Below are 43266 nucleotides of genomic sequence, written 5' to 3' on the forward strand. Positions count from 1 at the left end.
CGCCCAGCCATGGCTTTGCATCTCGACGCTATTGCCGGGCGCGAACGCGTGCGGCGCGAGCCACTTCTGCATCTGTTCTGGGGTGACGGACCACGGAGCGGGAAGACGGTGAAGCTGAAGGTTTTTGAACCACATGGGCAGAGTCGTGTACGGGCAAAGCGCACCATTCTATCTGACGATAGACGTCGCGCGGTCGGCTGGAAGGACTCTGTTACTTCGTCGCCAAAGCGTTCATGCCGTGCCGGTCATTTTCAAATAAAAACAGAAAATCCTTTAAACGACAGACCGATTATCAAACAAGGGCTTACGCCGGAGAATGCGCTTCATCCACTTCAACTCTCTTTGGAGCGCGCCATGTCCACCTCTTCTCTCGCCCGAATCGCCCGTCATATGCTGGTCGCCGCGAGCCTCACCGGCGCCTTGAGCGCCCACGCCGCAAGCGACGCAGACCTGCCCGTGCCGCACCACGTCGCCGTCGCGTCGAACTCGGCGCAAAGCGCCGAAGTCGTACGGACCGCGCGCCGCTACGCCGCCTTCTGGAACACCGGCGACGAGGCCTACGCGAAGCTCGCGCTGTCGCCCGCCTTTGTCGACCGCACCTTGCCGGAGGGACGCCCGCAAGGTCCTGACGGTCCGCTGCAGGCGTCGAAGGGTTTTCGCGCGGCGGTGCCCGACCTGCACGCGGAAATCGACGACCTCGTGGTGGCCGGCGATCGCGCCTCGGTGCATCTGCATTTCCATGGTCACTTCACCGGGCAGTTCCAGAACCTCAAAGGCGACGGCCAAACCGTCGACTTCCAGGCCTTCGACCTGTATCGCGTGAAGGACGGCCGCATCGTCGAAAACTGGCACCTCGAGGACAATCTGACGCTGCTCAAGCAACTCGGCGCCATCAAGCCGTAATGGTTTAGCCGTAGCCGTTTTAAGCGCGCTTCACGTTGAAATCACCTAGACTTTTTGACAAGCGCGTGACTAGACGGAGGCGGCCATGGCCGATCAAACCGCAGCCTGGCAGATGGTGGCATACGAGGGATTTGAGATTCACGTAGCACCGTTTCTGAAAAACCCGCCCAAGGAAGGGCACACGCCGACCGCGGCGAATCAGCGCTACACGTATATGGGCTACGTTTGCCATCCGGGCGCGGATCCTGCCATTCCCGGCCATGCGGTGCCGTTTCACCCCGACGGCGAAGAGAGCTTCGCCGGCGAGGACGAAGCGCTCTATGAAGGCATACACGTGGGACGCAGCATCGTGGAAGGCACGCATCCAGATCTGACGGTGCTGCCGCTGGTGACCGGCGGCGTGTGAATCTCTGGCTTGCGCTTCAGTGAGCTGTTTGCACGCCCGACGGCGAGTCGTGCTTCGCCAGCAGGCGCAACGCCAGTTCCAGCATCCGCTGATTGGCGCGTGGGGGCGTGAACGTCTCGACCTTTTGCAGCGCGGCTTGCGCGAGACTCCGGCGTAGCTCGGTGTCCGTCAGCAGACGCTCGATGGCGAGCGCCATGGCGTCCACGTCGCCGACCGGCACCAGCAGGCCGGCCTTGCCACCTTCCAGCATATCTCGCGGACCGGTCGGGCAATCCGCCGACAGCACCGGCGTGCCAAGCGCCATCGCCTCGCCGAGCACCACGGCGCAACCCTCGTAGCGGCTGCTCAAGACGAGCATTTCTGCCTGCCGGATATAGGGCAGCGGATTGGCACAGAAGCCAAGAAACTGCACCGATGCACCGATCCCCAATTCGTCGGCGAGTTGCTCGAGCTCGCGCCGGTCCCGCCCCTCGCCAATCAGGACGAGCGCCGCCTCGCAGCGGCCGCGCTCGCGTAACTGGGCGTAGGCTCGCAACAAGGTCTTGTGGTCCTTCTGACCTTCGTCCAGACGCGCCACGGAAACGATGAATGACTCAGCCGGACGTTTGATCTCCGCGCGCGCCGCGGAGCGCAGCGCGTCGACGTCGATCACATTCGGCAATTCGACAATGTCCATGTCCTGGCCCGTTGCCGAAAAGAGTTCGCGCGCCTCGTCCAGCATGGCGGGGATCAGCACGGTGATCGCCGAGTACCGCGCATAGTGCCTCACGCGCCGGGCGATGTACCGATCGCTCTTGCCGCCGAGCCGCGCCGCGAGGCTGAAATGGTTCACGCCGAACCAGGGCACATTGCAACTGCCCGCCATATGGCGCAGCGAAAAATCGAAATCGCAGACCAGATCGTGTTGCTTGACGAGATGCCGCATACGCAGCGCCAGCAGCGGCCGGATCGCGCCGTAGGTCAACAGCTTGTGCAATAACTTCTCGCCGGTGCCCAGCTTGCGCCGGCGCGCCGCCTGATGCAGCGTGTACATCCATTTCGACGAGGCAAGTACGTGGACGGGAACGTCTTCCGGAATCGACTGCGCGCGCCAGAACGCCAGGTCGTCGGTCGGATACGCCACCGACAGGCTCGGCGCGAACAGCCGCCGGTCGAGCGTCTTCAGCCAGGATAGCAACGCGGTCTCGGTGCCGCCTTTGCCGAAATCGTTGATATGAAACAGGATGCGCAGCGGAGTGCGGTCAGCTTCAATAGAGTCAGGGTTCACATTCGTCATCTTGGTTATTCGCCCAACTCTGCCGTTGGCGCTTCGCGCCGCTGTTCACTGCGTGCCACCGTGGTTTGCCCACGTGCAGTCTCGGTCGACGTTCCGCCTGGCGCGCGAGCCTGTTCCGCGCAGCCCAGCAGCAGGCCCGCGAAGGCCCAGAACGCGAGCATGGTGGTCTGCCACATGAAGTCATCGGTGGTGTTTTTTGCGATCATGCCGGCGACCAGCGCAACGCCCGCGGCGCACAACCAGGGCTTGACCCGTCGCAGCCGCCAGAAACGCGCGACAAGACACAGCAACAGCACGGTCTGCAACACGACCCCGATGAATCCCGTCTGCAACCACGTGTTGATGAACAGGTTGTGCGCATGCGTCAGCGCTTGTGGTTCGACCGCCAGCAAACTAGCCGGCATTTCACTGCGATAGACGATACCCGGCAGCGGCTTGCCGAAGCCCACGCCGACCCACGCGTGGCGCTCGGCTTCACTGACATAAAACGCCCACAGCTTCGGACGCGTGTCGGCCGATACCGTGTCGCCGATCGCGGACAGCGAGCCCGGCACATAGACCTGATGCCCCTCGATCGCCAGATCGTGTAACTGCGTGGCAGGGGGCATGGCGGCCGTGCGCAGGCGGGAACTGAGCTCGAGTGTGCCGACGCCGGCCGCGCCCACCACGGCGATGACCAGCAACGCCAGCAGCAGGCGGCGCCGGTACAGCGGGAACAGCGCCACCAGCAGCGTCGCGGCGGCCGCCGGCCAGAAGAAGCGATTGAGCGTTGCCAGTCCAATGAACAGGCACAGCACGATGCCGCTCGCGCCGATCACACGCCAACGCGGCCGCAGCATGAAGCCCGCGAAGAGCGCCATCGCAAATACCGCGAGCGTGCTGGTGTGGCCGACGCGGTTATAGAAATGCATTGGGAAGGTATTGGCGGTGGGCGGTTGCAAATGCCCCCAGTTGAGCGCGCTGATCGCGGCGACCGCCACACAGGCGATCCAGTTGACGGCCACCACAGGCTCGGGCCGCCGCAGTTGGGTGCCGAATAGCCAGAAGCCCCAGAACGACACCAGCGGATAGAGCACTTCGTCGCACCACGCGTGCAGACTGATCATCGGATACATGGACCACGCGACCGAGGCGAGGCTCCATGCGGCCCAGCCCGCGATGGGCAGCGCCAGCGGCCAGTGCCACAGCGCGGGCCGGTCCGGCGACCACGCCGCCGCCGCCACACCGAGCGCCATCAGGGCGAGCGCATTGAAGACGATCGCCGTCATGTGGCCGAACATCACCACAAACAGAATGACCGGACAGGCAACCCAGAACACGCGCTCCACTCGCGCAGCCGTGTGAGTCATTACACTTTCACCAGAACATTTTGCAATGCGTTGTATACCGACTCGACCGACAGCCGGCCCATACAGTCGGCATGGTCGCCGCGCCACGCGACGCAGGTCGTCTCGTTGCGATCACAGCGTCGCACCCATGCTACCTCGCGGCGGAAAATAAAAGGCTGATCGCGGCACGGCATATCGGCGATCGTAATCGGCACGAAGGGCACCTCGCGCCAATAGCGGCCCGCGCCGTGAATCAGCGCGTTGCCCGGCCCGAACAGCGCGAGGGTCGGCACCCCAATCAGACGCCCCAGATGCGCGACGCCGGTATCGGGACAAACCACGGCTTGCGCGCCCGCAAACAGATGCCATAACTCGCCGAGACCGAGCCGCGCCGCCAGGTTCGGATGATGCGGGTCCGGGTCGATTGCGCGAATCAGTTCCGCTTCGCCCGGACCGCCAGTCCATACCGGCAGATAGCCGAGTGCTTCCACGCGTTGCGCAAGCTCGCGCCAGCGCGCGTTGGGCCAGCGTTTGACGCTGGTGCTCGCGCCCGGATGCAGCACGACATAAGGCTTCGCCAGCAGCGACGGTTCGGGCAGCGCCGCGTGTTGTGGCGCGCTCCAGTCGCTGGGTTGATAGGCGCGCGGCGGCGGCCCGTCGATCAGTTCCGTGGCGAGGTCGGCCCAGGCCGCCGCCGCGTCGGGATACGGCACGCTGCGGTTGAGCGGCCAGTTCTTCCAGGCCGGCCGATCGCCCGCATGTCCGACGATCCAGCGGCAGCCCGCGCCCAACGCGAGCCAGCTATGACGATTGTCGCCGAGCACCATGCCGAGGTCGTAAGGTCCGGAAAGCAAAACATCCCGCACCGACTTCGAATCACGCGGATCGAACGGCAAGGCGGTGACATCGAAAGGCCGCCCGGCATACAGCGGCACGATTGCCTTCGGACAGGCGAGAACGATCTGCGCTTGCGGATGTTGCGCGCGCAACTTGGCGACGAGCGGCGTGAGCAGCAGCGTGTCGCCGAGCAATAGATGATGCGCAATCAGGATACGGCGCGGGTGCCGTGGCTCGCGGCGCAATGGTTTGATCAGCAGTCGCGGGATGGCCCGCGCAAAAATACGAAGACGCCCGGCAAGCCGACTCATAGGCTCATCGGCGCGTTGGTTCCCGCCGCGATCTTGCTGTACGCCGATACCCGGCGCGAGGTCGCGTTCGCCATGCACAATCTCCAGCGGTATTCTTCCCGAAGGCCTCCAGTGCAGCGGCTGCGGCCCCGTCACGGCGGGCCGGCGCGGCTCGGGACGCGGCGCCTCTCGCCCGCCGCCTGTCCAGGCCGGCATGGAAAGCTCGATGAAATAAGTGGGTGTTCGGCTCGAATTGAGTTCGAGCGTTGATAGATGAAAATTATAACATGTGGCCCTGCCGCCGAACGACGCAAAACCGCGCCAGCAGGCCCGCCCGCGCCTTACGCGGCAACGGTGCGGCGGGTCCTAGCGCGCGGCGTCGATCTGCTGCGCCAGCGTCAACAGCGCGCTCACGTGAGCGACCACGCTTGCGTCATACAGCACCGCGTCGCGGGCGAGTTCCGACGGCGCGCGACGCGTGCCGTCGCGATGCTCGCGCACCGCCCGTTCGAGGGTTGCGCGCAGATCGGCCACGTCATTCGGCGTGAACACGAATTTCGCGTGCGATGCGATCGCATCGCAACAGCCGATGCTCGACGGGAAAATGACCGGCGTGCCGCACATCACCGATTCGATCCCCACCAGCCCGAACGGCTCGTACGTCGATGCGAGGATCGTAAAGTCCGCGGCCTGATAACACTCCGCGAGTTCTTTCACATAGCCGATATAGCGCAGCCGCTCAGAGGTGCGCGCGGGCGGCCGCCCGGCCACGGCCACCACCACGGGCAGCGACGTGTCACGCAGCGCGGCTTCGATGAGCGGCAAACCTTTGCGCTCATGGCTGCTCGACGGGAACAGCAGGACGATCTCGTTGTCGGCGAAACCATATTTGCGACGCAAGGTGGAACGCGTCGCGGCATCGGTCGGCGCGAAGCGCGTGCCGTCCACGGGCGGAAACAACACGCGGATCTTCGACTCGTCGACGCCGTACAGTTCGCGCAGTTCGTCGTGCATCAACTGCGAATGCGCCACTACGACTTTCGAGCGCTCGTACTGGCGGCGCTCGAGCGCAATCTGCCAGCGGTCCGAACGCTTCTGCGCACGCCCCGTCGCCCGCAAGAAACCGAGATGCGTGCCGCCGCAGATCGCCACCTCGGACGAGTCGACGCGGTTGCAGCCGATCAGCACATCGACGTGCGCCGCGCGCCGCGCCGCGCGCAAGCGCCACGAAAACCAGCGATCGCGCAGCTTGCCCGGCAGGAACGAGACGTTGATGCGGTGTGGCTCGACCAACTTGCATTCCGGCAGCGACGCGTCGAACCGACGCGCGAAGAAAGCCGGCTCGACGCCGAGCGCGGCGAGGCCGCGCACCAGATCCATGGCGTAGCGCTCGAGGCCGCCGCTGTGCTGCAAGGCGTTGCTGGAGAGTCCAAGTTTCTTCATTCAGACAGCGCGCGCCTGCGCCTCGTCAAATGTTAAGGGGGTCAGTCATGCGCGGTCCGGACTGGCGGACCGCGTGAATGGAGAGGCGAATGGCGGATTGACGTGTCGTGCGTTTCAGGCCGCCGTCTGCTGGAACTGGATGCGGTGCAGATGCGCGTACAGCCCGTCTTGCGCCAGCAGTTCACGATGGCTGCCGCTCTCGACGATCCGCCCCGCTTCCATCACCAGGATCCGGTTGGCGCGCTCGATGGTCGACAGACGGTGCGCGATGACGAGTGTCGTGCGGCCCTTCATCAAGGTTTCCAGCGCCGCCTGCACGTGGCGCTCGGACTCGGAATCCAGCGCCGAGGTCGCCTCGTCGAGGATCAGGATCGGCGCGTCCTTGTAGATCGCGCGCGCGATCGCCAGACGCTGCCGCTGGCCGCCCGAGAGCATCAGGCCGTTGTCGCCGACCAGCGTGTCGATGCCTTTCGGCATTGCCTCGACGGTGTCCCACAGGTTGGCCGCGCGAAGCGCCGCCTTGACCTTGTCGGGATCGGCGGCCTGGCCGTACGCGACGTTATTGGCGACCGTGTCGTTGAACAGCACCACGTCCTGGCTCACCATCGCGATCTGGCCGCGCAGCGCGTGCAGATCGTATTCGGGGATCGCCACGCCGTCGACCAGAATCTGGCCGGCGGTCGGATCGAAAAAGCGCGGCAGCAGATTCACCAGCGTGGTCTTGCCGCTGCCCGACGGGCCCGCCAGCGCGACCATTTCGCCCGGCGCCACCCTGAACGAGACCTGGTCGAGCGTGTGGCGATTATGCGTGGCGTTGGCGCTGTAGTTGAACGAGACGCCGCGGAATTCCACTTCGCCGCGCGCGCGCTCGAGCGGCTTGCCGCCGCCTTCCGGTTCGGACGGCTCGTCGATCAAACCGAAGATCAGTTCGCACGCCGTCATGCCGCGTTGCAGCGGCTGGTTCACGTCCATCAGGTGCTTGAGCGGCGAGATGATCAGCAGCATCGACGTGACGAAGGCGACGAAGCCCCCGACCGTGGTTTGATCCGACGACGACTGCACCACCGCGATCGTGATCACGACAGCGAGCGCGATCGACGCGAGGAACTGCGTCAACGGCTGCGCGAGGCCGCCGGACACGGTCATGCGCATGGCATAGCCACGCAGACGCTTGCTCATCGACTCGAAGCGCTCCATCTCGTACTGCTCGCCGTTGTGCACCTTGACGACCTTGTAGCCGCCCACCGACTCTTCGACGATGTACGACAGCTCATTGGTCAGCAATTGATGCTCGCGGTTCAAACGACGCAAGCGGCGGTTGATCTTGCCGACCAGCCAGCCGATCGCCGGCAGCAGCACCGCGACGATCAGCGTCAGACGCCAGTTCAGATAGAACAGATAGCCAAGCAGGAAGACGACAGTGAGCGAATCGCGCACCAGCGTGACCAGCACACTCAGCAGCACGTTGAGAATCTGGTTCACCTCGAAGACGATCGCGTTGATCACCGTGCTCGCGGTTTCGCGCTGGAAGAACGCGACGCTCGTGTGGATCATGCGGTCGAACATCTTCAGGCGCAGATCGAGCAGGATCTTGTTCGTCACGTAGGCAAGCAGGTACCCGGACGCGTATTGCGACAGGCTGCGAACCAGTGCGAGGCCGATCACCGCGGCCGGAACGAACCACTTGGTCTTGTCGTTGGCATGCGCGCCGAAGCCCTTGTCCAGCAGGGGCTTGAGCAAGGCGGGGATCGCCGCGTCGGTCGCGGCGCTGACGGCCATCGCGACGATCGCGCCGAGGAGAACCCAGATCAGCGGCTGAATATACGGCCATAGCCGTTTAAAGACGACGGCGGCCGACGACGCCTCGCCTGAACCGATGGGTTTGCTTAACGTTGGCTTCGCGCTCAAGGAATCCTCTGAGAAGGCGGGACTGCAGCCGCGCGGCGGACAGAATGCCTGCCGGGCGGAATATCAAAAAAGAGCATTGTAAACGGTTGGGGGTGAGCGTCGGCGGTTGGGAACCGGCTGTGTATACTCCTCGTGCAACTCGTCTGGCGCATCCCGCTTGCGCGACTCGTTCCGTCATTCCGCCACCACGCTACTTCAGGTATGCAAGAAACCACCCTCGGCGTCGCCATCATCACCAAAAACGCGGCGGCGCGGCTGGCTGAATGCCTGCAAGCCGTGGCCTTCGCCGATCAGATCGTCGTGATCGACGGCGGCAGCACCGACGGCACCGCCGAGATCGCCCGAGCGCACGGCGCCCGCGTGATCGAGCAGACCGATTGGCCGGGCTTCGGTCCGCAAAAGAATCGCGCGGTCGACGCGCTCAGCACGAGCTGGATACTTTCGATCGACGCCGACGAAATCGTCTCGCCGGAACTGGCGTCGGCGATCCGCGCGGCGCTTACGGCCCCCACCGCCGATGTCTACGCGGTAGACCGGTTGTCGAGTTTTTGCGGCCACTGGATTCATCACAGCGGCTGGTATCCGGACTGGATTCCGCGTCTCTTCAAACGCGGCGCCGCGCGTTTCTCCGACGACCTGGTGCATGAGCGGCTGGTGTTCGACACGCCGGCGCAGCGACTCAACGGCAAGCTGATGCATTACTCCTACGAGGACTTCGAAGGCGTGTTGCGCAAGCTCGACGCGTATTCGACAGCGGGCGCCCAGCAACGTCATGCGGCGGGTCAGCGCGGCAGCTTCGGCAAGGCGCTCGGGCGCGGCGCGTGGGCGTTCGTGCGGACCTACTTGCTGCGCCGCGGTTTCCTGGACGGGCGCGCCGGGTTCATGATCGCGGTGTTCAATGCGGAGACGGTGTATTACCGGTTTTTGAAGCTGGCGCGGCTTGGAGCGAAGGCGCGGCGGTAGGCTTCAGGGCATGCGGCGCTAAACAGCGGATTGGCGCGGCGGCATTCGCTCATGCCTCGCGTCGCGAAGATTCGCCGCCGCGGTTCACAAATAGTTCTGCCCGCGCCAGGCGCACAGGCAGAACCACGCATCAATAGACGATCTCGATCGAGCTTCCCGCGAACTCGCCGCGCAACGCCGCGAGCAGTTCGTCGGTCGGCTTCACGCGCCATGCGTCGCCCAGACGCATTTCACCTTCGGCATTCTGGCTGCGATAGACCACCTGCACGGCTAGCCCGTTCGGGATCTGTACCGCCTGCCGCTGGCCACCGCCACCATAGCCACCACCATTACGGCCACCGCCGTTGCCACCACGCGACGAAGCCGCCGGCGCCGCCGCTTGCGGCTCATCCTTGCCTGCGCTATGCGCTTCGAGCACACGACGCAACGCCAGCGCGTCCGCATTGCCGTTCATCTGCACCTTCACCGCTTCCGCGTAACGGCAGCGCGCGCGGCCGAGATCCATGACCGTGTCGACGGTGAAGCGGATGCCGCCCGTGAAGGCGTCGTTACGCGCCTGGCCCTGCACGACCAGCAGTTCGTCTTCCTTGAACAGTTGCTTGTGCGCTTCGAACGTCTCGTTGAACACCGTGACTTCGCATTGGCCGGTGCCGTCGTCGAGGAGCGCGATCAGCATCTTGCCGCGCTGGGTCATCTGCGTGCGCAGCGACGCGATCACACCCGCGACCAGCTTGTCGCGCCCTTCTTTCAGTTCGCCGATCTTCTGGCGCACGAAGCGGCGCACTTCGCCCTTGTAGGCATCGAACAGGTGGCCCGACAGGTAGAAGCCAAGCGCGGCCTTCTCTTCCTGCAGCTTTTTCTTTTCCGGCCACTCCGGCTCGTCGACCAGCTCGTGACCTTGCGAGGGCGCGTCGCCCATGTCGAACAGACCCGCCTGCAGCGCGTTGGCGCTCGCCTGCTCGGCGGCTTCCATGGCGAGCGAGACGGACGCGATCAGTTGCGCGCGATTCGCATGCAAGGTGTCGAAGGCACCGGCGCGGATCAAAGCTTCGACCGTACGGCGATTGACGATGCGGCGATCGACCCGGTTGCAGAAATCGAAGATGTCGATGAACGGACCTTCTTCACGCGCGCGCAGGATTTCCTCGATCGCGTTCTGGCCGCTGCCCTTGATGGCGCCGAGGCCGTAGCGGATCGTTTTCGAACGCTTGCCGTCAGGCTCGGCAACCGGCTCGAAACGATACGCGGACAGATTGACGTCCGGCGGCAGCACCGCCATCTTGTTCGTGAGACAGTCTTCGAACAGGATCTTGACCTTGTCCGTGTCGTCCATGGCGAGCGACATATTCGCCGCCATGAATTCCGCCGGATGGTGCGCCTTCAGCCACGCGGTGTAGTACGCGAGCAGCGCATACGCGGCCGCGTGCGACTTGTTGAAGCCGTAGCCCGCGAACTTCTCCATCAAGTCGAAGATTTCGTCGGCCTTCTCGCCGGCCAGCCCGTTCTTCGCGGCGCCCTGACGGAACAGCTCGCGATGCTCGGCCATTTCCTCGGCTTTCTTCTTACCCATCGCGCGACGCAGCAAGTCGGCGCCGCCCAGCGAGTAGCCGCCGATGATCTGCGCCATCTGCATGACCTGCTCCTGGTAGACCATGATGCCGTAGGTCTCTTTCAGAACAGATTCGACACGCGGATCCGGATACTCCACCACTTCGCGGCCGTGCTTACGCGCGCAGAAGCTCGGGATCAGGTCCATTGGGCCCGGACGATACAACGCGACCAGCGCGATGATGTCCTCGAAGCGGTCAGGCTGCGCGTCTTTCAGCATGCCCTGCATGCCGCGGCTTTCCAGCTGGAACACGGCGACCGTATTCGCTTTCTTCAGGATCGAGAACGACGCCGGGTCGTCGAGCGGCACCTGCGCGAGCGACCAGTCCTGCTTGGACGGATCGAGGCGGCGAATATAGCGCTCGGCCCAGTCGAGAATCGTCAGCGTGGTCAGACCCAAGAAGTCGAACTTGACGAGGCCGACGGCTTCGACGTCGTCCTTGTCGTACTGGCTCACGACGCCGCTTTCATCGCCCTGCGTATACAGCGGGCAGAAATCGGTCAGCTTGCCGGGCGCGATCAGCACGCCGCCCGCGTGCATGCCGACGTTACGCGTGAGGCCTTCCACACGCTGCGCGAGTTCGAGCAGCTGATGCACTTCGTCTTCGTTGTCGAAACGCTCCTGCAGGAGCGGCTCTTCCTTCATCGCGTCGGCGATGGTGACGTGCTTGCCCGGCTTGAACGGAATCAGCTTGGCGATGCCGTCCGTGAACATGTAGCCGAGATCGAGCACCCGGCCGATGTCGCGCACCGCCGCCTTCGCCGCCATCGTGCCGAACGTGGCGATCTGCGACACGGCGTCCGCACCGTACTTTTCCTTCACGTACTGGATCACGCGATCGCGGCCGTGCTGGCAGAAGTCGATGTCGAAGTCGGGCATGGACACCCGTTCCGGATTCAGGAAACGTTCGAACAGCAGGTTATAGCGCAGCGGATCGAGGTCGGTCACGCCGAGCGCGTACGCGACCAGCGAGCCCGCGCCCGAGCCCCGGCCCGGTCCGACCGGCACGCCGTTGTTCTTCGCCCAGTTGATGAAGTCCGCCACGATCAGGAAGTAGCCGGGAAAGCCCATCTTGATGATCGTGCCGCACTCGAATTCGAGGCGCTCGTAATACGTCGCGCGTTGCGCGGCGCGCTCGGCTTCATCCGGATACAACTGCTCGAGACGCTTCTCAAGGCCCTCTTTCGACAGATGCACGAGGTAGTCGTCGAGCGACATCCCGTCGGGCGTCGGGAACAGCGGCAGCTTGGGCTTGCCGAGTTCGAGCGTGAGGTTGCAACGCTTGGCGATCTGCACCGAGTTGGCCAGCGCCGACGGAATGTCCGCGAACAGCGCCGCCATCTCTTCCTGCGTGCGGAAGTACTGCTCGGAGGTAAACCGCTTCGAGCGGCGCGGATTCGCCAGAATGTCGCCTTCGGAAATACATACGCGCGCTTCGTGCGCGGTGAAGTCGTCCGGCGTCATGAACTGCATGGGATGCGTGGCGACCACCGGCAATTTCAGCGACGCCGCGAGCGTGACCGCCTGCTGCACGTACTGCTCGCCGCCCGGCAAGCCGCAGCGCTGCAACTCGATATAGAAGCCGCCCGGGAACACCTTCGCCCAATGCAACGCGTTGCGTTTGGCCGCTTCTTCATTACCCGCCGCGAGCGCGAGGCCGATGTCGCCCTGCTGCGCACCGGACAATGCAAGCAGCCCAGCGCCCAGGCCGGACTCGAGCCAGCCGGCCTCGATTTCCGCGCGACCCCGATACTGATTCGTGAGCGACGCCTTGCTGAGCAGTTCGCACAGGTTCAGATAGCCGAGCCGGTCTTTCACCAGCAGCAACAAACGGGAAGGCTTGTCGCGGTCGTCCGGATTGGTGATCCAGACGTCGCAGCCGGCAATGGGTTTGACCCCTTTGCCGCGGGCTTCCTTATAGAAACGGACGAGGCCGAATGCGTTGCCGAGATCGGTGAGGGCGAGCGCGCCCTGGCCGTCTTTGGCCGCGGCCTTGACGATGTCGTCAAGACGCACGATGCCATCGGCAATCGAGAATTCGGAGTGAACGCGGAGATGAACGAAGCGGGGATCTGACATGGGCGACATTGTAACTCCACCCTTCCGGAGTTTTCAGGCCAAAACCGCGCGTTAGCCGATCGGCTTAGGACGCAAACGCTGGAGGCGCGTGCACAGGCGCTTCCGGTGTTGCGGACCATGCGGAAGGCGGCTCAAGCGGAGTGAATCGGCAGCAAGTTTACGAACGATTTGCGCTACCGCAACTCGTTGGCCATTCGGCCGAGTCGGGTAAAGCGCCGGGTTGAGGGATAATACGGGTTTCGCCCTATTCGACGTGGCCGCGCCGCATGGCGTTTGAAGGCGGGCAGCCCAATGCGCCCCGTTTTCCGCAAGGCCGGTCACTTCTTACCGCTGGACACTCATGAGTATCGTCAACCTCTCTTCGTATCATTTCGCGACTATCGAAGACACCGCCGCATGGCGTCCGTTCGTCACGGAACGCTGCAATGCGCTGGGCCTGAAGGGCACCATTCTGCTCGCGCCGGAAGGCATCAACCTGTTCGTCGCCGGCACGCGTGAGAACACCGACGCGTTCATCGACTACATCCGTCACGACGCGCTGTTCGAAGGCAAGTTCGTCAATCTGCAGTTCAAGGAAAGCCTGTCGGACAAGCAGCCGTTCACCCGCATGCTGGTCAAGCTCAAGCGCGAGATCATCACGATGAAAAAACCGGCCATCCGGCCGGAACTCGGCCGCGCGCCGTTCGTCGACGCGCCCAAGCTGAAACACTGGCTGGACCGCGGTCACGACGATCAGGGCCGTCCGGTCGTGATGCTCGACACGCGCAACGCGTTCGAAGTCGACGTCGGCACGTTCGACAACGCGCTCGACTACCGCATTACGAAATTCAGCGAATTTCCCGAAGTGATCGAGCAAAATCGCGCCGACCTGGAAGGCAAGACGGTGGTGTCGTTCTGCACGGGCGGGATTCGCTGCGAGAAGGCCGCGATCCACATGAAGGAAGTCGGCATCGAGAACGTGTACCAGCTCGAGGGCGGCATTCTGAAGTATTTCGAGGAAGTGGGCGGCGCGCATTATCACGGCGACTGCTTCGTGTTCGACTACCGCACCGCGCTCAATCCGCAACTCGAACCTAGCAAGACCACGCAATGCTTCGGCTGCCGCGCGGTGGTCCCGCCGGAAGCGCAAGAATCGCCGATGTACGTGGCGGGCAAGACATGTCCGGAATGCCATCCGGACAGCAAGGCGGCGCGCGCCGCGTGATGGTGGCGGCGCAGAACGCCACCACTCGACCATGACCTACCGCGGACGTTTCGCGCCCTCGCCTACCGGGCCGTTGCACTTCGGCTCGCTGGTGAGCGCGCTCGCGAGCTGGCTGGACGCACGCGCGCATCGGGGCGCATGGCTCGTTCGCATTGAAGACATCGACGGCCCGCGCACCGTGCCGGGCGCCGCCGAAGACATCCTCGCCACCCTCGAGCGCTTCGGCATGCATGCCGACGAACCGCCCGTCTGGGAAAGCGCACAAATGGCGCGCTACCAGCAAGCGCTGGCGCAATTGAAGGCCGCCGGCATGATTTATCCGTGTGGCTGCACGCGCAAGGAAATCGCCGACTCGCTGCTCAACGTGCACGCGCGCAACACGACCCTCGCCTATCCCGGCACCTGTCGCGACGGCCTGCACGGTAAACCGGCGCGCGCATGGCGCCTGCGCGTGCCCGACGGCGACAGCGCGGTCATCACGTTCGAGGACCGCTGGCAGGGCAAGCAGACACAGAATCTCGCCACCGAAGTCGGCGACTTCGTACTGAAGCGCGCGGACGACCAATGGGCGTATCAACTGGCGGTGGTCGTCGACGACGCGGACGCGGACATCACGCACGTCGTGCGCGGCGCGGATTTGATGGATTCAACGGCACGGCAGATCTATCTGCAGCGTTGCCTGCGTGTGCCAACGCCGGAGTATTTGCATGTGCCCGTCGTCACGAATGAAGAGGGCGAAAAACTCAGCAAGCAGAACGGAGCCACGGCGCTGGATAGCGACAAGCCGCTTGAAGCGCTAAGCGCAGCGGCGCAGCATCTTGGACTCGACCTGGAAAGCGCTGCGGCCCATACGACGCTTGACGGCTTTTATGCTGCCGCCACGGTGGCATGGGCGAAACGAATGGGCCTGAAAGTTTGAACGCGATGCGCGTCTGAAAAAATGACAGTCGCCATGCGCGGCAAACCAAGCCGCGCCAGCGCACCATAAATCAGGAAGAAGACGACGACTTCCTCGGCATCCCAAACCCGCCCAGCAACGCAGCCAACGGTTGCTTGGAAGCCGCCTTCTGCGGCGCAGCGGAAGCTGCAGCAGCCTCCTCGATTTTGCGAACCGAAGACGGCGACGGCTCATAAGGCTTCAGGAAGAAATCATCCACGGGCTGCGCGCGATGATGATGCGGCCGGTCGAACGAACCCGACGACGCACCCGTGCGCCGGCGGCTGCCACGGTCCTCACGACCCTCGCTGCTGCGCTCGCGACGCGGCGCGCGTTCTTCATGGTGATGCCGCACCGGTGCTTCCACCGTCAGGCGTTGCACGTCCAGAGGACGCTTGATCAGCTTCTCGATATCGGCAAGCTGCTTGCGCTCGTTCGGGCTGCACAGCGACAACGCATCGCCCGAAGCACCCGCACGGCCGGTACGGCCGATCCGGTGCACGTAGTCTTCCGCATTGAACGGCAGATCGAAGTTGATCACGGCCGGCAGTTCGGCGATATCCAGGCCGCGCGCGGCGACGTCCGTCGCCACCAGCGCTTCGATCTCGCCGCGCTTGAACGCGTCGAGCGCCTGCATCCGTTCATTCTGCGTGCGGTCGCCGTGAATCGCGGTCGCGACCACACCGTCGCGCTCGAGGCTGCGCGCCAGACGGCTCGCGCCGATCTTGCTATTGCAGAACACGATCACCTGCTTGAGGCCGCGTTCGCGAATCAGTTGCACGACCGCGCCGGTCTTGTCGCCCTCGGCGACTTCGTACACGACCTGCGTCACGTTGGTCGCGGTCGAGTTGCTGCGCGCGACTTCGATGGTCTGCGGGTTGCGCAGATACGTGGCGGCAAGCTTCTTGATTTCGCCCGAGAACGTGGCCGAAAACAGCAGCGTCTGACGCTCTTTCGGCAGCAGGTTCAGGATGCGCTGCAGATCCGGCAGGAAGCCCATGTCGAGCATCCGGTCGGCTTCGTCGAGCACGAGGATCTGCACCTGGCCGAGATTGGCCGTTTTCTGTTGCACGTGATCGAGCAGACGGCCCGGCGTGGCGATCAGAATCTCGACGCCGCGGCGCAGTTGCTCGGATTGCGGATTCATATCCACGCCGCCGAACACCACGGCGCTGCGCAGCGCCGTGTGCTTCGCGTACGCCTGCACGTTCGCGGCGACCTGGTCGGCCAGTTCACGGGTCGGCGTGAGGATCAGCGCGCGCACCGGATGGCGGGCCGGCGAAGCGCTCGTGCTCGCCTGCGGCAACAGACGCTGGATGATCGGCAGCGAGAAGCTCGCGGTCTTGCCGGTGCCGGTTTGCGCGGCCCCCATCATGTCACGGCCGGCCAGCACGACAGGGATCGCCTGCTCCTGGATCGGCGTAGGGATGGTGTAGCCCGACTCTTTGACGGCTTTCAGGATGTCGGGCGCGAGGCCGAATTGATCAAAAGTCGCAGTGCTGGGCGTGACGGCTGTGTCGGACATGGTGGCTTTCGCTAAAAATGCGCTTGGCGCGTGCGCGCGGCAGCGGTCGGAACCGCAGAGGGCATTGTGATGAAGGCGGAGCCACGGCGTTCCGCACGGGACCCGTTGGTATTGCAGGAAAAAATGCGGCCGGCTCCGGCCGGCGGAAACACCCGCCGGAAAGGCCGGTATTGTAGCACTTCAGCAAAAACACTCATGGCGCATGTGCCGGCTTTCTGCTTACGGTGCCGAAAGCCGGGTGCCGGCAGGTGGCGCACCCGCCGGCGAATCGCGGCAAAGCACCGGCGCGCCTCGCTCGCAGCGTAGTTCGTGGAGACGACAGTTGCGTGACAGCAGGTCTCACCACGTCTCGCGCATCACCATCAACCGCAACTCAGTCATGTCCTCGATCGCGTAGCGCACGCCTTCGCGCCCCAGCCCGGAATCCTTCACGCCGCCATACGGCATGTTGTCGACCCGGAACGACGGCACGTCGTTGATCACCACGCCGCCCACGTCGAGTTCGTCCCACGCGCGATGCGCGTGCGCGAGCGAATCGGTGAACACGCCCGCTTGCAGGCCGAAGTCGCTGTCGTTGACGGTCGCGAGCGCGGCGTCGAAATCGTCGAAGCGCTCCAGAATCGCCACCGGCCCGAAGGCTTCCTTGCGATACAGATCCGTGTCGCGTTTCACGCCTTCGAGCAGCGTGGCCTCGAACATCGCGCCATCCACCTTGCCGCCCGCGACGATTTTCGCGCCCGCCTGCACCGCGCTTTCCATCCAGCCGGCGAGGCGTTTGGACTCCGATTCCGAGATCATCGGCCCGACGAAAGTCTTTGCGTCTTTCGGATCGCCCATCACCAGCGACTTCGTCTTGGCGATCAGCTTCTCGCGCAGCGCATCATAGACCTTCGCGTGGACCAGAATCCGTTGCACGCCGATACAGCTCTGCCCCGATTGATAGAACGCGCCGAACGCGAGCCGGTCGACCACATAGTCGAGCTTCTCGCCCTGATCGCCGTCGACGATCGCGGCCGCGTTGCCGCCCAGCTCCAGAATCACCTTCTTTTTGCCGGCCTTCTTCTTCAGTTCCCAACCCACCGCGGGCGAGCCGGTGAAGGACAGCAACTTGAAGCGCTCGTCGGTGGTGAAGAGATCGGCGCCGTCGCGATGCGCGGGAAGAATCGAGAATGCGCCTTTCGGCAAATCGGTTTCCGCCAGAATCTCGCCCATGATGAGTGCGCCGACCGGCGTGCGGCTCGCCGGTTTCAGCACGAACGGCACGCCCGCCGCGATGGCCGGCGCGACCTTGTGCGCGGTCAGGTTGAGCGGAAAATTGAACGGCGAAATGAATGAACACGGGCCGATCGGCACACGCTTCACATAGCCGTGATAGCCCTTGGCGCGCGGCGAAATCTCCAGATTGACGATCTCGCCGTCGATGCGCACCGACTCCTCCGCGGCCACCTTGAACGTATCGATCAGGCGCGTGACCTCGCCTTTCGAGTCGTTGATCGGCTTGCCGGCTTCGATACACAGCGCGAGCGCCAGTTCGTCGTAGCGCTCGCGAAAGCGTTTCACGCAATGTTCGAGCACCGCCTGGCGCTTGAACGGGGGAAAGGCGCGCATGGCGGGCATGGCGTCGACGGCATGGCCGATCGCTTTGTCGATCGCGGTGGCGTCGGCCATCGCGACGCGGGTGGCGACTTCGCCGCTGAATTTATCGGTGACTTCGAGATCGGTGTTGGCGGCCACCGCAACGTTCGCGAGGTAGTACGGGTAAGTCTTTTGCAACATGACGCGTCTCCTTGATCCGATGCCTGACAATCTGACAATGAAAAAGCTGCCAGCAAGGGCCATGCCCCGCGGCGGCTCCCCTGCCATTCACCTGCGGTTCACAGTTGCGCCGAAAGCCGCTTGATTTCGCGATTCAGCACGCGCTCGTTGTCCGAATAGTCGATCGGCAGATCGATCACATGCACGCCGGGCGTCGCGAAACATTCGCGCAGCAACGGCGCGAATTCCGCCGCCGATTCGATGCGGTGTCCCTTCGCCCCATAGCTCTCTGCATACGCCACGAAATCCGGATTGCTCAGCGTCATGCCGTAGTCCGGGAAGTTCATGTTCTCCTGCTTCCAGCGGATCATCCCGAAGGCATCGTCGCGCACGATCAGGATCACCAGATCCAGTTTCAGACGCACCGCCGTTTCCAGTTCCTGCGAATTCATCATGAAGCCGCCGTCGCCGCACACGGCCATGACCTTGCGGTCCGGGTGCACGATCTTGGTGGCGATCGCGGACGGCAACCCCGCGCCCATCGACGCCAACGCGTTGTCGAGCAGCAGCGAATTCGGTTCGTGCGCGCGGTAGTAGCGGGCGAACCAGATCTTGTACATGCCGTTGTCCAGACACACGATGCCGTCCACAGGCGTGGTCTCGTACACGTCGTTGACGACGCGCACCGGATACATGGGAAAGCGGTCGTCGTGCTGGCCTTTGGCCAGATGTGCCTCGAAGTGCTGCTTGATCTCCTTGAAGCGCGTGAAGTCCCAATGCTTCTGGCGCTCCTTGAGACTTTCCTTGAGCTGCCACACGGCATTGGCGATATCGCCGACCACTTCGATCTGCGGGAAGTACACCGTATCCACTTCCGCGCCGAGGAAGTTGACGTGAATCACCGTTTTCTCGCCGGCGTCGCCGCTGCGCATGAAAAACGGTGGCTTCTCGATCACGTCGTGACCGACGTTGATGATGCAGTCCGCGTGATCGATCGCGCGGTGCACGAAGTCGCCGTCGGACAGCGTCGCATTGCCGAGCCACATGGGGTGCGATTCGTCGATCACGCCTTTGCCCATCTGCGTCGTGAAGAACGGGATGCCGATCTGGTCGACGAACTCGCGCAGCATCTTGGTGGTGGTCTTGCGATTGCCGCCCGCGCCTATCATCAATAGCGGATGCTTCGCGCCGGTGATCGCCTCGACTGCGCGCGCCACGGCTTTTTCCTCGGCGACGGGACGGCGGCTAAAGCTCTTCGGAATCGGCTTGCCATCGCCCTCTTCATGCGCGACGTCTTCGGGCAATTCGAGGTGCGTGGCGCCGGGCCGTTCTTCTTCCGCCTGACGCACCGCCTCGCGCACCGCCGCCGGAATATTGGCGACCGAGACAATCTGCCGCGTGTATTTGGTGAGCGGCTCCATCATGCGCACCACGTCGACGATCTGGAAATGCCCTTGCTTGCTCGACTTGATCGGCTTTTGCCCGGTGACCATCAACATTGGCATGCCGCCGAGCTGTGCGTACGCCGCGGCGGTCACGAAGTTGGTCGCGCCCGGCCCGAGGGTGGCCAGACACACGCCGATGCGGCCGGTGAGACGGCCGTACGTGGCGGCCATGAAACCGGCCGCCTGTTCATGGCGCGTGAGAATCAGGCGGATTTTCGAGCGGCGCAGCGATTCGAGCAGATCGAGATTTTCTTCACCGGGAATGCCGAACACGTACTCGATACCTTCGGCTTCCAGCGATTTGACGAACAGGTCCGATGCTTTCATTGAGGGTCTCGCTTGATGATACGGACGCGGGCCGTGAGCCCAACGCTCGGGCTCCGGAAACGGACGATCGAAAACGACGACGGCCACGCCGGGAGCGCCCAGCATGGCTTGATGGCATGACACGACAGCACGGCGGCGAATGCCATGCCGGACAGCTTACTACTCGACTGGAAACAGTGTGCGCTGGCGGGCAGCGCCGCAAGGCAGGGGTCGGAAGAAGAAGCGGCGGCATGGGTAGAGAATGCCGCCACATCGCGCTCAGCGATTGATGGTGATGCAGTCGGAGAGTATGGGTGGCGCGTTTTCGCCAGCCATTGCGTCATACAGATCGGCGCGCGGCCCCTTGGTCCACCATGTGTAGCTGCCGGCCTGATATTTAGCGCCGGACGCCGACAGCGTGTTGACGAACAGCAGTTGCTTGCCTTTCACCGGCACGAGCGCGAAGCTTTGGCCGTTCGCCGTGTTCCAGTAAGTGACGTGCAGAATCTTGCCGGTCGCGCAGGTGTATTTATGCGTCTGACGGTTTTTGGCCTGAATCTCGGAGAACTGCAAAGGCGCGGCCCACGCCTGGCCGTATAGCGATGCAAGACCCGCCGCCGTGGTTACCGCAACAAGCCATTTCTTCATGAGATGCCTCGATCGTTGCTACCAATCAAACACGGGTGACGCGCCGCACATTGCGCCTGGAGTTGCGGCTAAACGACCGATGACGGATCGGTTATGGATCGATCACATCGGCGCACGCGTCGGTCGGCGCGGCGGCCACGTGCCCGACCAGCGGCACGATCTTCAGACCGGCCGAGGCGACCCGGCACGGCGCTGCCGCGAGGCCGCATCCCGTCAAGCCGGCGCACAGCGCGAGCAGCACGCCGAGTGCGCCGAGACGGCCGGCCCAACCGCGCCGCGTGTTGTTGCGGATTTCCAGCGCCATACGTACCTCTACTCCAATGAACTCGACGAGCCCAATCATTCAGATTGCGCGCGCGGCGATGGCGCCGGGCGCGCGGGCCGGGCGACGCACGGCGATTCGCTCCGGCTACAGCGATTCGCCGTGCGCCGCGCCGTCACTTACTTCGCCGACACCGGCCGCACCGCCGCCGCGGCCTGCTTCGCACGCGAGCGCGCTTCGTCCGTATTCTCGCCGGTGGCCAGTGCCACACCCATGCGGCGTTTGACGAAACTCTCCGGCTTGCCGAACAGTCGCAGGTCCGCGTTCGGCACCGCCAACGCCGCGGCGACGCCTTCAAAGGCAATGCCGGCCTCGTCGAGCCCGCCATAAATCACCGCCGACGCCCCCGGCGCCCGCAGCGACGTATCCACCGGCAAACCGAGGATTGCGCGCGCGTGCAATTCGAATTCTGAAAAGCGCTGCGAGCACAGCGTGACGAGACCCGTGTCGTGCGGACGCGGACTCACTTCCGAAAACCATACGTCATCGCCGCGCACGAAAAGTTCCACGCCGAACAGGCCTCGGCCGCCGAGCGCGGCCGTCACCTTGTGCGCGACTTCGCGCGAACGTTCGAGCGCGAGCGGGCTCATGGGCTGCGGCTGCCACGATTCGACGTAGTCGCCCGCCACCTGCACGTGGCCGATCGGGTCGCAGAAATAGGTGCTGACTTCGCCGCTCGCCGGATCGATGGCGCGCACGGTCAATTGAGTGATTTCGTATTCGAAGTCGATAAAACCTTCGACGATCACGCGGCCATGATTCACCCGGCCGCCGGCCATCGCGTATTGCCATGCGGGTTCGACGTCGGCGTCGCTGCGGAGCACCGATTGCCCCTTGCCCGACGACGACATGACCGGCTTCACCACGCACGGATAGCCGACTTGGGCGATGCCCGCGCGCAGTTCGTCGAGCGAATCGGCGAACGCGTACGGCGAGGTCGGCAAGCCGAGTTCCTCAGCGGCAAGACGGCGGATGCCTTCGCGGTTCATGGTGAGCTGGGTGGCGCGCGCGGTCGGGATCACTTCGGCGAGACCGTCGCTTTCGATGGCGGCGAGCGCGTCGGTCGCGATCGCTTCGATCTCGGGAACGATCAGATGCGGCCGCTCCTGTTCGACCAGCGCGCGCAACGCGGCGCGGTCGGTCATGTCGATCACGTGCGCGCGGTGCGCCACCTGGTGGCCCGGCGCATTCGGGTAACGGTCGACGGCGATCACTTCGACGCCCAGGCGCTGCAGCGCGATGATCACTTCCTTGCCGAGCTCGCCGGCGCCGAGCAGCATGACACGCGTGGCGGATTCAGAAAGGGGCGTGCCGATCCGTTGGCCGATCTGCATGAGGTCTCCAGATAAAAGTCGGGTGAGGGTGGGATTGGGTAGAGCACGATGTTAACATGCGGGCCCCTCGCCGCGCCTTGCTCGCGGCGGCCGCACCATGATCCGCGCGAAGGGCAACGGCCTGGCACAACGGCGGCGCGCAAGGGCGCCGCGGCGCTCCGAATCAGCGCTTTCGCGTGCCAATGCTCTCGCGTGCGGCAAGCTTAGTGCGTTACCCTTACGCCTTCGCCAGTTTGAAGAGGAACGACGTCATGCTCCAAAGCTCCTCCGCGCGACGTGTTGCGCGCTTCACCCCGTACCTGCGCACCGCCCTCGCCGCGTTGAGCCTCGCCGCGCTGTTGAGCGCCTGTGCGATCCCGAAACATCCCGACGCGCAAGCCGCCGCGCCCGATCCATTCAATCCCGCCGCCGCGCAACTGCTCGACGACACCAGTTGGGTGCTGAGCGCCTGGAAACAGGCCGACGGCACGGCGCGCGCGATTCCGTCCACGGACCAGGGCGCGCCGATCACGCTCACGCTGTCCACCTCGACCGGCCAGCGCCACGCCAGCGGCTTTTCCGGCTGCAACCGCTACATGGGCTCGTACGCGCTGAAAGACGGCAAGCTGAGCTTCGGCACGCTGGGCGGTACGCGCATGGCGTGCATGACGCCGGGCGGACAGATCGAAGGCGCGTATCTCAATGCGCTGACGCACATCGACCGCACCGGCGTGCAGATGCGCACGCCACAACAAATGCAACTGGTGCTCGACAACGGCGACACGCTGACCTTCGACCGCAGCACGAAATGAGTGCGGCACGGATCGCCCGGTGCACAGCCAGGCTCGCTGATCGGCGAGCCGGTCAGCGGAGGGTGCCGCGCTCCGGACGGTCCGCATGACGGATGAAGGCTGTCCCGACAGCCGTTGTTTTTCACCGACGGCAGGCCGCGCGCCGGTCTGCTTTCCAATTGACGCAAGCATACTTGCGTCTGCCTTCGAAGCATCGGGCTTCGCCGGTTTAAACTCGACGGATTGCGTTTTTGCGCGTTCGTCATTCGTTGATGTCTAGTATGCACACGGTAGTTTTCGGCTGGTTCGGCGGGTCAGCCGTCTGGTTCATTCCTCTTTTCTGGCGTCTCGTGAAGTCGGCACTGCCGGGCGGCGCGGGTCTGCGCGGCCCCGGCACGATCCGGCTGTGGCTCGGCTTCGTCTGCGTGCTGGTGGCGAGTTGCACGCTGGAGGCGTCGCTGATCGGCGTGGCCGGCGTGAATGGCTTCGGCCATGCGCTGGCCGCGGGATTCGGCCATCTGCTTGGGCATATCGGCACGCCCCTGGCGGCGCTCGCGCTGCTTTTTATCAGCCTGCCGTGGCTGATCGACTTCCGCTGGCGCGACTTCGCCGCCTGGGCCGACGGCGCGTTCGGCCTCGGCCTGTCGCGCGGCCTCGCCAAACGCGACGAGGAAGCGCGCCGTCATCGCAGCGTCGATGATGGTTTGCCGTCGCATGTTTCGCCGGCCACCAATACGATGGCGCCAAAGACCAATGGTCGTTACGCGCGCCCGACGGTCTGGCGTCCGCCGGCGCGTGGACGCGACGCGGCTGCGGCCGGCGCTGCGGCGAGCGCGGCGGGTAAGGATGCGACGGCGCGTGGCGCTGCGGCGAGCTGGCGCGCGGGCACGGCCACGCCGCGCAGCCAGGCGGCGCAGGCTGAGCCGGTGCTGCGCACAGGCGCCGCGACGACACCGCCGCGACATGTGCCGATGCAGACGCAACCACTTAAAGCGGACAAGGCGGCATGGATGCCGGCCGAGCCTGTCGCGCCGGCTGGCTGGTTGCGCGAGTCCGGGCCGCGCGCGGCTGCGCCGGTCGCGGGTTCGGGTGCGTCCGGTGCGGCGGCTCGCGATGGCGCTTTGCAGGTTGGACGTCGCTCGGCTGGTGAACAGCGGCCGGTGGGATCGTTGGGTGGCGGCGCGGGTTTGGCGGCGGGTGCTGCCTTTGCTCCGGCTGCAGCGGCGGGTGCGGCGGGCGTAGCGGGTGCGGCAGCGAAAGTGGCTCAAGCGGCGGCGCACACGACAGCGACGGCGCGCACCGTGTCCGGCGGCGCAGGCTCTCACGCGGCCGTGGGTTCCGCAGGAAATGCAGCGACCAGCGCAAGTCGTCCTTCGACGATGGCTCAAGGCACGGCGGCCCCGGCGGCTTCCGGCAGTCGCGCGCCGGCGCCCCGGCAAGCTTTCTCGCCTGCTCCGGGTTCGAACGATGTCACGCCGACGCCTGCCACGCGCCGTCCGCCGCCCAGCTACACGCGGCCGATGCCGACGACGCAGAAAGTCACGCCACCCGCCAGCGTCCAGGAGACGCTTCGCAGCATCGCGGAAAACGCCGCACGCTGGACCGATATTGCGGGTGTCAGCCTCGCGCGCAGCACCGGCACGGAAAACGCGAAGGTGACGAGTGCGCCGAACGCCGCGCCGTCGGTCGAGGCTGAGCGGTCGAGTGTGGATGCGCCGCAAACGGATGCGGTTCAAACGGCTTCGACGCCGGATGTGAATGTGCCTTCGCCGGGAGTTGCCGGCAATGCCGCGGCTGATCACGCGATAGAAGCGACGACCGATGTGCCGCGCATGGAAGCCGCGTTCGAAGTGCCGCCCGAAGTCAGCCACGAGCCCGTCGTGCAGTGGCCGATCGAGCCGCCAAATATTCAAGCTCCGTTGACGGCGGCGCCGGTGGTTGAGAGCACGTCGGTGGTTGTGCCCGCACCTGCACCTGCACCTGCGTCGCCGTATGTGCCGCCAGTCGCTACACCGACGCCGTTCCAGATTTTTGCCGCACAGTTGCAAGCAAGCGAAGCGAACGAGGATGAATCGCCGTTCGAAGACGATTCGACGAGGTCAACAATTCTCGCCGACAGCCACGCAAGCCCGAGCGTTGAAATCGCGCAGACGCTTAGCAAGCCTGTGGACCATTCAGGAGTCATCGCACCGAAAGTCGCCGAGCAGACGCCTGCGCCGGCAATTGCCGAACACGTGGAAGAAGCCGCACCGTTTGTCGAGCCGCAACCCGCCGCGCCTGCGCCGGTTGCTGAAGTCGTGATCGATAAAACGCTCGCGCCTTGGGAGGCCGAACTCGATGCGGTACTAGCGCAGCACGCGGCTTCGTCAACGAGTGCGCCCGCTGTCAGCAGCGTCGCTCCGTCGAGCGGGGCCGTGCCGATGCATGACGTCACGTCATCGCTGAGTGTTGCGCGCCAAGGTGAATCCGCAGTGCCAGTCGAAACGGAAACGTCGGACTCCCCTGCCCTCTCGCACACACTTGAAGCCTCCGGCTCGTCAATCGCCGCGCACGCTGCAAACGTGGCCGCCGCAGCACCGCCGCAAAACCTCGCGCCGCACGCCTCGGACTCGTTGACCACCGCGCACGCTGCAAGCATAACCACGGCAGCGGCACCGCAAAGCATCACACCGCACGCCTCGGACTCGTCGGCTGCCATGCACGCTTCGAACACATCCACTGCAGCGCCGCCGCAAATCCTCACGCCGCACGCCTCGGACTCGTCGGCTGCCGCGCACGCTTCGAACACATCCACTGCAGCGCCGCCGCAAATTCTCACGCCGCACGCCTCGGACTCGTCGACCATCGCACACGCTGCAAACATAACCGCCGCAGCACCACCGCAGACCATCACGCCGCAAGCATCGAACGTGGTTCGCTTTCCGGGCTTCGCGGTTCAAACCGCGCCCGTGGCATCCGACGTCATCGCCGACGAACCCGTCGCCGTCGAAGACCGTACGAACGAAGCCGCCATCCCGCCGCTAGCGCCACCAGCACTGGCAACATCGGCACCGCTCGCGGCACCGTACCCAACCACAGCCCCAGCCACCGAGCCCACGGAATCCACCGAACCCGCCGCCCAACCACGCCCACCCCTGCGCGGCCACAGCCCCGCCAACGGCTTCGAATTCCGAGCGCCCGCGGCATCGATGGTCGAGTTGCCCACGCTCGACCTGCTCGCGCCCGCGGACATCGACGTCGAACCGGTCTCCGAAGAAAAGCTCATCGAAACCGGCCTGCTGATCGAACAGCGTCTACAGGAATTCAAGGTGCCGGTCACCGTCGTCGGCGCGTCGGCCGGCCCGGTCATCACGCGCTTCGAAGTCGAGCCGGCGCTCGGTGTACGCGGCAGTCAGATCGTCGGTCTGATGAAGGACCTGTCGCGCGGCCTCGGCCTCACGTCGATCCGCGTGGTCGAGACGATTCCCGGCAAGACCTGCATGGGCCTCGAATTGCCGAACGCCAAGCGCCAGACGATTCGCCTGTCCGAAATCCTCGAAGCCAGCGTCTATCAGAACTCGCATTCGCAGTTGACGCTCGCCATGGGCAAGGACATCACCGGCCATCCGGTCGTCGCCGATCTGGCCAAGGCGCCGCACATGCTGGTCGCCGGCACGACCGGTTCGGGCAAATCGGTGGCGATCAACGCGATGATCTGCTCGCTGCTCTACAAGGCGACGCCCGAAGAAGTGCGCCTCATCATGATCGACCCGAAGATGCTGGAGCTGTCGGTCTACGAAGGCATTCCGCATCTGCTCGCGCCGGTCGTCACCGACATGAAGCTGGCCGCCAACGCGCTGAACTGGTGTGTCGGCGAAATGGAAAAGCGCTACCGCCTGATGTCGGCGGTCGGCGTGCGCAACCTGGCTGGCTTCAACCAGAAAATCCGCGATACCGAAGCCAAGGGCAAGAAGCTCGGCAACCCGTTCTCGCTGACGCCGGAAGCGCCCGAACCGCTCGCGCCACTGCCGCTGATCGTGGTCGTGATCGACGAGCTCGCCGACCTGATGATGGTGGCCGGCAAGAAGATCGAAGAACTGATCGCGCGCTTGGCGCAGAAGGCGCGCGCCGCCGGCATCCATCTGATTCTGGCGACTCAGCGTCCTTCGGTGGATGTGATCACCGGCCTCATCAAAGCGAACATTCCGACGCGCGTGGCCTTCCAGGTGTCGTCGAAGATCGACTCGCGCACGATTCTCGATCAGATGGGCGCCGAGTCGCTGCTCGGCCAGGGCGACATGCTGTTCCTGCCGCCCGGCACGGGTTATCCGCAACGCGTGCACGGCGCGTTCGTCGCCGACGAGGAAGTGCATCGGATCGTCGAGTATCTGAAGCAGTTCGGCGAGCCGCAGTACGAGGAAGGCATTCTCGACGGCCCGGCCACCGATGGCGGCGCCGCGCAGGATCTATTCGGCGAATCGCCGGATGCGGAAGCCGATCCGCTCTACGACGAAGCCGTCGCCTTCGTGGTGCGCACGCGGCGCGCGTCGATCTCGTCGGTGCAGCGGCAGTTGCGCATCGGTTATAACCGCGCGGCGCGTCTTGTCGAGCAGATGGAAACCGCGGGCCTCGTGTCGGCCATGGGGATCAACGGCAGCCGCGAAGTGCTGGCGCCTGGGCCAGCAGAATAAGCGACTATTGCTGGTCAGCGCCAAGGCAAAACCACCCGCCGCAAGAAAATGGGCCGCTTGAAAAAGCGGCCCATTTTTTCATCCGACGCGCGCCGTCACATCAAGCGCTTCGCCCTCGCTCACGATGGCGAGACCAGCTTGAAATCCACCGGCGAGCCGAGTTCGAAACGCTTCGGATTCGCTTCGAGCAGGCCGCTCTGCTGATCGCGCTTGAACACATACACGGTATCGCTGTTCTGATTGCCGACGATCAGCCAGTTGCCGGTCGGGTCGATCGCGAATTCACGCGGCGACTTGCCCATGCTCGATTGATGGCCGATCTTCTTCAGGTGCCCGTTGGTGGGGTCGACCGAAAAGATCACGATCTCGTTCGCGTCGCCGCGATTGGTGGCATACAGAAAGCGCCCGTCCGGCGATAGATGGATCGCCGCCGCGCCCACCGCGCCCTTGAAGCCCGGCTCGGTCAGCGGGAGCGTTTGCACCTGCGTGAGCTTGCCGTCGTTGTAATTGAACGTGCTGACCGTGGCGGCCATTTCGCTCGTCAGATACGCGTGCTTGCCGTCGGCGCCGAACACCAGATGGCGCGGACCCGTGCCGGCTTTCTCCTGGGTGTAGCGCCAGTCGGTCGGGCCGAACAGCCCGCGGCTGCCGTCAGGCGTGTAGCGGTACGAGTACAGCTTGTCCGCGCCGAGATCCTGCGCGAACAGATAGTGGCCGTCCGGCGAGAACACGGTGGAGTGAACGTGCGAGTTGTCCTGACGGCCCTTCACCGGACCGCCGCCTTCGTGATGCACCGTGAGCACCGACGGGCCGACCTGGCCGTCGGCCTGCAACGGGAACACCGCGAAGCTGCCGCCCGGATCGGCCGCCACCGAGTAGTTCGCGGTCAGCAAATACTTGCCGTCCGGCGACAGGCTCAGATAGCACGGATCATTGCCGTCCGAGGAGACCTTGTTGAGGAACGTCAGCTGGCCGCTCGCGGCGTCGAAACGAAACGCGCTGATGCCGCCGCGCTGCGTGGCCGGGCCGTTGTCGCCGGGCATTTCGTTGACCGCGTAGACGAAGCGGCGGTCGCGGCTCACCACGAGGTACGACGGGTTGACCGTCTGCGCGACCGAGACGCGCGTCGCTTCACCCGTCTTCGTGTCGAAGCGATAAACGTACAGGCCTTCGCTCTTTGGGCCGGTATAGGTGCCGACCAGCATGTCATACACGCCGTCGGCGGGCGCCGGGCCGGAATCTTGCGCAAACGCATGCGAAGCAACAATCGAGACCATGAGCACGAAACCTTTTATTATCGAGCGGGCAGAGCGCAATGGAGCATGCGCGACTCGCCATGAGGTGGAATCAGCAGCAGAAGGCAAGTGGGAATCTGCAACGGCAGGCATCGCGGCCCGGTGACGACGAAGCATATGACCTCCTGGACATCGGTTATTTGGTTGAGTCGGTTGTCATGGTGTCGCTGGTCTGCCGCGCAATCGTTCGAGCGTTGTTCTTATCGAAAGAAGTATAAAAGCGTTGTGCCGGATCATGCAGCGAATCCGTTGACCGGCATCCGGTCAGGCGGCAATCGGCAGCATGAGTAGCAATTGTCCCGCCTGACGGGACGTTTTTTCAATCGCGTCTCACACTACGGAGTCTTCATGAACGTCACACTCAGCCTGGGCCCGCTGGTTTCGTTGATCGCCGGTATTCTGATTCTCGTCATGCCGCGCCTGTTGAACTACATCGTCGCGCTCTATCTGATCATCATCGGCATCATTGGGATCTTCGGCGTGGGGTCGTCGCACTTCTGAGCGACGGCGGCAAGCGGTTACGCAAGCATGGGACGCCGGACCGGGCGCAGCGCCGGCCCGGCGGCGCCCCGCATCGAGGCAGGACATTGGACGTGCCGAAGCTTCACGCGCCGATGGCCGTGAAGCTCGAGGCAAGCGATAAAACCGGACGGCGCGGCGAAGCCGTGTTCGCTCGCCCGAAGCACGGTGAGTTTGCAGTCAGTGCGGTGCTGCAACCATCCGGCGTGCGCGAAGCGCCGTCAGTCAGCCGTTCGAAAGCTGGTCGAGACGCAGCCGTCCCTGCAGCGACAGCGCGCCGACGGCATAATGGCCGTCGCCTTCCTGATAACGCCGGAAGCAGGCCCGTTCGACCAGAAAGGCGGCGGCGGCCAGCATGCCGTTGCGGCTCAAACCTAGCCGGCCATAATCGAGCGGTAACATCGAATCGTCGGCAAGTTCGCTGGCGGCCGAGAGAATCGTGATGCAATCGGATTTCGACGGGTTCAGCATAGCTCTGGTCCTCGGAAACGGCGTCTGTATGCGCCATGGGCGGGGCCGGTTCATAATCCGGAAAGCTCCGGGCGTCGGCTTGAAATCTGATTGTAGGCATTGATTTGACAATTACCAACCTGCGTTTTGCTGCGTTGCGTGATGAACCAAAGCGCATCGCACGAGTCGGGTAAAGGCAACGGCACTTCAACGACACCACGCGCGGCGGCGCTCGCCGCGCGCCACACTGACTCGCTCCCCATGCCCGCACTCATCGAAGACTATGCGCTCATCGGCGACGGCCACACGGCCGCGCTCGTTTCCCGCGAAGGTTCCGTCGACTGGCTCTGCTGGCCGCGCTTCGATTCCGGCGCCTGCTTTGCCGCCCTGCTCGGCACGCCCGAGAACGGCCGCTGGCTGATCTCGCCGGTCTCGGACACACCGCCCACCATCACCCGCCGTTATCGCGGCGAAACGCTGATCCTCGAAACCGACTTCGAGACGCCCGAGGGTGCCGTCACGCTGATCGATTTCATGCCGCCGGGTAACGGCTGGTCCGAAATGGTGCGGCTCGTCGTCGGCAAACGCGGCACGGTGCCCATGAGGATGGAACTGGTGTTGCGTTTCGACTACGGCTTCTCGGTTCCGTGGGTCGACCGCCTGAAGCACGACAGCGGCATCAAGGCGATCGTCGGACCGGACACCGCCGTGTTGCGCACGCCAGTCGAATTGCGTGGCGAAGACATGAAGACGGTCGCCGAATTCACCGTCAGCGAAGGCGAACGGGTGCCGTTCTCGCTCGCCTACTCGCCATCGCATCTGCGCATTCCACCGGCGCGCGATCCGCACACGTCGCTCGCGCGCACCGAGAATCACTGGCTCGAATGGTCGGCGCGCAGCACGGTCGAAGGACGCTGGGCCGAGCCGATCCGCCGTTCGCTGATCACGCTGAAGGCGCTCGCCTACGAACCGACCGGCGGCATCGTCGCCGCGCCCACGACGTCACTGCCGGAGCAGCTCGGCGGCACGCGCAACTGGGACTATCGCTACTGCTGGCTGCGCGACGCCACGATCACGCTGCTCGCGATGATGCGCGGCGGCTACTACGACGAAGCACGCGCGTGGCGCACCTGGCTCGGTCGCGTGATGGCCGGTGCGCCGGATCAGTTGCAGATCATGTACGGCATTGCGGGCGAGCGGCGCTTGCCTGAATTCGAAATCGACTGGCTGCCGGGCTATCAGGACGCGAAACCGGTGCGGATCGGTAATAACGCGGTCGGCCAGCGCCAGCTCGACGTTTATGGCGAAGTGATGAACGCACTGCACCTCGCGCGGGTCGGCGGCCTGCAGGCGGACGACACCGCGTGGAACGTGCAACGCGCGCTGCTCTCCCACCTCGACACGATCTGGCAGGAACCCGACGAAGGCATCTGGGAAACGCGCGGCGGCCGCCAGCATTTCACCTTCTCGAAGGTGATGGCGTGGGTCGCCTACGACCGCGCCATCAAGTCGGCGGAAATGTTCAAGCTCGACGGCCCGCTCGACGAGTGGCGCGCCACCCGCGCGCAAATCCACGCGGAAGTCTGCGAGAAGGCATGGAATCCGGCGCTCAACGCGTTCTCGCAGTGCTACGGCACCGACCAGCTCGACGCGAGCGTGCTGCTGATGCCGCTGGTCGCCTTCCTGCCGCCGAACGATCCGCGCGTCAAAGACACCGTGGCGGCGATCGAGCGGGACCTGATGCGCGACGGTTTCGTGATGCGCTATCGCACCACCGAATACGACGACGGCCTGCCACCAGGAGAAGGCACGTTTCTAGCGTGCTCGTTCTGGATGGTGGACAACCTGGCGCTGCAAGGCCGCCTCGACGAAGCAATCGCGATGTACGAACGGCTGCTCGCGCTGTGCAACGATGTCGGTTTGCTCGCGGAGGAGTACGATCCGGCTGCGAAGCGCTTAGTCGGCAATTTCCCGCAGGCGTTTTCGCATGTGGCGCTCGTGCATACCGGCCTGAACCTGATGAAACATGAACAGGCGATGGCGCAGGCGACCGGGCAACCGCCCCATGACGGCACCGGAGAACCAGAACTTGATGCTGCTGCAACCCCCGATAGCGGCGCGGCAACATCGCCAGTAGCATGATTTAATGACAGTTTGCGTGCTAGCCGCGCGCAAAATGCTGCATTGCACAAGTACGCTTTGTTCGATATGATCGACTAGACTGTCGGCCGAAAAACAATGTGCCCACAACCAGAATGGCCTGCCGCAACGCCACACGCGTGTTTGCGAAGCCCCATGCGAACCGCTTAAAACGGAGCACCCATGCTCTACCAACTGCACGAATTCCAGCGGGCGATGTTGAGCCCCCTTACCGCCTGGGCCCAGGCCGCGTCGAAATCCTTCGCGAATCCCGCCAGCCCTCTGGCCTACGTGCCGGGCGCCACGCGCCTCTCAGCCGGTTACGAACTGCTCTACCGGCTTGGCAAAGATTACGAAAAGCCCGAGTTCAATCTTCATCAGATTGTCAAAGACGGTCATAACATTCCGATCATTGAACAGACGATCATCGAGAAGCCGTTTTGCCGCCTGATGCGCTTCAAGCGTTTCGCCGACGACAGCGACGCTGTCATCCAATTGAAAGATGAGCCGGTCGTGCTGGTATGCGCACCGTTGTCGGGACACCACGCCACGCTGCTGCGCGACACCGTGCGCACGTTGCTGCAAGACCACAAGGTTTACCTGACCGACTGGATCGACGCGCGCATGGTGCCGCTCGAAGCCGGTGAGTTTCGTCTGGACGACTACGTCGCCTACATTCAGGAATTCATCCGTCACATCGGCGCGAAGAATCTGCACGTGATCTCGGTGTGTCAGCCGACCGTGCCCGTGCTCGCCGCCATTTCGCTGCTGGCGAGCCGCGGCGAAGACACGCCGCGCACCATGACGATGATGGGTGGCCCGATCGACGCCCGCAAGAGCCCGACTTCGGTCAACTCACTCGCCACGCAGCACTCGTACGAGTGGTTCGAGAACAACGTGATCTTCACGGTGCCGCCGAATTATCCGGGCGTGGGCCGTAAGGTTTACCCGGGCTTTTTGCAGCACACCGGTTTCGTGGCCATGAATCCGGAACGTCACGCGGCGTCGCACTGGGATTTCTACCAGAGCCTGCTGCGCGGCGACGAAGACGACGCGGAAGCGCACCGCCGCTTCTACGACGAGTACAACGCCGTGCTCGACATGGACGCGGACTATTACCTCGACACGATCCGCGTGGTGTTCCAGGAATTCCGCCTCGCCGAAGGCACGTGGGATGTCGCCGGTGCACGGGTGAAGCCGCAGGACATCACCAAAACCGCGCTCTTCACGATCGAAGGCGAACTCGACGATATCTCCGGCGACGGCCAGACTTATGCCGCACATGAGCTGTGCACGGGCATTCCGGAAGAGCACAAGCGTCACTTCACCGCGGAAAAGTGCGGACACTACGGCATTTTCTCAGGGCGCCGCTGGCGTACCATCATCTATCCGCAGTTGCGCGACTTCATCCTCGAGCACAACAAGGCGCCGAAGGTAGCGAAGGAAAAAGTCGAAGCCTGAGCATCACGCGCGCAATTGACAACAACGGCCTCTTCGGAGGCCGTTGTCGTTTATGAGGATCCCGAAGCCTCAGTGCGCCGCTTTTGACGCAGCCTACTTCCGCAACAGATACGCGAGCAACAACTCGGTGTTCATCTGAATGACTTCACTGCGCTCGCTCGCGCTGCTGAAATCGCGGCCGAGTGTGGCCTCGAGCGTGAAGCGGTTCGACACGATGTAGTACCCCATGCCGGAGAGCGTGACATAGAAGCGCAGCGGATCGACGTTGGTGCGAAACAGCCCCGCGCGTTGACCGCGCTCCAGAATGCCGCCGAGTGTGGCGACGATCGGCGAGATCATTTCGCGGATGCGCGTCGACTTCTGCATATAGCGTGCTTCATGCAGATTCTCGTTATTGATGAGACGCAGCAACTCGGGATGATCGCGGTAGTAATCCCAAACAAAATGCGCGAGACGCGTAATCGCCTCGACCGGGGCGATGCCATTGAGTTCGAGCGTGCGCTCCGCTTCATTGAGCGCGCTGAACGCGTGCTCGAGTACGGCGGTAAAAAGCTGCTCCTTGCTACCGAAATAGTAGTAGAGCATGCGCTCATTCGTTTCCGCGCGGCGGGCGATCTGATCGACGCGCGCGCCGAATAGCCCACCATTTGCAAACTCTTCGGCCGCCGCAAGCAGAATGCGGCGCCGTGTGCCTTCAGGATCTCTTTTGATTTTCGGCTGATTCATGGTGGCATCGTCTTCGTGAGCCGCGTTATCCGGATCGCACCGCCGGCCTCTCCTCGGGCCTTGCACCGACAGCACTGAACGGGCTGGTTGGGGGAATACCCTTCTGCGGTCTTTCGAAAAAAGCGCTTCGATTATGGCACATGGATTGCGGATGGCAATTGGGGAAATCGGCGATAATGTGCTATTTAGTTCAAGCTGTGCGGCCGCAAGCCAAAGCCCCACGTCGTGACCGTGACAGATACCAAAACACTCGCAGACCGCATCGAAGATCTGCTCCCCCAGACGCAATGCACCAAGTGCGGTTACCCCGCATGCCGTCCCTATGCCGAAGCCGTTGCAAGCGGCGAGGCCAATTACAATCAATGCCCGCCGGGCGGCGCCGAAGGCATCGCCCGGCTCGCCGCTCTGCTCGGCAAGCCGGTGATTCCGCTCAATTCCGCCAACGGCGTCGAACGGCCGCGTCCGTTGGCGGTTATCGACGAACAAGTTTGCATCGGCTGCACGTTGTGCATGCAGGCCTGTCCGGTCGATGCAATAGTTGGCGCACCGAAACAGATGCATACGGTGATCGCCGAACTCTGCACCGGTTGCGACTTGTGTGTGCCGCCCTGCCCGGTCGACTGCATTGCCTTGCCGCCGATCACCGGCGAAGCGACCGGTTGGGACGCTTGGACCCAGGTGCAGGCCGACGCGGCACGAGAGCGTCATGACCGGCGCGAAGCGCGTCTCGCACGCGAGCGCGAAGTTGCCGAAGCACGTGCTGCAGCGCGGCGGGCCGGCAGCGCTCCCGCTGCTCAGGTTACCGAAACAACGCAAGCCAACGCCGCGGCGCCATCGGCCGCGCCCGCCATGGACGACGCCGAAGCCAAGAAACGCGCGATCATCCAGGCCGCGCTCGAACGTGCTCGCAAGAAGAAAGAGGAACTGGCTGCCAAGGGCCAGGGCCCGCTGAACACCGAACGTGTGAGCGCGGACGTGCAGGCGCAGATCGACGCCGCCGAAGCACGCCGCCGCCGTCTCGGCCTCGCCGCGGACGACACCAACACGCCGTCCGACAAGCGCTAACCGCACCGTCACGCCCAGCATGAACGCGAACAAACGCCGCGCCATCTACGAGACGTTTCAGAGTCTCACTCCTCATCCGACAACCGAACTCGAGTACACCACTCCGTTCGAACTGCTGATCGCCGTGCTGCTGTCGGCGCAAGCCACCGACGTGTCGGTCAACAAGGCCATGCGCAAGATGTTCCCGGTCGCGAATACGCCGCAGAAGGTTTTCGATCTCGGCGAAGAAGGCGTGACCGGCTACATCAAGACGATCGGCCTCTATCGCACCAAGGCGAAGAACGTCATTGCGACCTGCCGCATTCTGCTCGACCAGTACGGCGGTGAAGTGCCCGAGGATCGCGAAGCGCTCGAAAGCTTGCCGGGCGTCGGCCGAAAAACGGCCAATGTGATTCTGAACACCGCGTTCGGTCATCCGACCATCGCGGTCGACACGCACATCTTTCGGGTTGCGAATCGAACCGGTCTCGCGCCCGGCAAGGACGTTCGCGCGGTTGAAGCGGCGCTGGAGAAATTCACGCCCGCCGAGTTCAAGCAGGACGCGCACCATTGGTTGATCCTGCACGGCCGTTATGTGTGCAAGGCGCGCCGGCCCGAATGCTGGCATTGCGTGATCGAGCCGTTGTGCGAGTTCCGGCCGAAAACGCCGCCGCCGGATCTGTGAGCGGAACCGGCACCTCATGCAACGCCGTGACGCCGCCAGCAGCCCGCGCCGCCCCGGCGTAAAATGACGCCCTGCCTCGTCCGCTTCACAGGCTGACGCTTTACAGGCTCACGTCACACGCCCCACTCAACGCACCGGTCTCACGATGTTCAATCCCAGCCGCGACGAAGTCCGCCTCTTCTTCACCGACACCTGGCGTAAGCAGCGCAAGGGCGAAATTTTGACGCCGCTGGAGGCGATCGCCGCTGACTGGATCGTCGAGCACCCCGAATACCACGCCGACCTCACCGACGGCGACGCCGCCCAGGCGCAGGACTACTCGCCCGAACGCGGCCAGACCAACCCGTTCCTGCATCTGTCGATGCATCTGGCGATCACCGAACAGTTGTCGATCGACCAGCCGCCCGGCATACGCGCGGCGCACGAACGGCTCGCCGCACGCCTCGGCTCGACCCACGAGGCGCAGCACGCCATCATGGACTGCCTCGGCGAAACCATCTGGGAAGCGCAGCGCACCGGCACGCCGCCCGACACGGACGCGTACCTGCAGCGCATCGAGCGGCGCGCCACGCGCGACTGAAGCAGGCGCCGGTCGCAGGGCGCGCGAAAACCGCCGCCCTGAAAGCACAACACCCCGCCGAAGCGGGGTGTCGTTCAATCCGAAAGCAGCGCGAGGACTACGCGACTCGCTTATTTCTTCTGCACCAGATCGCCGTTCAGCGATTCGACATAAGCTGCGATGTCTTTCATGTCGCTCTGCGACAGGCTTTGCACCTGCGCCTGCATGATCGGGTTGTTGCGACCGAGGTGCGGGTTGCCGTTGCCCATCTGGTATTGGCGCAGCGCCCAGTAGACGTAATCGGAATGCTGACCCGCGAGCTTCGGATATTCCGGGCTCACCGGCTTGTTCAGGTTCACGCCGTGGCAAGCCGCGCAGTTGTGGCTGTCGGACAGCACCTTGCCGTTGCCGGCGTCGGCGGCGTGCGCGACGTTCGCTGCAACCAGACCGATCACTGCCGCCGACGCGCATGCAGCCTTGAACACCGTGTGGAGTGCCTGTTGGGGCTTATTCATGAATTCTCCTATCCCGCGAATTTATTTGCCGAGTGACTGGATGGACGTGCCGCAGGTCACTTGTCGGGATTGCTCTTCGAAGAGGAATTTTGCGCTGCGTAGTAGGCCGCGATGTCGGCGATGTCCTGATCCGACAGCGACGCGGTGATGGCGCGCATTGTTTCGAAATGGCGGTCGCCCTTCTTGTAGCCATGCAGGGCGTTCTCGAGGTACGCCTGGTTCTGCCCGCCGAGCATCGGCACGCGGTAGACCTCAGGGTAAGCCGTGCGGTATTCAGGGATGCCGTGGCAGCCAATACACATCGCGACCTTGCCTTGGCCCGCCTTCGCGTTGCCGACGACATCCGCTGCCTGCGCACCGGCCGTATAGCCCGCGAGCACCGACAGCGCTGCGATCACGACGTGTTTGCCAACGAATTTATTCATAGCATGTAACCTGGCTTGAGGGGAAACGGGCGACCAAAAAGGCAACGGCCCGCGCCGTTATTCTTATAGGGAGCCACGCAGGCCAAAAAAATCGGGCTAATTGTACCGCGACGCCGCGCCGAACGTCCACCGCGCGGGGCCGCGGCGCATCCGGCCACCGCAAAGCCACGGCTAGCGCCGCTTTGCTCCGCCGCGCCCGGTCCGCAAGGCATGGCAGCCACCGTCGCATGCCGGCCGTTCGCGCCGGTTCGACACGACACCCGACGTGGCATCCGACACCGCATTCAGCCCGCTGCGCCCGGCGCGCCCGCCCACCGGGCCCGCCGGGCAAGCGTTCGGGCGCTCACCGGCGCCGCGTGCGCACTAGCTTCGCGCTACGGCACCGCGGGTGACACCTTACGCGAGGCGGTTTCAGGCCAACAGGCCTTCTGACTTATACTGGGTTTTTTCCCGAAAAAGAGCATCTCGCCATGCGTTTCGAAGGCTCATCGCAGTACGTCGCCACCGACGACCTCAAGCTCGCGGTCAACGCCGCGATGACGCTCAAGCGCCCGTTGCTGATCAAGGGCGAACCCGGCACGGGCAAAACCATGCTCGCCGAAGAGGTCGCCGCCGCGCTCGGCATGCCGCTCCTGCAGTGGCACATCAAGTCCACCACCAAGGCGCAGCAGGGTCTCTACGAGTACGACGCGGTGTCGCGCCTGCGCGATTCGCAACTCGGCGACGAGCGCGTCAAGGACATCGGCAACTACATCGTCAAGGGCGTGCTGTGGCAGGCGTTCGAGTCGGACGAGCAAACCGTGCTGCTGATCGACGAGATCGACAAGGCCGACATCGAATTCCCCAACGACCTGCTGCGTGAACTCGACCGCATGGAGTTCTATGTGTACGAGACGCACGAGCTGATCCGCGCGAAACAACGCCCGCTCGTGATCATCACGTCGAACAACGAGAAGGAACTGCCGGATGCGTTCCTGCGCCGCTGCTTCTTCCACTACATCAAGTTCCCCGATCCGGTCACCATGCAGCAGATCGTCGAGGTCCACTATCCGGGCATCAAGAAGGAACTGCTCGCGGCCGCCATGCAGAGCTTTTTCGAACTGCGCAACGTCGCCGGATTGAAGAAGAAGCCGTCCACCTCGGAACTGCTCGACTGGCTCAAGCTGCTGCTCGCCGAAGACATTCCGCCCGAAGCGCTGCGCTCGTCCGACCAGAAGCAGATCATTCCGCCGCTGCACGGCGCGCTGCTGAAGAACGAGCAGGACGTGAACCTGTTCGAGCGGCTGATCTTCATGAACCGCAACAACCGCTGATTCAGCGTTGATTGATCGTTGATTGAGCGCCGGATGGTCGCCGACCGGCCGCCAAGCCGCCATTGAAGCGCGCGCCGCCCCGACCACCCGCCGCCGCAGAGGACCCAGCATGCTGATCGACTTCTTCTACTCGCTGCGCGCCGCCAAACTGCCGGTGTCGGTAAAGGAATACCTGACGCTGCTCGAAGCGCTCAAGGCCAACGTGATCGCGCCGTCGCTCGACGAGTTCTACTATCTCGCGCGCATCACGCTGGTCAAGGACGAGCAGTATTTCGACAAGTTCGACCAGGCGTTCGGCGCGTATTTCAAGGGCGTCGCGCAAGCCTCGGAGCTCGCCTTCGACATCCCGCTCGACTGGCTGAAGAAGAAGCTGCAACGCGATCTGTCGCCGGAAGAAAAAGCGCAGATCGAGGCGATGGGTGGCCTCGACAAGCTCATGGAGCGCCTGAAGGAACTGTTCGACGAACAGAAGGAGCGCCACGAAGGCGGCAACAAGTGGATCGGCACGGGCGGCACGTCGCCATTCGGCAATGGCGGCTACAACCCGGAAGGCGTGCGCATCGGCGGCGACGCGGGGGGTAACCGCACCGCCGTCAAGGTCTGGGAAGCGCGTGCCTATCGCGACTACGACGACCAGGTCGAAATCGGCACGCGCAACATCAAGATCGCGCTACGCCGTTTGCGCCGGTTCGCCCGCGAAGGCGCCGCCGAGGAGCTCGATCTGCCGGACACGATCCGCAGCACCGCCGCGAACGCCGGCTGGCTCGACCTGAAGATGGTGCCGGAGCGGCACAACAAGGTGAAAGTGCTGATGCTGCTTGACGTGGGCGGCTCGATGGACGATCACATCAAGCGCACCGAGGAGCTGTTCTCCGCCGCCAAAGCCGAGTTCAAGCACCTGGAGTTCTACTACTTCCACAACTGCGTGTACGACTTCCTGTGGAAGAACAACCGCCGCCGTCACGCCGAGCGCATGCCCACGTGGGATGTGCTGCACAAATTCACGTCCGACTACAAGCTGATCTTCGTCGGCGACGCGACGATGAGCCCGTACGAAGTGCTGCAACCGGGCGGCTCGGTGGAGTACAACAACGCCGAAGCCGGCGCGGTATGGCTGCGCCGGCTCGCCGATCATTTCCCGCATCACGCGTGGCTCAATCCTGAACCGGAAGGCTTGTGGGCGTACCGGCAGTCGGTCAGCGCGATCCGCGAGGTGCTCGGCCACCGCATGTACCCGCTCACGCTCGCCGGCCTCGAGACCGCCACGCGCATGCTGAGCAAATAGCCCGTCCAAGTATTACCTTCAACGATAAGAAAGCATCTGCATGAGTCCGTCTTCCACGCCCGATTTGTCCCCTGCCGTCACGCCGCCCGGGCGCCTCAATCCTTTCGCCGATACCTCGCTGTCCGCCATCGTCGCCGGTTTCGTCGCGATGATGACGGGCTACACCAGTTCGCTCGTGCTGATGTTCCAGGCGGGCCAGGCCGCGCATCTGAGCGATGCGCAGATTTCCTCGTGGATCTGGGCGTTGTCGATCGGCATGGCCGTCTGCACGATCGGCCTCTCGCTGCGCTTTCGCGCGCCCATCGTGATCGCCTGGTCGACGCCCGGCGCGGCGCTGCTGGTGTCGTCGCTGCCGCATGTGGCTTACGGAGAGGCGATCGGCGCGTTTATCGTCTGCGCGCTGCTGTTGACCCTGGTCGGCCTGACCGGCTGGTTCGACACGCTGATGAAGAAGATTCCGGCGGGCATCGCCTCGGCCTTGCTGGCAGGCATCCTGTTCGAGATCGGCATCGAGATTTTCCGCGCCGCGCAATTCCAGACCGCGCTCGTGCTGACCATGTTCTTCACCTACCTGATCGTCAAACGGCTCGCGCCGCGCTATGCGATCGTGACGACGCTGATCGTCGGCACGGCGGCGGCCGGCGGGCTCGGGTTGCTGGACTTCAGCCGCTTCCATGTCGCGCTGGCGCATCCCGTGCTCACCATGCCGGTGTTTTCGGTGGCGGCCAGCGTCAGCATCGGAATTCCGCTTTTCGTCGTCGCGATGGCGTCGCAGAACGTGCCGGGCATCGCCGTGCTGCGCGCGGACGGCTACACCACGCCCTCGGCGCCGCTGATTTCGACCACCGGCATCGTCTCGCTGCTGCTCGCGCCGTTCGGCTCGCACGGCATCAATCTTGCGGCGATTACCGCGGCGATCTGCACCGGCCCCGAGGCGCACGAAAACCGCAACAAGCGCTATATGGCGGCGGTGTGGTGCGGCATCTTCTACCTGATCGCCGGAGTTTTCGGCGCGACCATCGCCGCATTATTCGCGGCCTTGCCGAAGGCGCTGGTGGTCTCCGTCGCGGCGCTGGCGCTGTTCGGCTCGATCATGAGCGGACTCGCCAACGCCATGCAGGACCTGAAACAGCGCGAGGCAGCGCTGGTCACGTTCATGGTGACTGCGTCCGGGCTGACTTTGCTGTCCATCGGCTCGGCTTTCTGGGGGCTGGTGGCGGGCGTGCTGACGCAAGTGGTGTTGAACGCGCGGCGCGGCTGACGAGGCAGCCGGGCGAGGCGACGACAGCTCGATGTCCAGCCGCTTGGTGTAGGCAAGGGCGTTTGGCAACCGCGGTTGGCAAAGCCGGTTGGCGGGCGCAGTTGGCGAAATCAGTCGGCGAAAAGCGCTCGGCAGAATCGGCCAGCGCGAGATCGGTCGGCGGAAAATGCCGCCTGAAATCCGCGTGAACGGATCGCCACGGGCAAGTGTCAATACCGCATCAGCCGATCCGCCATAGAATAGAAGCATCCGGCAGCGCTTTCCGTCAAAATTCCCCGGCAAGATGGCGGGCAGCGCTGCAGCGTGACCCGCGGCCGCCGGATCTGGTTTGCGTTTCAGGCCGGTGGCAACCTCATTTCTCCTGAACCACGGCGCGCACGCGCCCTGAAGGCTCGAACATGACAACCGCACTCGATCAACTCAAGCAATACACCACCGTCGTGGCCGATACCGGCGACTTCCAGCAGCTTGCCCAGTACAAGCCGCAGGACGCGACCACCAATCCGTCGCTGATTCTGAAAGCGGTGCAGAAAGACGACTACAAGCCGCTGCTCGAAAAGACCGTGAAAGCCCACGCGTCGAAGCCGGTCGGCGCGATCATCGACCAGTTGCTGATCGCCTTCGGCACCGAAATTCTCAAGATCATTCCGGGCCGCGTGTCGACGGAAGTGGACGCGCGCCTCTCGTTCGATACGGAAGCTTCGATCGCCAAGGGCCGCGAACTGATCTCGCTGTACAAGGAGCACGGCATCGGCCGCGAACGCGTGCTGATCAAGCTGGCTTCCACGTGGGAAGGCGTCCGCGCGGCGGAAGTGCTGCAGAAGGAAGGCATCCACTGCAACATGACGCTGCTGTTCTCGCTCGCCCAGGCGGCCGCCTGCGCCGAAGCGGGCGCGCAACTGATCTCGCCGTTCGTCGGCCGGATTTACGACTGGTACAAGAAGAACGCCGGCAGCGCGTGGGACGAAGCGAAAGACGGCGGCGCGAACGACCCGGGCGTTAAATCGGTGCGCCGCATCTATGCGTACTACAAGAAGTTCGGCTACAAGACCGAGGTGATGGGCGCGAGCTTCCGTACGCCGGGTCAGATTCTGGAACTGGCCGGCTGCGATCTGCTGACCATTAGCCCGGATTTGCTGCAAAAGCTGCAGGACAGTACCGATAAGGTGGAACGTAAGCTGTCGCCGGATATCGCCAAGGATGCGGATATCGAACGCGTGCCGGTTGATGAATCGTCGTTCCGGTTTCTTGTCAATGACGAAGCCATGGCGACTGAAAAGCTCTCTGAGGGGATTCGCGCTTTCGCTGCGGACGCGGTTAAGCTGGAAAAGCTGATCGAAGCGTTGCGGTAAGCGTCGCTCGCGCTGTTTAAATTCGGCGCTTTACACACGCGGCCTTGGACTTCACGGTTCAGGGCCGTGTGCCGTTTACCAACCTGCGGCGGTTGCGGTTCCGGTTGCGGTTGCGGTTGCGGTTGCGGTTGCGGTTGCGGTTGCGGTTGCGGTTGCGGTTGCGGTTGCGGTTGCGGTTGCGGTTGCATTTGATCTGCGTCGAGCACCGCCGCGCCTACGACATATAGTCACAATTGCCACCCGACGGGCGACTAGAATCTTCTGCAAGGGCGATTCACG

35 protein-coding genes (1 of these 35 only partly in view) are annotated in these 43266 nt (G+C 64.0%); 17 read left to right on the forward strand and 18 right to left on the reverse strand.

The genetic code is table 11. From position 1 onward, the window contains the following. On the reverse strand, window positions 1-135 hold the 5' end (the start) of the coding sequence (locus tag PQR42_RS31760; RefSeq protein WP_106306611.1) for a recombination-associated protein RdgC. Its footprint begins 792 nt before the window's first position; the window shows 135 of its 927 coding nt (coding positions 1-135); its start codon is at window positions 133-135; the stop codon falls past the left edge of the window. Between the two features lie 219 nt (window positions 136-354). Here PQR42_RS31760 and PQR42_RS31765 point away from each other — a divergent pair, with 219 nt between their 5' ends. Together PQR42_RS31765 and PQR42_RS31770 are read left to right on the forward strand one after the other, a co-directional pair. Then, on the forward strand, window positions 355-903 hold the full coding sequence (locus tag PQR42_RS31765; protein WP_408214407.1) for an ester cyclase: 549 nt from the start codon (window positions 355-357) through the stop codon (window positions 901-903). Window positions 904-988: 85 nt separating this feature from the next. Next, window positions 989-1309: a hypothetical protein gene (locus PQR42_RS31770; RefSeq protein WP_408214404.1), complete on the forward strand. Its 321-nt coding sequence runs from the start codon at window positions 989-991 to the stop codon at window positions 1307-1309. 16 nt (window positions 1310-1325) lie between these two features. On the opposite strand, the gene PQR42_RS31775 is transcribed toward PQR42_RS31770, so the two are convergent. The 5 genes from PQR42_RS31775 to msbA form a co-directional block, all read right to left on the reverse strand. Beyond that, the gene (locus PQR42_RS31775; RefSeq protein WP_408214402.1) at window positions 1326-2585 is read right to left on the reverse strand and encodes a glycosyltransferase; all 1260 of its coding nucleotides are present in this window, start codon (window positions 2583-2585) and stop codon (window positions 1326-1328) included. A 5-nt stretch (window positions 2586-2590) separates the two neighbouring features. Beyond that, window positions 2591-3934 (reverse strand): O-antigen ligase family protein, encoded by a 1344-nt coding sequence (locus PQR42_RS31780; protein WP_408388433.1) that lies wholly within the window; start codon window positions 3932-3934, stop codon window positions 2591-2593. Then, window positions 3934-5061, reverse strand: a complete 1128-nt coding sequence (locus tag PQR42_RS31785) for a glycosyltransferase family 9 protein (RefSeq protein ID WP_408214650.1) — start codon at window positions 5059-5061, stop codon at window positions 3934-3936. Before PQR42_RS31785 ends, PQR42_RS31780 begins: the two co-directional genes overlap by 1 nt. A gap of 345 nt (window positions 5062-5406) precedes the next feature. Then, window positions 5407-6483, reverse strand: a complete 1077-nt coding sequence (locus tag PQR42_RS31790; RefSeq protein ID WP_408388435.1) for a glycosyltransferase family 4 protein — start codon at window positions 6481-6483, stop codon at window positions 5407-5409. 114 nt (window positions 6484-6597) lie between these two features. Further along, on the reverse strand, window positions 6598-8391 hold the full coding sequence (gene msbA / locus PQR42_RS31795) for a lipid A export permease/ATP-binding protein MsbA (protein WP_408214394.1): 1794 nt from the start codon (window positions 8389-8391) through the stop codon (window positions 6598-6600). A gap of 201 nt (window positions 8392-8592) precedes the next feature. Between msbA and PQR42_RS31800 the strand changes: the two genes are divergently transcribed. Then, complete coding sequence (locus PQR42_RS31800) at window positions 8593-9354, forward strand: glycosyltransferase family 2 protein (protein WP_408214392.1); 762 nt, start codon at window positions 8593-8595, stop codon at window positions 9352-9354. A gap of 130 nt (window positions 9355-9484) precedes the next feature. Here PQR42_RS31800 and dnaE read toward each other — a convergent pair whose 3' ends face one another. Beyond that, window positions 9485-13051: a DNA polymerase III subunit alpha gene (gene dnaE, locus PQR42_RS31805; protein ID WP_408388437.1), complete on the reverse strand. Its 3567-nt coding sequence runs from the start codon at window positions 13049-13051 to the stop codon at window positions 9485-9487. A 331-nt stretch (window positions 13052-13382) separates the two neighbouring features. Between dnaE and PQR42_RS31810 the strand changes: the two genes are divergently transcribed. Beyond that, window positions 13383-14246 (forward strand): sulfurtransferase, encoded by an 864-nt coding sequence (locus tag PQR42_RS31810; RefSeq protein WP_408388439.1) that lies wholly within the window; start codon window positions 13383-13385, stop codon window positions 14244-14246. 31 nt (window positions 14247-14277) lie between these two features. Further along, a complete protein-coding gene (gluQRS, locus tag PQR42_RS31815) occupies window positions 14278-15165 on the forward strand; it encodes a tRNA glutamyl-Q(34) synthetase GluQRS (RefSeq protein ID WP_408388441.1) in 888 nt (295 codons plus the stop codon). Between the two features lie 70 nt (window positions 15166-15235). Here the strand turns inward: gluQRS and PQR42_RS31820 are convergent, their stop codons facing one another. The 6 genes from PQR42_RS31820 to purT all read right to left on the reverse strand — a co-directional run bounded on the left by PQR42_RS31820 (window position 15236) and on the right by purT (window position 22518). Further along, window positions 15236-16708 carry a DEAD/DEAH box helicase gene (locus PQR42_RS31820; protein WP_408388443.1) on the reverse strand — a complete coding sequence of 491 codons (1473 nt, stop codon included), beginning with the start codon at window positions 16706-16708 and terminating at the stop codon, window positions 15236-15238. A 339-nt stretch (window positions 16709-17047) separates the two neighbouring features. Beyond that, complete coding sequence (locus tag PQR42_RS31825) at window positions 17048-18484, reverse strand: aldehyde dehydrogenase family protein (protein WP_408214380.1); 1437 nt, start codon at window positions 18482-18484, stop codon at window positions 17048-17050. Between the two features lie 98 nt (window positions 18485-18582). Next, window positions 18583-20235, reverse strand: coding sequence for an acetolactate synthase large subunit (locus tag PQR42_RS31830; RefSeq protein WP_408388445.1), 1653 nt, complete (start codon window positions 20233-20235; stop codon window positions 18583-18585). A gap of 258 nt (window positions 20236-20493) precedes the next feature. Next, window positions 20494-20862 carry an MliC family protein gene (locus PQR42_RS31835; RefSeq protein WP_408388447.1) on the reverse strand — a complete coding sequence of 123 codons (369 nt, stop codon included), beginning with the start codon at window positions 20860-20862 and terminating at the stop codon, window positions 20494-20496. A 91-nt stretch (window positions 20863-20953) separates the two neighbouring features. Beyond that, window positions 20954-21166: a DUF6726 family protein gene (locus PQR42_RS31840; RefSeq protein WP_408214373.1), complete on the reverse strand. Its 213-nt coding sequence runs from the start codon at window positions 21164-21166 to the stop codon at window positions 20954-20956. A gap of 137 nt (window positions 21167-21303) precedes the next feature. Next, window positions 21304-22518 carry a formate-dependent phosphoribosylglycinamide formyltransferase gene (gene purT / locus PQR42_RS31845; RefSeq protein WP_408388449.1) on the reverse strand — a complete coding sequence of 405 codons (1215 nt, stop codon included), beginning with the start codon at window positions 22516-22518 and terminating at the stop codon, window positions 21304-21306. A 251-nt stretch (window positions 22519-22769) separates the two neighbouring features. On the opposite strand from purT, the gene PQR42_RS31850 reads away from it, so the two are divergent. Both PQR42_RS31850 and PQR42_RS31855 read left to right on the forward strand, forming a co-directional pair. Then, a complete protein-coding gene (locus PQR42_RS31850; RefSeq protein ID WP_408221113.1) occupies window positions 22770-23309 on the forward strand; it encodes an META domain-containing protein in 540 nt (179 codons plus the stop codon). 260 nt (window positions 23310-23569) lie between these two features. Then, window positions 23570-27958 (forward strand): DNA translocase FtsK, encoded by a 4389-nt coding sequence (locus tag PQR42_RS31855; protein WP_408388451.1) that lies wholly within the window; start codon window positions 23570-23572, stop codon window positions 27956-27958. A 119-nt stretch (window positions 27959-28077) separates the two neighbouring features. Here PQR42_RS31855 and PQR42_RS31860 read toward each other — a convergent pair whose 3' ends face one another. Beyond that, the gene (locus PQR42_RS31860; protein WP_408388453.1) at window positions 28078-29370 is read right to left on the reverse strand and encodes a lactonase family protein; all 1293 of its coding nucleotides are present in this window, start codon (window positions 29368-29370) and stop codon (window positions 28078-28080) included. Between the two features lie 231 nt (window positions 29371-29601). Here PQR42_RS31860 and PQR42_RS31865 point away from each other — a divergent pair, with 231 nt between their 5' ends. Further along, the gene (locus PQR42_RS31865; protein WP_007175701.1) at window positions 29602-29754 is read left to right on the forward strand and encodes a DUF3096 domain-containing protein; all 153 of its coding nucleotides are present in this window, start codon (window positions 29602-29604) and stop codon (window positions 29752-29754) included. A 243-nt stretch (window positions 29755-29997) separates the two neighbouring features. Here PQR42_RS31865 and PQR42_RS31870 read toward each other — a convergent pair whose 3' ends face one another. Next, window positions 29998-30243 (reverse strand): hypothetical protein, encoded by a 246-nt coding sequence (locus PQR42_RS31870; RefSeq protein WP_408221107.1) that lies wholly within the window; start codon window positions 30241-30243, stop codon window positions 29998-30000. 240 nt (window positions 30244-30483) lie between these two features. Here PQR42_RS31870 and PQR42_RS31875 point away from each other — a divergent pair, with 240 nt between their 5' ends. Beyond that, entirely contained in the window at window positions 30484-32364 is a 1881-nt protein-coding gene (locus PQR42_RS31875; RefSeq protein ID WP_408388463.1) for a glycoside hydrolase family 15 protein, read from the forward strand. Between the two features lie 180 nt (window positions 32365-32544). After that, complete coding sequence (locus PQR42_RS31880; protein ID WP_408221105.1) at window positions 32545-33822, forward strand: polyhydroxyalkanoate depolymerase; 1278 nt, start codon at window positions 32545-32547, stop codon at window positions 33820-33822. Window positions 33823-33915: 93 nt separating this feature from the next. On the opposite strand, the gene PQR42_RS31885 is transcribed toward PQR42_RS31880, so the two are convergent. Beyond that, complete coding sequence (locus PQR42_RS31885) at window positions 33916-34548, reverse strand: TetR/AcrR family transcriptional regulator (protein WP_012432273.1); 633 nt, start codon at window positions 34546-34548, stop codon at window positions 33916-33918. 225 nt (window positions 34549-34773) lie between these two features. Between PQR42_RS31885 and rsxB the strand changes: the two genes are divergently transcribed. The 3 genes from rsxB (at window position 34774) to PQR42_RS31900 (ending at window position 36857) form a co-directional block, all read left to right on the forward strand. Next, entirely contained in the window at window positions 34774-35613 is an 840-nt protein-coding gene (gene rsxB / locus PQR42_RS31890) for an electron transport complex subunit RsxB (protein WP_408388455.1), read from the forward strand. Window positions 35614-35632: 19 nt separating this feature from the next. Then, window positions 35633-36277, forward strand: coding sequence for an endonuclease III (gene nth, locus PQR42_RS31895; protein ID WP_132375375.1), 645 nt, complete (start codon window positions 35633-35635; stop codon window positions 36275-36277). A 145-nt stretch (window positions 36278-36422) separates the two neighbouring features. Beyond that, window positions 36423-36857 carry a DUF1841 family protein gene (locus PQR42_RS31900; protein WP_012432270.1) on the forward strand — a complete coding sequence of 145 codons (435 nt, stop codon included), beginning with the start codon at window positions 36423-36425 and terminating at the stop codon, window positions 36855-36857. 110 nt (window positions 36858-36967) lie between these two features. Here the strand turns inward: PQR42_RS31900 and PQR42_RS31905 are convergent, their stop codons facing one another. Next, the gene (locus tag PQR42_RS31905; protein ID WP_132375377.1) at window positions 36968-37351 is read right to left on the reverse strand and encodes a c-type cytochrome; all 384 of its coding nucleotides are present in this window, start codon (window positions 37349-37351) and stop codon (window positions 36968-36970) included. Window positions 37352-37407: 56 nt separating this feature from the next. Further along, window positions 37408-37776 carry a c-type cytochrome gene (locus PQR42_RS31910; protein WP_132375378.1) on the reverse strand — a complete coding sequence of 123 codons (369 nt, stop codon included), beginning with the start codon at window positions 37774-37776 and terminating at the stop codon, window positions 37408-37410. A 470-nt stretch (window positions 37777-38246) separates the two neighbouring features. On the opposite strand from PQR42_RS31910, the gene PQR42_RS31915 reads away from it, so the two are divergent. The 4 genes from PQR42_RS31915 to tal all read left to right on the forward strand — a co-directional run bounded on the left by PQR42_RS31915 (window position 38247) and on the right by tal (window position 42987). Beyond that, on the forward strand, window positions 38247-39089 hold the full coding sequence (locus PQR42_RS31915; RefSeq protein WP_168793070.1) for an AAA family ATPase: 843 nt from the start codon (window positions 38247-38249) through the stop codon (window positions 39087-39089). A gap of 109 nt (window positions 39090-39198) precedes the next feature. Continuing rightward, window positions 39199-40374 carry a vWA domain-containing protein gene (locus tag PQR42_RS31920; protein ID WP_408388457.1) on the forward strand — a complete coding sequence of 392 codons (1176 nt, stop codon included), beginning with the start codon at window positions 39199-39201 and terminating at the stop codon, window positions 40372-40374. Between the two features lie 40 nt (window positions 40375-40414). Then, window positions 40415-41635 carry a benzoate/H(+) symporter BenE family transporter gene (locus PQR42_RS31925; RefSeq protein WP_408388459.1) on the forward strand — a complete coding sequence of 407 codons (1221 nt, stop codon included), beginning with the start codon at window positions 40415-40417 and terminating at the stop codon, window positions 41633-41635. A gap of 398 nt (window positions 41636-42033) precedes the next feature. Further along, window positions 42034-42987: a transaldolase gene (gene tal, locus PQR42_RS31930; protein WP_408221094.1), complete on the forward strand. Its 954-nt coding sequence runs from the start codon at window positions 42034-42036 to the stop codon at window positions 42985-42987. The last annotated feature ends 279 nt before the right edge of the window (window positions 42988-43266 follow it).

The organism is Paraburkholderia sediminicola (assembly GCF_046027355.1).
GTDB classification, from domain to species: Bacteria; Pseudomonadota; Gammaproteobacteria; order Burkholderiales; family Burkholderiaceae; genus Paraburkholderia; species Paraburkholderia sediminicola_B.

Bases quoted from the DNA above. Each gene is read 5' to 3' on its own strand.
- PQR42_RS31900 (WP_012432270.1), top strand. From the start codon at position 36,423: ATGTTCAATCCCAGCCGCGACGAAGTCCGCCTCTTCTTCACCGACACC.
- PQR42_RS31775 (WP_408214402.1), bottom strand. From the start codon at position 2,585: ATGACGAATGTGAACCCTGACTCTATTGAAGCTGACCGCACTCCGCTG.
- PQR42_RS31835 (WP_408388447.1), bottom strand. From the start codon at position 20,862: ATGAAGAAATGGCTTGTTGCGGTAACCACGGCGGCGGGTCTTGCATCG.
- PQR42_RS31915 (WP_168793070.1), top strand. From the start codon at position 38,247: ATGCGTTTCGAAGGCTCATCGCAGTACGTCGCCACCGACGACCTCAAG.
- PQR42_RS31810 (WP_408388439.1), top strand. From the start codon at position 13,383: ATGAGTATCGTCAACCTCTCTTCGTATCATTTCGCGACTATCGAAGAC.
- PQR42_RS31860 (WP_408388453.1), bottom strand. From the start codon at position 29,370: ATGCTTCGTCGTCACCGGGCCGCGATGCCTGCCGTTGCAGATTCCCAC.
- tal (WP_408221094.1), top strand. From the start codon at position 42,034: ATGACAACCGCACTCGATCAACTCAAGCAATACACCACCGTCGTGGCC.
- nth (WP_132375375.1), top strand. From the start codon at position 35,633: ATGAACGCGAACAAACGCCGCGCCATCTACGAGACGTTTCAGAGTCTC.
- PQR42_RS31905 (WP_132375377.1), bottom strand. From the start codon at position 37,351: ATGAATAAGCCCCAACAGGCACTCCACACGGTGTTCAAGGCTGCATGC.
- purT (WP_408388449.1), bottom strand. From the start codon at position 22,518: ATGCAGATCGGCCAACGGATCGGCACGCCCCTTTCTGAATCCGCCACG.
- PQR42_RS31785 (WP_408214650.1), bottom strand. From the start codon at position 5,061: ATGAGTCGGCTTGCCGGGCGTCTTCGTATTTTTGCGCGGGCCATCCCG.
- dnaE (WP_408388437.1), bottom strand. From the start codon at position 13,051: ATGTCGCCCATGTCAGATCCCCGCTTCGTTCATCTCCGCGTTCACTCC.
- PQR42_RS31790 (WP_408388435.1), bottom strand. From the start codon at position 6,483: ATGAAGAAACTTGGACTCTCCAGCAACGCCTTGCAGCACAGCGGCGGC.
- PQR42_RS31850 (WP_408221113.1), top strand. From the start codon at position 22,770: ATGCTCCAAAGCTCCTCCGCGCGACGTGTTGCGCGCTTCACCCCGTAC.
- PQR42_RS31770 (WP_408214404.1), top strand. From the start codon at position 989: ATGGCCGATCAAACCGCAGCCTGGCAGATGGTGGCATACGAGGGATTT.
- PQR42_RS31875 (WP_408388463.1), top strand. From the start codon at position 30,484: ATGCCCGCACTCATCGAAGACTATGCGCTCATCGGCGACGGCCACACG.
- PQR42_RS31870 (WP_408221107.1), bottom strand. From the start codon at position 30,243: ATGCTGAACCCGTCGAAATCCGATTGCATCACGATTCTCTCGGCCGCC.
- PQR42_RS31800 (WP_408214392.1), top strand. From the start codon at position 8,593: ATGCAAGAAACCACCCTCGGCGTCGCCATCATCACCAAAAACGCGGCG.
- PQR42_RS31880 (WP_408221105.1), top strand. From the start codon at position 32,545: ATGCTCTACCAACTGCACGAATTCCAGCGGGCGATGTTGAGCCCCCTT.
- PQR42_RS31765 (WP_408214407.1), top strand. From the start codon at position 355: ATGTCCACCTCTTCTCTCGCCCGAATCGCCCGTCATATGCTGGTCGCC.
- gluQRS (WP_408388441.1), top strand. From the start codon at position 14,278: ATGACCTACCGCGGACGTTTCGCGCCCTCGCCTACCGGGCCGTTGCAC.
- PQR42_RS31820 (WP_408388443.1), bottom strand. From the start codon at position 16,708: ATGTCCGACACAGCCGTCACGCCCAGCACTGCGACTTTTGATCAATTC.
- PQR42_RS31780 (WP_408388433.1), bottom strand. From the start codon at position 3,934: ATGACTCACACGGCTGCGCGAGTGGAGCGCGTGTTCTGGGTTGCCTGT.
- PQR42_RS31830 (WP_408388445.1), bottom strand. From the start codon at position 20,235: ATGAAAGCATCGGACCTGTTCGTCAAATCGCTGGAAGCCGAAGGTATC.
- PQR42_RS31925 (WP_408388459.1), top strand. From the start codon at position 40,415: ATGAGTCCGTCTTCCACGCCCGATTTGTCCCCTGCCGTCACGCCGCCC.
- PQR42_RS31825 (WP_408214380.1), bottom strand. From the start codon at position 18,484: ATGTTGCAAAAGACTTACCCGTACTACCTCGCGAACGTTGCGGTGGCC.
- PQR42_RS31920 (WP_408388457.1), top strand. From the start codon at position 39,199: ATGCTGATCGACTTCTTCTACTCGCTGCGCGCCGCCAAACTGCCGGTG.
- PQR42_RS31910 (WP_132375378.1), bottom strand. From the start codon at position 37,776: ATGAATAAATTCGTTGGCAAACACGTCGTGATCGCAGCGCTGTCGGTG.
- PQR42_RS31840 (WP_408214373.1), bottom strand. From the start codon at position 21,166: ATGGCGCTGGAAATCCGCAACAACACGCGGCGCGGTTGGGCCGGCCGT.
- PQR42_RS31885 (WP_012432273.1), bottom strand. From the start codon at position 34,548: ATGAATCAGCCGAAAATCAAAAGAGATCCTGAAGGCACACGGCGCCGC.
- PQR42_RS31855 (WP_408388451.1), top strand. From the start codon at position 23,570: ATGCACACGGTAGTTTTCGGCTGGTTCGGCGGGTCAGCCGTCTGGTTC.
- PQR42_RS31865 (WP_007175701.1), top strand. From the start codon at position 29,602: ATGAACGTCACACTCAGCCTGGGCCCGCTGGTTTCGTTGATCGCCGGT.